The 57,671-nt window shown below is 63.9% G+C and carries 45 protein-coding genes (2 of these 45 running past the window's edge); 4 read left to right on the top strand and 41 right to left on the bottom strand.

Translation table 11 applies throughout. The features are described from left to right. From AC4BCN_RS00480 to AC4BCN_RS00490, 3 genes are all read left to right on the top strand, one after another. Nucleotides 1-429, top strand: partial view of a hypothetical protein gene (locus tag AC4BCN_RS00480; protein ID WP_490492319.1) — the 3' portion only. Its footprint begins 60 nt before the window's first position; only the last 429 of its 489 coding nucleotides appear in the window; its start codon lies beyond the left edge, outside the window; the stop codon is at nucleotides 427-429. A 141-nt stretch (nucleotides 430-570) separates the two neighbouring features. Continuing rightward, nucleotides 571-2,427, top strand: coding sequence for a DUF885 domain-containing protein (locus AC4BCN_RS00485; RefSeq protein ID WP_338682413.1), 1,857 nt, complete (start codon nucleotides 571-573; stop codon nucleotides 2,425-2,427). Between the two features lie 171 nt (nucleotides 2,428-2,598). Further along, on the top strand, nucleotides 2,599-3,066 hold the full coding sequence (locus AC4BCN_RS00490) for a hypothetical protein (protein WP_490492320.1): 468 nt from the start codon (nucleotides 2,599-2,601) through the stop codon (nucleotides 3,064-3,066). Between the two features lie 84 nt (nucleotides 3,067-3,150). Here AC4BCN_RS00490 and tatC read toward each other — a convergent pair whose 3' ends face one another. The 41 genes from tatC to AC4BCN_RS00695 form a co-directional block, all read right to left on the bottom strand. Continuing rightward, complete coding sequence (tatC, locus tag AC4BCN_RS00495) at nucleotides 3,151-3,906, bottom strand: twin-arginine translocase subunit TatC (RefSeq protein WP_070303738.1); 756 nt, start codon at nucleotides 3,904-3,906, stop codon at nucleotides 3,151-3,153. Then, the gene (gene tatB, locus AC4BCN_RS00500) at nucleotides 3,903-4,436 is read right to left on the bottom strand and encodes a Sec-independent protein translocase protein TatB (protein WP_490492321.1); all 534 of its coding nucleotides are present in this window, start codon (nucleotides 4,434-4,436) and stop codon (nucleotides 3,903-3,905) included. The genes tatC and tatB overlap by 4 nt, the downstream gene beginning before the upstream one ends. Before the next feature lie 48 nt (nucleotides 4,437-4,484). Continuing rightward, entirely contained in the window at nucleotides 4,485-4,721 is a 237-nt protein-coding gene (gene tatA / locus AC4BCN_RS00505) for a Sec-independent protein translocase subunit TatA (protein WP_034753854.1), read from the bottom strand. 80 nt (nucleotides 4,722-4,801) lie between these two features. Beyond that, the gene (locus AC4BCN_RS00510) at nucleotides 4,802-5,173 is read right to left on the bottom strand and encodes a histidine triad nucleotide-binding protein (RefSeq protein WP_128140603.1); all 372 of its coding nucleotides are present in this window, start codon (nucleotides 5,171-5,173) and stop codon (nucleotides 4,802-4,804) included. A gap of 15 nt (nucleotides 5,174-5,188) precedes the next feature. After that, complete coding sequence (locus AC4BCN_RS00515) at nucleotides 5,189-5,560, bottom strand: phosphoribosyl-ATP diphosphatase (RefSeq protein WP_034753849.1); 372 nt, start codon at nucleotides 5,558-5,560, stop codon at nucleotides 5,189-5,191. Then, nucleotides 5,557-5,994 (bottom strand): phosphoribosyl-AMP cyclohydrolase, encoded by a 438-nt coding sequence (gene hisI, locus AC4BCN_RS00520; protein WP_034753847.1) that lies wholly within the window; start codon nucleotides 5,992-5,994, stop codon nucleotides 5,557-5,559. The genes AC4BCN_RS00515 and hisI overlap by 4 nt, the downstream gene beginning before the upstream one ends. 20 nt (nucleotides 5,995-6,014) lie before the next feature. Then, nucleotides 6,015-6,776: an imidazole glycerol phosphate synthase subunit HisF gene (gene hisF, locus AC4BCN_RS00525; protein WP_034753845.1), complete on the bottom strand. Its 762-nt coding sequence runs from the start codon at nucleotides 6,774-6,776 to the stop codon at nucleotides 6,015-6,017. Between the two features lie 61 nt (nucleotides 6,777-6,837). Next, nucleotides 6,838-7,611, bottom strand: a complete 774-nt coding sequence (hisA, locus tag AC4BCN_RS00530) for a 1-(5-phosphoribosyl)-5-[(5-phosphoribosylamino)methylideneamino]imidazole-4-carboxamide isomerase (protein ID WP_034753842.1) — start codon at nucleotides 7,609-7,611, stop codon at nucleotides 6,838-6,840. A gap of 55 nt (nucleotides 7,612-7,666) precedes the next feature. Further along, on the bottom strand, nucleotides 7,667-8,305 hold the full coding sequence (gene hisH / locus AC4BCN_RS00535; RefSeq protein WP_490492322.1) for an imidazole glycerol phosphate synthase subunit HisH: 639 nt from the start codon (nucleotides 8,303-8,305) through the stop codon (nucleotides 7,667-7,669). Between the two features lie 35 nt (nucleotides 8,306-8,340). Further along, nucleotides 8,341-8,931: an imidazoleglycerol-phosphate dehydratase HisB gene (gene hisB / locus AC4BCN_RS00540; RefSeq protein ID WP_456148030.1), complete on the bottom strand. Its 591-nt coding sequence runs from the start codon at nucleotides 8,929-8,931 to the stop codon at nucleotides 8,341-8,343. Nucleotides 8,932-8,950: 19 nt separating this feature from the next. Further along, nucleotides 8,951-10,045 (bottom strand): histidinol-phosphate transaminase, encoded by a 1,095-nt coding sequence (gene hisC / locus AC4BCN_RS00545; protein ID WP_490492323.1) that lies wholly within the window; start codon nucleotides 10,043-10,045, stop codon nucleotides 8,951-8,953. 22 nt (nucleotides 10,046-10,067) lie between these two features. Beyond that, nucleotides 10,068-11,000, bottom strand: coding sequence for a DNA-methyltransferase (locus AC4BCN_RS00550; protein WP_490492324.1), 933 nt, complete (start codon nucleotides 10,998-11,000; stop codon nucleotides 10,068-10,070). Beyond that, a complete protein-coding gene (gene hisD / locus AC4BCN_RS00555) occupies nucleotides 10,997-12,322 on the bottom strand; it encodes a histidinol dehydrogenase (RefSeq protein WP_139092028.1) in 1,326 nt (441 codons plus the stop codon). The genes AC4BCN_RS00550 and hisD overlap by 4 nt, the downstream gene beginning before the upstream one ends. Before the next feature lie 26 nt (nucleotides 12,323-12,348). Then, nucleotides 12,349-13,017, bottom strand: a complete 669-nt coding sequence (gene hisG / locus AC4BCN_RS00560; protein WP_070219646.1) for an ATP phosphoribosyltransferase — start codon at nucleotides 13,015-13,017, stop codon at nucleotides 12,349-12,351. A 12-nt stretch (nucleotides 13,018-13,029) separates the two neighbouring features. Then, complete coding sequence (murA, locus tag AC4BCN_RS00565; protein ID WP_034753826.1) at nucleotides 13,030-14,280, bottom strand: UDP-N-acetylglucosamine 1-carboxyvinyltransferase; 1,251 nt, start codon at nucleotides 14,278-14,280, stop codon at nucleotides 13,030-13,032. 4 nt (nucleotides 14,281-14,284) lie between these two features. Further along, complete coding sequence (locus tag AC4BCN_RS00570; RefSeq protein ID WP_034753824.1) at nucleotides 14,285-14,521, bottom strand: BolA family protein; 237 nt, start codon at nucleotides 14,519-14,521, stop codon at nucleotides 14,285-14,287. A gap of 58 nt (nucleotides 14,522-14,579) precedes the next feature. Next, nucleotides 14,580-15,341: an ABC transporter permease gene (locus AC4BCN_RS00575; RefSeq protein WP_490492325.1), complete on the bottom strand. Its 762-nt coding sequence runs from the start codon at nucleotides 15,339-15,341 to the stop codon at nucleotides 14,580-14,582. Further along, nucleotides 15,338-16,255, bottom strand: a complete 918-nt coding sequence (locus AC4BCN_RS00580) for an ABC transporter ATP-binding protein (RefSeq protein WP_072457445.1) — start codon at nucleotides 16,253-16,255, stop codon at nucleotides 15,338-15,340. Before AC4BCN_RS00580 ends, AC4BCN_RS00575 begins: the two co-directional genes overlap by 4 nt. 211 nt (nucleotides 16,256-16,466) lie before the next feature. After that, on the bottom strand, nucleotides 16,467-16,814 hold the full coding sequence (locus tag AC4BCN_RS00585; RefSeq protein ID WP_034753819.1) for an STAS domain-containing protein: 348 nt from the start codon (nucleotides 16,812-16,814) through the stop codon (nucleotides 16,467-16,469). Between the two features lie 52 nt (nucleotides 16,815-16,866). After that, nucleotides 16,867-17,502 (bottom strand): MlaC/ttg2D family ABC transporter substrate-binding protein, encoded by a 636-nt coding sequence (locus AC4BCN_RS00590; RefSeq protein WP_128140606.1) that lies wholly within the window; start codon nucleotides 17,500-17,502, stop codon nucleotides 16,867-16,869. 71 nt (nucleotides 17,503-17,573) lie between these two features. Further along, nucleotides 17,574-18,455 (bottom strand): MlaA family lipoprotein, encoded by an 882-nt coding sequence (locus AC4BCN_RS00595; protein ID WP_485883669.1) that lies wholly within the window; start codon nucleotides 18,453-18,455, stop codon nucleotides 17,574-17,576. Beyond that, a complete protein-coding gene (gene mlaD, locus AC4BCN_RS00600) occupies nucleotides 18,452-18,922 on the bottom strand; it encodes an outer membrane lipid asymmetry maintenance protein MlaD (RefSeq protein ID WP_034753810.1) in 471 nt (156 codons plus the stop codon). The genes AC4BCN_RS00595 and mlaD overlap by 4 nt, the downstream gene beginning before the upstream one ends. A gap of 80 nt (nucleotides 18,923-19,002) precedes the next feature. Continuing rightward, a complete protein-coding gene (mlaE, locus tag AC4BCN_RS00605) occupies nucleotides 19,003-19,785 on the bottom strand; it encodes a lipid asymmetry maintenance ABC transporter permease subunit MlaE (protein ID WP_046683187.1) in 783 nt (260 codons plus the stop codon). Next, nucleotides 19,782-20,591 (bottom strand): ABC transporter ATP-binding protein, encoded by an 810-nt coding sequence (locus tag AC4BCN_RS00610; RefSeq protein ID WP_034753922.1) that lies wholly within the window; start codon nucleotides 20,589-20,591, stop codon nucleotides 19,782-19,784. The genes mlaE and AC4BCN_RS00610 overlap by 4 nt, the downstream gene beginning before the upstream one ends. Before the next feature lie 259 nt (nucleotides 20,592-20,850). Next, complete coding sequence (locus AC4BCN_RS00615; RefSeq protein ID WP_490492326.1) at nucleotides 20,851-22,314, bottom strand: glutamate synthase subunit beta; 1,464 nt, start codon at nucleotides 22,312-22,314, stop codon at nucleotides 20,851-20,853. Between the two features lie 79 nt (nucleotides 22,315-22,393). Further along, nucleotides 22,394-27,094 (bottom strand): glutamate synthase-related protein, encoded by a 4,701-nt coding sequence (locus tag AC4BCN_RS00620; protein ID WP_490492327.1) that lies wholly within the window; start codon nucleotides 27,092-27,094, stop codon nucleotides 22,394-22,396. A gap of 194 nt (nucleotides 27,095-27,288) precedes the next feature. Beyond that, nucleotides 27,289-27,996, bottom strand: coding sequence for a transposase (locus AC4BCN_RS00625; RefSeq protein ID WP_490492328.1), 708 nt, complete (start codon nucleotides 27,994-27,996; stop codon nucleotides 27,289-27,291). Nucleotides 27,997-28,150: 154 nt separating this feature from the next. Then, nucleotides 28,151-28,831: a response regulator transcription factor gene (locus AC4BCN_RS00630; RefSeq protein ID WP_490492329.1), complete on the bottom strand. Its 681-nt coding sequence runs from the start codon at nucleotides 28,829-28,831 to the stop codon at nucleotides 28,151-28,153. 136 nt (nucleotides 28,832-28,967) lie between these two features. Continuing rightward, a complete protein-coding gene (locus AC4BCN_RS00635; protein ID WP_490492330.1) occupies nucleotides 28,968-30,095 on the bottom strand; it encodes a PAS domain-containing sensor histidine kinase in 1,128 nt (375 codons plus the stop codon). 49 nt (nucleotides 30,096-30,144) lie between these two features. Further along, the gene (locus AC4BCN_RS00640; RefSeq protein ID WP_070303719.1) at nucleotides 30,145-33,249 is read right to left on the bottom strand and encodes a DEAD/DEAH box helicase; all 3,105 of its coding nucleotides are present in this window, start codon (nucleotides 33,247-33,249) and stop codon (nucleotides 30,145-30,147) included. Nucleotides 33,250-33,456: 207 nt separating this feature from the next. After that, nucleotides 33,457-33,948, bottom strand: a complete 492-nt coding sequence (locus tag AC4BCN_RS00645; RefSeq protein ID WP_223279040.1) for a YbjN domain-containing protein — start codon at nucleotides 33,946-33,948, stop codon at nucleotides 33,457-33,459. Between the two features lie 24 nt (nucleotides 33,949-33,972). Further along, nucleotides 33,973-34,647 (bottom strand): hypothetical protein, encoded by a 675-nt coding sequence (locus tag AC4BCN_RS00650; RefSeq protein WP_490492331.1) that lies wholly within the window; start codon nucleotides 34,645-34,647, stop codon nucleotides 33,973-33,975. Between the two features lie 9 nt (nucleotides 34,648-34,656). Continuing rightward, the gene (locus tag AC4BCN_RS00655; RefSeq protein WP_490492332.1) at nucleotides 34,657-36,393 is read right to left on the bottom strand and encodes a putative porin; all 1,737 of its coding nucleotides are present in this window, start codon (nucleotides 36,391-36,393) and stop codon (nucleotides 34,657-34,659) included. 36 nt (nucleotides 36,394-36,429) lie between these two features. Further along, entirely contained in the window at nucleotides 36,430-37,146 is a 717-nt protein-coding gene (locus tag AC4BCN_RS00660; RefSeq protein WP_490492333.1) for an energy transducer TonB family protein, read from the bottom strand. A gap of 10 nt (nucleotides 37,147-37,156) precedes the next feature. Next, the gene (locus AC4BCN_RS00665) at nucleotides 37,157-37,567 is read right to left on the bottom strand and encodes an ExbD/TolR family protein (protein WP_490492334.1); all 411 of its coding nucleotides are present in this window, start codon (nucleotides 37,565-37,567) and stop codon (nucleotides 37,157-37,159) included. 13 nt (nucleotides 37,568-37,580) lie between these two features. Next, nucleotides 37,581-39,362, bottom strand: a complete 1,782-nt coding sequence (locus tag AC4BCN_RS00670) for a DUF2341 domain-containing protein (RefSeq protein WP_490492335.1) — start codon at nucleotides 39,360-39,362, stop codon at nucleotides 37,581-37,583. 56 nt (nucleotides 39,363-39,418) lie between these two features. Continuing rightward, nucleotides 39,419-41,056, bottom strand: a complete 1,638-nt coding sequence (locus tag AC4BCN_RS00675) for a ShlB/FhaC/HecB family hemolysin secretion/activation protein (protein WP_490492336.1) — start codon at nucleotides 41,054-41,056, stop codon at nucleotides 39,419-39,421. Nucleotides 41,057-41,200: 144 nt separating this feature from the next. After that, nucleotides 41,201-54,862, bottom strand: coding sequence for a filamentous hemagglutinin family protein (locus AC4BCN_RS00680; RefSeq protein WP_490492337.1), 13,662 nt, complete (start codon nucleotides 54,860-54,862; stop codon nucleotides 41,201-41,203). Nucleotides 54,863-55,035: 173 nt separating this feature from the next. After that, nucleotides 55,036-55,983 (bottom strand): FecR family protein, encoded by a 948-nt coding sequence (locus tag AC4BCN_RS00685; protein WP_490492338.1) that lies wholly within the window; start codon nucleotides 55,981-55,983, stop codon nucleotides 55,036-55,038. Beyond that, a complete protein-coding gene (locus tag AC4BCN_RS00690; RefSeq protein WP_490492339.1) occupies nucleotides 55,976-56,569 on the bottom strand; it encodes an RNA polymerase sigma factor in 594 nt (197 codons plus the stop codon). Before AC4BCN_RS00690 ends, AC4BCN_RS00685 begins: the two co-directional genes overlap by 8 nt. Continuing rightward, nucleotides 56,536-57,198 carry a secretin and TonB N-terminal domain-containing protein gene (locus tag AC4BCN_RS00695; protein ID WP_490492340.1) on the bottom strand — a complete coding sequence of 221 codons (663 nt, stop codon included), beginning with the start codon at nucleotides 57,196-57,198 and terminating at the stop codon, nucleotides 56,536-56,538. The genes AC4BCN_RS00690 and AC4BCN_RS00695 overlap by 34 nt, the downstream gene beginning before the upstream one ends. Before the next feature lie 260 nt (nucleotides 57,199-57,458). On the opposite strand from AC4BCN_RS00695, the gene AC4BCN_RS00700 reads away from it, so the two are divergent. Beyond that, nucleotides 57,459-57,671, top strand: the 5' portion of a protein-coding gene (locus AC4BCN_RS00700) for a hypothetical protein (RefSeq protein WP_490492341.1). Its footprint extends 165 nt past the window's final position; 213 of the gene's 378 nt are visible here — the first part of the coding sequence; its start codon is at nucleotides 57,459-57,461; its stop codon lies beyond the right edge, outside the window.

Consider the following 57,671-nt stretch of genomic DNA (forward strand, 5'->3'; position numbering starts at 1 on the left):
TGGACCGCCTATGTCAGCACCTTCCTCATTGCCGTGCTGCTGTTTTTTGCCGCCCTGCCGCTGGCCTTCAAGTACAACACGCGCGCCGCCTTCATCGTGCTGGTCGGCTCGGCCCTGATCGTCGGCTACCGCCTGCTGACGATACGCAGCTACCAGCTGTACATTGATGAGGCGGGCGTGTGGCTGGCATCCGGCATCTTGCCGTGGAAAAAGAAACTGACGGGCGTCAAATGGCGCGACATGGATGAAGCCGTCTATGAAACGAACTTCTGGAGCTGGCTGTTCCAGTCCTACACGGTGCGCGTCAGCCAGCGCTACAAGCAGGAAACGGAAATCCACGCCACCGGCATGGCGCGCGGCAAGGATGCCGTGGCTGCCATCAATGCGCGCCACCAGGAACTGCTGCACGGCAGCGCCATCGTCGTCTAGCGCCGCAGGGGCAATTAGTGCTAATCTTTGGGCCGCCCAGGCAAGCAAGGCCAACCTTTCAATAGTCGTTTGTTACTTATATTATCAGTTTATTATTTTCTGATGATGGCAAACGACAAAATATTCAAGAGATAAACTATGCTGATAAAAAATAAAGTTGCGCTCGCCGCATTGATGATGGCCTTTACCCTGACACCGGCCAGCGCCGCGAAGAAGCCGCAGAAAAACGGCAAGGCCAGCACCAGCAGCAAGAAGAAAACCGTCGCCAAGAAAGCGGCCGTCGTCACGGCGGCAACGGCAGCCACGGTCGCGGCCGTCGCCAGCGAGAACAGCAGCGACCGCTCCATGAATAACCTGAGCGGCCAGTTCCTCACGGCCCTGTGGCGCCTGGACCCGGAAAGCGCGATTTCCGTCGGCAAGTACGATGGCGCCGCCAACCTGAGCATTCCCGACGCGGCCAGCCGCCAGAAGCAACTGGCCTTCATCGAAGAATGGCTGGGCAAGTTCGGCAAGCTCAATGCCGGCAAAATGTCGGACAAGCAACGTACCGACCTGGCCTTGCTGACGAATAAACTGCAATCGGACCGCTGGTATCTGACCACCTTCCGTGAATTCGAATGGAATCCCGCCCAGTACAACGTGGCCGGTTCCATCGACTTCATCCTGAACACGGAATACGCGGCCCAGCCGCAGCGCCTGCGCACCTTGCTCAAGCGCATCGCCACCGTGCCGCAATACTATGCGGCCGCGCGCGCCAGCATCGTCAACCCCACGCGCGAACACACGCAGCTTGCCATCGCCCAGAGCGCAGGCGTGCTCAGCGTGCTTGACGACTTGAACAAGACGGCACAGGGTTCCATCCTGACGCCGGCGGAAAAACAGCTGTACAACGCGCGCATCGCCGCGGCCCGCACGGCCGTGCAAGGCTATGCGGCCTGGCTGACGGAACAGGATGCGGCGCTGGCGCAGAACGGCAACGCGCGCTCCTTCCGCATCGGCAAGGATTTGTACGAACAGAAATTCGCCTACGATATCCAGGCCAGCGTAAGCGCCGAGCAGATGTACCAGAAAGCCCTGGCCGCGCGCGAAAAGCTGCTCGAGCACATGGATAGCCTGTCCGACGAGCTGTGGGTGAAAACCATGGGCGCCACGGCCAAGCCGGCGGACCGTACGGCGAAGATCGGCATGGTGATCGACAAGCTGTCGAGCAACCACGTGGCGGCCGCCGATTTCGTGCCGGAAATCCGCCGCCAGATCCCGGAATTGCAGGAATGGGTGACCAGCCACAACCTGCTGACGATGGACCCGAAAAAGCCCCTGGTCGTGCGTGAAACGCCCGCTTACCAGCGCGGCGTGGCCGGCGCCAGCATCGAGGCGCCCGGCCCGTACCGCCCGCAAGACCGTACCTATTACAACGTGACGCCGCTCGATGGCGAAACGCCGGAACAGGCGGAAAGCAGCTTGCGCGAATACAACCACTGGATCTTGCAGATCCTGAACATCCATGAAGCCATCCCCGGCCATTACACGCAGCTCGTGTATGCCAACAAATCGCCGTCGCTGGTCAAGTCCATCTTCGGCAACGGCGCCATGATCGAAGGCTGGGCCGTGTATGGCGAGCGCATGATGCTCGAATCGGGCTATGGCAACAACGCACCGGAAATGTGGCTGATGTATTCGAAGTGGAACTTGCGCAGCGTCACCAACACCATCCTCGATTACAGCGTGCACGTGCTGGGCATGACGGAAGCGCAGGCGCTCGACCTGCTGACGCGCCAGGCCTTCCAGACCCAGCGTGAAGCCAAGGAGAAATGGCGCCGTGTGCAGCTGAGCTCGGTGCAACTGACCAGCTATTTCAGCGGCTACAGCGAAATCATGGACTTGCGCGAACAGCGCAAGCAAGCACTGGGCAGCAAGTTCGTGCTGAAGGATTTCCACGAGCAATTCCTCAGCTACGGCAGCGCGCCCGTGAAAGTCATCAAGGAACTGATGAATTAACTCGTACGCATTCTTTCCTTGCAAAGGGCGCCGCGGCGCCCTTTTTGCATGCGTTTGCGCCACCGCAAACCGCCGGCATCCCGGTCCATTACGCTGACGGGAAGGCAGGCGCCACCGCACTCCTCACTGGCAATTGCCGATTTTCCTGCTAGGCTGGATACAGGAGCGTCCATGCATATGCCCATCCAGTTCGACACCCTCGATTACGCCAAACGCCTCGCCTCGGCCGGCGTGCCCACGCAGCAGGCGGAAGCCCATGCGACGGCCTTGGGCGACGTACTGGGTTCGGCTGTCGTCGTGCATGGCGAACTGGCGGCGCTGGAGCGCAATCTGCTGGGGGAAATCAAGCTGGTGTCGCACAACGTCGATACCAGGGTGGGCGCCCTGGAGTTGAAGATCGATGCGCTGGAAGTCAGGCTCAATAGCAGAATAGATACGTTGGAACAGAAGAGMAATAGCAGAATAGATACGTTGGAACAGAAGTTCGATGCCAGATTCGATAACTCCGAGCACAAATTCGACGCCCGCCTGGAACGCCTGGACTTGCGCCATGGCGCGGACATGAAACACGTGTACTGGATGATGAGCACCCTGATCTTGCTCAATCTGGGCATCCTCAGCAAACTGATGCTGCAGTAAGCACCTGCTAACTGATCTGGCAATAAAAAAGCCGCTGCTCCCGAAGGAGGCCAGCGGCTTTTGCCTGTATGTGTAGTCAATCGTCTAGGACACTTCTTCCGGCGCCTGGGTTGCCTTGACGAAGATGGGCGCTACCAGCAGGCCCAGCTCGAACAACAGGCACATCGGGATGGCCAGCGAGAACTGGCTGACGACGTCCGGCGGCGTGACGATGGCGGCAATCACGAAGGCGCCGACGATGATGTAGGGACGCACTTCCTTGAGTTTCGCAATAGAAACAATGCCCATGCGCACGAGGATCACCACCACCACGGGCACTTCGAACGTGGCGCCAAAGGCCAGGCACATCGACATGACGAAATCGAGGTAGTTTTCGATATCGGGCGTGACGGCGATCGACGATGGCGAAAAGTCGCTGATGAAGTGGAAGACGCGGCCAAACACAAAGAAATAGCAGAAGGCCACGCCAGACATGAACAGCAGGGAAGACGAAATGACGAGCGGCGCGATCAGGCGCTTTTCATGCGTGTACAGGCCGGGGGCGATAAACGCCCACATCTGGTACAGCACCCAGGGCAAGGCGACGATGAAGGCGATCACCAGGGTCACTTTCATCGGCACCAGGAACGGCGAAATGACGCCGGTGGCGATCATTTTCGAGCCGGCCGGCAGCGAGGCGATCATCGGCGCCGCGATAAAATCGTAGATCTGTGAGGGGCCGGGCCAATAGAACAGTACGGCGCAGACGACGGCGATGCCGATCGACGCCTTGACCAGGCGGTTGCGCAGTTCGACCAGATGCGAGATAAAAGTTTCTTCCACCGGGGATTTGCTACTCATGAGTAAAAGGAGGAGGAACTGGCGCGCGGACGGAAGCGCGCCACACGGGCGGCCGCCGACTGCACGTGCAGCTTGCCGCCATGGCGCTGCTTGTACCAGCCAGGGATGGCGGAATTGCGCACCAGCTTTTTGCGGCGGAATTCGCGCGCCTTGCGGGCCAGGTCTTCATTGGTGGCGCGCAGCATGGCTTCATGGGGATCGTGATGCCCGTCATACGAACTCGAATCGCCGCGCCAGGCGTTTTCCACCTCGGCCAGGTTGCCGGAAATCGAGTTTTCCACGCCATGCATGGATTTCTCCACGCTTTGCTTGACGGAATGGGCCGCATCCTGCACTTCCTTCTGCAGGTTTTTCAGCTCTTCCATTTCAATCTCGCGCGAGACTTCGGATTTCACCTGGTTCAGATAGCGTTGCGCGCGGCCATACAGGGTACCGGCCATGCGCGCCACTTTCGGCAACTTTTCAGGGCCGATGACTATCAACGCAACCACGCCGATGATGGCGATTTTAGAGAGACCGAGATCGATCATAAGCGGACAAGGGCCGTTACCGGACGAGGCAAGCGCCCCGCCACGCTATCAGGACTTGCTTTTCTCTTTCGTCTCGACGTCGATGGTGCTTTTGTCGGCCACTTGCGATGGCGCAGCAGGAGGGGTATTGGCTGCCGGGGCGTCATCTTCGCCCTTGACGCCATCCTTGAAGCCTTTGACGGCCTTGCCGATATCACCGCCGATATTGCCCAGTTTCTTGGTGCCGAAGACCAGCATCACAATGACCAGAACGATCACCCAGTGCCAAATACTCAATGAACCCATCACATTCTCCTTGCGGGACGGTGCCCGAATAGCGTCAACCAATGCCGGTAGTATACACGTGAACCCGGCGCGCAGCGAAATCAGTGTTGGCCGCGCCAGGGACGGGGACCGCCGTACACGTGCATGTGCAGGTGATACACCTCTTGCCCGCCGTTCGGGCCGCTGTTGATCATGGTCTTGAAGCCGCCGGCAGGTGCGCCATCGGCGTCATACGTGACGGCGCAACCGAACTCGGCAGCAAGTTTCGGCGCCAGACGCAGCAGCTTGCCCAGCATGTCCGTATGGCTGTCGTCGCAATCGGACAGGCTGGCCACGTGGCGCTTCGGGATCAGCAGCAGGTGCACGGGGGCGGCCGGGTTGATATCCTTGAAGGCCAGCAAGTCCTCGTCTTCATACACGATGGTAGAGGGAATTTGTTTTGCAGCAATCTTGCAAAAAATACAGTTATCCACGCACGCTCCAGTAGGTCAGTGTTTGTCTGTTTCGCCGGCGTCGCGCAGCTCATCCTTGCGCGCCGCCTTTTCTTCCAGGCCGGACAGGCCTTCGCGGCGCGCCAGCTCGTCGAGTACCTGCTGCGGCGTCAGATCGAACTGCGCCAGCATCACCAGCGAGTGGAACCACAGGTCAGCGCATTCGTACAGGACCTTCGACGGGTCGTTGTCGCGGCGCGCATCCTTGGCGGCCATCACGGTTTCCGTCGCCTCTTCGCCGATTTTTTTCAAAATCGCATCATCGCCCTTGGCAAACAGGCGCGCGACATACGACGTGGCGGGGTCGCCGCCATTGGCCAGCTTGCGCGATTCGATCACGGCGGCCAGGCGCTTCAGGGTTTCACTCATTTGCTCTTGCTTTCCGCGTAAATCGTCTCGGGGTCTTTCAGGACGGGATCGGTGACTTGCCATTCGCCCGTTTTTTCGTCGCCTTCGAATTTCTGGAAGAAGCACGAATGGCGGCCCGTATGGCAGGCGATGCCGCCCGCCTGCTCGATTTTCAGCAAGACCACGTCTTCATCGCAATCGAGGCGGATTTCCAGCACCTTTTGCGTGTGGCCCGACTCTTCGCCCTTGTGCCACAGTTTCTTGCGCGAACGGCTCCAGTACACGGCTTCGCCCAGCTCCACCGTGCGCGCCAGCGCATCGCGGTTCATCCAGGCGAACATCAGCACGTCGTTGCTGCCCGCTTCCTGCGCGATCACGGGCACGAGGCCGTGCTCGTCCCATTTGACCTTTTTCAGCCACTTGGCATTGCTTGCTACGATGGTTCCGTTTTGCATGTTCTTCTATCCTGCTGATTTTACGCGAGACGCATGGGGATGCCCTGCTGCGCCATGAAACGCTTGGCTTCCTGCACCGTGTGCTGGCCATAGTGGAAAATGCTGGCGGCCAGCACGGCGTCCGCGCGGCCCACCTTGATGCCGTCGACCAAGTCCTGCAAGCCGCCCACGCCGCCCGAGGCGATGACGGGGATGCTGACGGCGTCGGACACGCCGCGCGTCAGGCCCAGGTCGAAGCCGACTTTGGTGCCGTCGCGGTCCATGCTGGTGAGCAAGATCTCGCCAGCGCCCAGGCTTTCCATTTTACGCGCCCATTCGAACGCGTCCAGGCCCGTGGCGGTGCGCCCGCCATGGGTAAACACTTCCCACTTGCCGGGCGACACCTGCTTGGCGTCGATGGCGACGACGATGCACTGCGAGCCGTGCTTTTGCGACGCCTCGTACACGAGCTGGGGATTCGTCACGGCCGAGGTGTTGATGCTGACCTTGTCGGCGCCCGCGTTGAGCAGCCGGCGCACGTCTTCCACCACGCGCACGCCGCCGCCCACGGTCAGCGGAATGAACACTTGCGACGCGACGGCTTCGATGATGTCGAAGATCAGGCCGCGGTTGTCGCTGGACGCGGTAATGTCGAGGAAAGTGATTTCATCGGCGCCCTGCTCGTCATAGCGGCGGGCGATTTCCACCGGATCGCCGGCGTCGCGCAATTCCGTGAAATTGACGCCTTTGACGACGCGGCCATTGGTCACGTCGAGGCAGGGGATGATACGTTTTGCAAGCATGATGGTATCCAGATTGTCGCCAGGCCAGGGCGTGCGCAGGCACGCTCCCGGCCGGGCAGGCTTAAACGGCGGCGTCGGTCAGTTCGTCGGCGCGTTCTTGCGCCTGCGCCAGGTCGATCGTGCCTTCATAGATGGAACGGCCGCAGATCACGCCTTCGATGCCTTCGGCCTGGACCGCGCACAGCGCTTCCACGTCGCCGATATTGTGCAGGCCGCCCGAAGCGATGACGGGGATCTTGACGGCTTGCGCCAGCTTGACGGTGGCGTCGATATTGATGCCGCCCATCATGCCGTCGCGGCCGATGTCCGTGTAGATGATCGATTCGACGCCGTAGGCTTCGAATTTTTTCGCCAGGTCGATCACTTCGTGGCCCGACATCTTGCTCCAGCCATCCGTTGCCACTTTACCATCCTTGGCATCGAGACCGACGATGATGTGGCCGGGGAAAGCGCTGCAGGCGTCATGCAGGAAGCCGGGGCTTTTCACGGCCGCCGTGCCGATGATGATGTAGGTGATGCCGGCGTCGAGGTAGCGCTCGATGGTGTCGAGGTCGCGGATGCCGCCGCCCAGCTGCACGGGGATTTCCTCGATGTCGTTTTCCACGGCGAAATCCTGCACGGCCTTCAGGATGGCCTTGACGGCTCCCTCGTTCTTCGGCTTGCCGGCAAAGGCACCGTTCAGGTCGACCAGATGCAGCCGGCGCGCGCCTTGCATCAGCCAATGGCGGGCCATGTCGGCCGGGTCTTCGGAAAATACGGTGGCAAGTTCCATATCGCCTTGTTTCAGGCGTACGCAGTGACCGTCTTTCAGGTCGATGGCGGGAATGAGCAGCATGGTCAGTGTGATTTAAAAGTGAGTGAGGGGCGGAAAAAAAGCCGGAGAGCTAACGTTAAGGTTGCCAGTGAACGAAGTTCTTGTACAGCTGCAAGCCAGCGGCAGCACTTTTTTCAGGGTGGAACTGTGTGGCGAAAATATTATCACGGGCGACGGCGCAAGCGAACGGCGCACCATAGACAGTCTCGCCCACCGTGTGCAACGCCTCTTGAGGTTGAGCAAAATAGCTGTGCACAAAGTAAAAATAGGCGTTGTCGGCGATGTCATCCCACATGACATGGGACGCCGTTTGCCGCACTTGGTTCCAGCCCATTTGCGGCACCTTGAAGCGCGAGCCGTCTTCCTGCATCTGGCCGTCGAGCTGGAAGCGCACGACTTTGCCTGGCAACAAGCCCAGACCGGCCGCATCGCCCTCTTCGCTGCCGTCAAACAGCATCTGCTCGCCGATGCACACGCCCAGCACGGGCTTGCTGTCGGCGGCGCGCAGCAGCGCTTCGAGCACGCCCGATTCGCGCAGGCTGCGCATGCAGTCGGGCATGGCACCCTGGCCCGGCAAGACGATGCGGTCGGCGCTGTCGATGTCTTGCGCCAATCCGGAAATGCGCACGTCGGCTTCGGGCGCCACGGCGCGCAGCGCTTGCGCCACCGAGCGCAAATTGCCCATGCCGTAATCCACCACCACAATTTTATTCATGTTTGATCTCGGAATCTACAGTGGTTCGCGGGCGCTTACAGGCTGCCCTTGGTCGATGGAATGATGCCGGCCGCGCGCTCGTCGAGCTCGGCAGCCATGCGCAGCGCGCGGCCAAAGGCCTTGAACACGGTTTCGCATTGATGGTGGGCATTCGTGCCGCGCAGGTTGTCGATATGCAAGGTCACGCCCGCATGGTTGACGAAGCCGCGGAAAAATTCCAGGGTCAGGTCGACGTCAAAGCCGGCGATCATGGCGCGCGTAAACGGGATGTGGTATTCGATGCCAGGGCGGCCCGAGAAATCGAGCACCACGCGCGACAGCGCCTCGTCCAGCGGCACATACGCATGGCCGTAGCGGCGGATGCCCTTCTTGTCGCCGATGGCCTTGGCCACAGCCATGCCCAGAGTGATGCCCACGTCTTCCACCGTATGGTGGTTGTCGATATGCACGTCGCCCGTCGCTTCGATATCGAGGTCGATCAAGCCGTGGCGGGCGATCTGGTCCAGCATATGGTCGAGGAAGGGCACGCCAGTGTTCAGCTTTTGCTGGCCTGTGCCGTCGAGGTTGAGGGAGACGCGAACTTGCGTCTCATTGGTGTTGCGCGTGATTTCTGCGGTGCGGTTCATGGGAGGCTCTGGCGGTAGGCTAAACGAGGGATGCCTTGAAGGCATCGTAAAAAAGGGAATTCTCTTCCGGGGTGCTGACGCTGATGCGCAGGCAATTGGCCAGCGCAGCATGCATTTTACTCATATTTTTAATTAAAACCCGGCGGGCAAGCAGTTTTGCGCAAACATCGTCGGAATCAGCCACACGAATCAGAAGAAAATTTGCCTTCGAGGGGAATACCGTCACGCCGGGCAGCTGCGCCAGGCGCTGCGCCAGCGCGTCGCGCGCGCTGTTGAGCAAGGCCGCCTGGGCATTCAACACATCGAGGTGATCGAGCGCGAATTCGGCCGCCGCCTGCGTCAGCACGTTCACATTGTAAGGCGGGCGCACTTTCTCGAATTGCGCCAGCAGGGCCGGCGCGGCCGACATGTAGCCGAGGCGAATGCCTGCCAGGCCCAGTTTCGACACGGTGCGCATCACCACCAGGTTCTCGAACTCGGGCAAACGGCCCATGAAGCTGTGCTGCGCGAACGGCTCGTAGGCTTCGTCGACGACGGCGATGCCCGTGTCGCCGAGCGCGGCGAGGATGCGTTCGATGTCGGCGCTGGCAAACAGGTTGCCCGTCGGGTTGTTCGGGTAAGCGAGGAAGACCAGCGCCGGGCGGTGCTCTTCGATGGCCGCCAGCATGGCCGGCATGTCCAGGCTGAAGTCGGCCTGCAAAGGCACGCCGACGAAATCCATGCCGGCAAACTGTGCCGAGCGTGCATACATGACGAAGGCGGGAACGGGCGCCAGCAGCACGGCGCGCTTGCCCGGCTCCTGATGCGCGCACGCCATGGCCAGGATGGAAATCAGTTCATCGGAGCCGTTGCCCAGCATGACGTCGTGGCCGGCGGGCACGCCCAGTTTGGCGCAGATGGCCGCCTGCAGGCTGGCATACGACGGCGGATAGCGGTTCAGCGCCACGCCGGCCAGGCGCGCGCCCAGTTCCTCGCGCAGATGCGGCGGCAGCGGATACGGGTTTTCCATCGCATCGAGTTTGATGTAACCGCTGGCATCGGCTACCTGGTAGCTTTTGACGGCCCGCACATCGGCGCGCACGGTGTTGCTGATTAACTGATCGAGGAAAGACATGCTGCAAACACTCCTGATGAAATTAAATTGAGACGTCTTCCGGCACGGCGGCGCTACGCGCCTTGCGGGCCGGCGCTTTTTTCACGGCGGGCGGTTTCTTCACGGCGGCCGGCTTCCTGGCAGCCGCCGGTTTCTTCGCTGCCGCCTTGGCGGGCTTGGTCGCGGGCGGTGCTGCCAGCTCCTGCATCAGCGCCGCCAATCGCTGTTCGATGATGGCGCAATAGTCGGGATTCAATTCGAAGCCGACGAAATCGCGCCCGCAGCGCTTGGCCGCCAGGGCCGTGGTGCCGCTGCCCATGAACAGGTCGAGCACCACGCCGCCGGGCGGGCACGACGCCTTGACCATGCGCTCGATGATTTCGAGCGGCTTTTGCGTCGGGTGGTCGGCCCGTTCCGGGTGTTCCTTGTGCAGGCGCGACACGCTCCACAAGTCTTTCGGGTTGTAGCCCACTTCCAGCCATTTGGCGCCGATGAAGATCGAGCGCGAACGGGCTTTCTTGGTGGCCGCGTCGTAGGCGATGCGCACCGCGTCAAGGTCGAAGTAGTAATCCTTGCGCTTGACGAAGAAGCCGATGGTGTCGTGCACCGATGAAAAGCTGCGCACGCTGCCGCCCATGGACGGCACGCGGCGGTCCCAGATGATTTCATTCATCATCGCCATGCGCTGCTTCAGCATGACGAAGATTTCCGGCGAATAGCGCCAGGTGAGAAAGATATACAGGCTGCCGTTGGCTTTCAGCTTGGGCAGCGCCGCATCGATCCACTGTTCCGTCCAGCGCAGGTAGTCGGCCACCGACTGCTGGTCCGAGGCATTGCCGTAATCTTTGCCCAGGTTGTACGGCGGATCCGTCAGGATCAGGTCCACCGAGCCATCGGGAATGCGCGCCAGCCCCGCCAGCGCATCTTCGCAATAGACCCGGTTGACCCAGTCCGGCTGCTCCGCCAGCTTCGTCATGGCTGCTGCTTCAGGCGCAGTTCGGCGCTGCGCGCGTGCGCCTGCAAGCCTTCGCCGTACGCCAGCGTGGCGGCGACACGGCCCAGGGTTTGCGCGCCCGCTTCACTGACGTGAATGATGGACGAGCGCTTCTGGAAGTCGTACACGCCCAGCGGCGACGAAAAGCGCGCCGTGCGCGACGTCGGCAGCACGTGATTGGGACCGCAGCAATAGTCGCCCAGCGATTCGGACGAGAAGCGGCCAAGGAACATGGCGCCCGCGTGGCGGATCTGCTCGGCCCACTGCTGCGGGTTTTCCGCCGAGATTTCCAGGTGCTCGGCCGCGATGGCATTGGCGATCTCGCACGCCTCTTCCATGCTGCGCACCTTGATCAGCGCGCCGCGGTCGGCCAGCGAGGTGCTGATGGTGGCCTGGCGCGGCATCGTCGGCAGCAGCTTGGCGATGCTCTCTTCCACTTTCGCGATGTAGTCCGCGTCCGGGCACAGCAGAATCGCCTGCGCCAATTCGTCGTGCTCGGCCTGCGAAAACAGGTCCATGGCCACCCAATCCGGGTCCGTCGTGCCATCGCACAGCACGAGGATTTCGGAAGGCCCCGCGATCATGTCGATGCCGACGATGCCGAACACGCGGCGCTTCGCGGCGGCCACGTAGGCGTTGCCGGGACCGACGATTTTATCCACGGCGGTGATGCTCTGTGTTCCATACGCCAGCGCGCCGACAGCTTGCGCGCCGCCGATCGTGATCACGCGCGTCACGCCCGCGATCGCGGCGGCGGCCAGTACCATCTGGTTTTTCACGCCATCGGGTGTCGGCACCACCATGATGATTTCGCCCACGCCCGCCACGTGCGCGGGAATGGCGTTCATCAGCACGGACGACGGATACGCGGCCTTGCCGCCCGGGACGTAGATGCCGACCCGGTCCAGCGGCGTGATCTTCTGCCCCAGCACCGTGCCATCGGGCTCGGTGTAGGTGAAGCCGCGCAATTCCTCGCGCTGGCGTTCGTGGAAGGCGCGGATGCGCTGGGCGGCAATCTGCAGCGCCTCGCGCTGGGCCGATGGCAAGCCGTTCAAGGCCGCCTGCAATTCGGCTTGCGAAATATCGAAGGCCGCCATTTCCGCCGCGCCGCCATGCGGGATGCGGTCGAAACGGTTCGTGTATTCCAGTACGGCGGCATCGCCGCGCGTTTTCACGTCGGCCAGGATTTTTGCGACCGACGTTTCAATCGCTGCATCGGTGCCCGCCTCGAACGCCAGCAAGGTGTCGAGCGATTGTTGGAAACCATCCTGGCTTGAATCGAGCTTGCGTATCTGTATCGGCATAATCGGCTTTCTGCTACTGAAGGTGTCTAGGCTTGCGAAGCGCGTTCAAACGCCTCGATAATCGGCTGCAAGCGCTCGCGCTTGAGCTTGAGCGCGGCCTGGTTGACCACCAGGCGCGACGAAATTTCCATGATGTGCTCGACCTCGACGAGGTTGTTCGCGCGCAGGGTGCTGCCCGTGCTGACCAGATCGACGATGGCGTCGGACAGGCCGACCAAAGGCGCCAGCTCCATCGAGCCATACAGCTTGATCAGGTCGACGTGCACGCCCTTGGCGGCGAAGTGCTCGCGCGCCGTGTGCACGAACTTGGTGGCCACGCGCAATCGCGCGCCCTGGTGCACGGCCTTTTCGTAGTCAAAACCGGCCTGCACCGCCACCGACATGCGGCACGAAGCGATATTCAGGTCGATCGGCTGGTACAGGCCTTCACCGCCGTGTTCGAGCAGGACATCCTTGCCCGCCACGCCGAAGTCGGCCGCGCCGTACTGCACGTAGGTCGGCACGTCGCTGGCGCGCACGATGATGACGCGCACGTTCGGATCGTTGGTGGCCAAAATCAGCTTGCGCGAGGTCTCCGGGTTTTCCAGCACCTTGATGCCGGCCGCTTCCAGCAGCGGCATGGTGTCCTCAAAAATGCGGCCTTTCGACAGCGCCAGAATCAGCTGGGAGCTGTCACCGTTGTTCGATCCGTTCATGCTCGTTCCTTGTTATTTGATGCGTACGATATTCGCGCCGACGGCCGACAGCTTCACTTCCATGCGGTCGTAGCCGCGGTCGAGGTGATAGATGCGGTCGATCAGCGTTTCGCCATCGGCGGCCAGGGCCGCGATCACCAGCGACGCCGAAGCGCGCAGGTCGGTCGCCATCACGGGCGCGCCGCGCAGCTGCTTGACGCCGGCGATGATGGCCGTGTTGCCCTCGATGGTGATGTCGGCGCCCAGGCGGTTCATTTCCTGCACGTGCATGAAGCGGTTCTCGAAGATCGTCTCGGTGACGCGGCTGGCGCCATTCGCAATCGTGTTGACGGCCATGAACTGCGCCTGCATGTCGGTCGGGAAGCCCGGGTATTCCGTCGTGCGGAAGCTGACGGGGTTCGGGCGGGCCGACATCTCGGCGCGGATCCAGTCGGCGCCGAAGGTCATCGTCAGGCCCATGGCGCGCAGCTTGTCGAGGGCAGAGTCGAGAATGTCGGTGCGCACGTTGCGCAGGGTGATATCGCCGCCGGTGGCCGCCACGGCGCACAGGAAGGTGCCCGTTTCGATACGGTCGGCGATCACCGCGTGCGAGGCGCCGTGCAGGGCGTCCACGCCCTGGATCACCAGGCGGCTGGTGCCGATGCCGTCGATCTTCGCGCCCATGGCCACCAGCAGGTGGGCCAGGTCCGTCACTTCCGGTTCACAGGCGGCGTTTTCCAGGATGGTCTCGCCTTCGGCCAGGGTCGCGGCCATCAGCAAATTCTCGGTGCCGGTGACGGTGATCATGTCGGTGACGATGCGCGCGCCTTTCAGCTTGGCGCACTTGGCGTAGATGTAGCCCGCTTCGATGCGGATCTCGGCGCCCAGCGCCTCCAGCCCCTTGATGTGCTGGTCGACGGGGCGCGAACCGATGGCGCAGCCGCCCGGCAGCGAGACCTTGGCTTCGCCGAAGCGCGCCAGCATGGGGCCCAGCACGAGGATCGAGGCGCGCATGGTTTTCACCAGTTCATACGGCGCTTCCAGGGTGTCGATGGCGCTGCCGTTGAGCACGACGCGGTCGCCGTCCTGCCGCACTTTCAGGCCCGTCTGGCCCAGCAGTTTCAGCATCGTGGCCACGTCGTGCAGATGCGGCACGTTGGTCAGATCCAGGTCGCCTGCGGTCAGCAGGCCGGCGCACAGGATGGGCAGGGCGGCGTTTTTCGCGCCGGAGATGGCGATGTCGCCGTTCAGGCGGTTGCCGCCGTTGATGAGGAGCTTGTCCATGTGCTTATCCTTGGAATTCTTCAGGTGTCAGGGTTTTCATCGACAGCGCGTGGATTTCTTCGCGCATGCGGTCGCCCAGCGCCGCGTAGACGATCTGGTGGCGCTGGATCAGACGCTTGCCGGCAAACGCGGGCGAGACGATCACGGCCTGGAAGTGCTGGCCATCGCCCTCCACTTCGAGGTGCGTGCATTCGAGGCCGGCCGACAGATAGCCGTGGATCAGTTCTGGAGTGGTGGTCACGATAAGTCCTTGATATTGAATAATGTAATGATGTGATATGCCGCAATCAACGGCGCAATTAGTGTCGCAATCTGTAGCCGCTTTTCAGCAGGCGGATCGACGCCAGCGCCAGGATCACGAGGAAGCCGGCGACGATGGAAAGACTGAGCCACGGGCTGACGTCAGACGTACCGAAGAAGCCGTAGCGGAAGCCGTCGATCATGTAGAAGAAGGGGTTCAAATGCGATACCGTCTGCCAGAAGGCGGGGAGCGAGTGGATCGAATAGAACACGCCCGACAAAAAGGTGGCCGGCATGATCAGGAAGTTCTGAAAGGCGGCCAGCTGGTCGAATTTTTCGGCCCAGATGCCGGCGATCAGGCCCATGGTGCCCAGCATGGCGGCGCCGAGGAAGGCGAAGACGACGATCCACAGCGGCGCGACAAACGACAGGTCGGCGAACCAGCAGGTGATGGCGAACACGCCAAAGCCCACGGCCAGGCCGCGCGCGACGGAAGCGAGTACATACGCCGAGAAGATTTCCCAGTGCGACAAGGGCGTGAGCAGCACGAACACCAGGTTGCCCGTGATCTTGGACTGGATCAGCGAGGACGAGGAATTGGCAAACGCGTTTTGCAGCACGCTCATCATCACCAGGCCGGGAATCAGAAAGGCCGTGTAGCTGACGCCGGGGCTCGGCTCCACGCGGCCGTCGAGCACATGGCCGAATACCAGCAGGTACAGCATCGACGTGAGCACGGGCGCGGCCACGGTTTGCGTCGCCACTTTCCAGAAGCGCAGCGTCTCTTTGTAGACGAGGGTGCGAAATCCTGTCGAAATCATACGGTACCTTTATCCATGATCTGCAAGAAGATATCTTCCAGGTCGGCTTGTTGCAATTGCATTTCATCGATCTCGGCACCCGCTTCGCGCAGGCGGGCGAGGATTTTTTCGACTTCGCTGTATTCGTTGACGCGCAGGCTGAACTTGTTCGGCGCCTGCTGTTCTTCCGCATGCAGCACCAGGTGCCGCAGGTCGTCCGGCAGGCTGCCGTTTTTCAGGTGCACCTGCAGTTGCGAGCCCGCGATGCGGCGGATCAGTGCCGACATGGTGTCGAGCGCCACCACCTTGCCCGTCTTCAGCATGGCCACGCGCTGGCACATGGCTTGCGCCTCTTCCAGGTAATGGGTGGTCAAGACAACCGTGTGGCCGCCTTCGCGGTTCAGGCGCGAGATGAACTTCCACAGGGTCTGGCGCAGTTCCACGTCGACGCCGGCAGTCGGCTCATCGAGCACGATGACGGGCGGCTTGTGCACCAGCGCCTGCGCCACGAGCACGCGGCGCTTCATGCCGCCGGACAGCGCGCGCATGTTGGTGTCGGCCTTGCCGGTGAGGTCGAGGTTTTCCATGACCTCGTCGATCCACTTGTCGTTGTTCGGCAGGCCGAAATAGCCGGACTGCAGGCGCAGGGTTTCGCGCACGGTGAAAAACGGGTCGAACACCAGTTCCTGCGGCACCACGCCCAGGTTGCGGCGCGCGTTGCGGAAGTCCTTGACCACGTCGTGGCCATGGATCTTGACGGTGCCCGCGTCGGGGCGTATCAGGCCGGCGATGATGGAAATGAGGGTGGTCTTGCCGGCGCCGTTGGGACCAAGCAGGCCGAAAAACTCGCCTTCTTCGATGGCCAGCGACACGCCGCCCAGCGCCTTGAGCGATTTATAGCTCTTTTCTACATTCGTTATTTGAATTGCGGTCATGTGCTTGTTTCAAGTGTAATGCGTCTGGTGTGATGCGCCAGTTGCCGGAGACATCGAGGCCGGCAGGCCGGTGCAGGGCGCCACCTTCAGGCGAGGACGGCGCAACAGTCAATTATAGTTGGAAAATTCGTGGAACACTTGGAGATCAATCCGGCGGCGCTGCTGGCCTGCCGGCTTGAAAGCTACTGCTGATGCGGGGAGTGGGACAGGATCAATGATGATGCAGATCGGACGGGCTGCGTTCGGCGTGGCCGCCGGCGCTGGCGCAGTCGTCGGCCGTCAGCGTGCTCGAGACGAGCGAGCAGACGCCATACAGCTTGGTGAGGTTTTTCAGGTTGTTCGGCAGGTTTTTCAGCTCCAGCACGGCGCCGGCATCCTGCGCGGCGCGCTGCCACGTCAGCATGACGGAAACGGCGGCCGAATCGACAGCCTTGACGTTGCGCAAGTCGAACTTCGTCTGACCCGAGCGGATGGCGTCCAGACCCTGCTCCAATGCCGAAGTGGCATTGTGCACGGTCAGGGAAGTCAGGGACTGCAAGGTGTCGAGAGAGTCGGGCATGGCGTCGGGCTGCGCTGGTCTGGAGCTGGGTCAGGAGCTATATGATAGCCGATTATTTGGCTTTGGCAGCGGGACGGCTGGCCAGGGCCTTGTTTTTCGCGGCCAGGGTCTTGATCAGGCCATCGATGCCGCCCTTGCTGATCTCGCTGGCGAAGCTGCTTTTGTACGTTTCCACCAGCCACGCGCCCAGCACGTTGATGTCATAGATCTTCCAGCCGGACGGGGTTTTCGCCACGCGGTAGTTCAGGGGCACGGGTTCGCCGCGCGCCACGTTCACTTGCGAACGCACTTCCACTTCCGTGTCGGCCGGGTCGGCGCGCAGCGGCTTGAATTCCACGGTTTCGTTCTTGATCTGCGACAGGGCGCCCGAGTACGTGTAGATCAGCAAGGTGCGGAATTCCGCGGCCAGCTGCTTTTGCTGGTCGGGCGTGGCGTCGCGCCAGTGGCGGCCGGCGGCCAGCGACGTCATGCGCTGGAAATCCACGTACGGCAGGATCTTGCTTTCCACCAATTCGGTGACGCGCTTGATATCGCCAGCCTGGATGGCCTTGTCGGCCTTGGCCGTGTCGATCACGTCCTGGCTGATGCGTTTGACGAGGACATCCGGTGCTTCGACAGCAGGGGCGGCCTGAGCGGCGGTGGCAAAGGCGATGGTAGCCATCGCCAGCAGTTGTTTCATCAATTTCATGGTTTTACCTTTCATGGTGTTGCTATGCACCGGCTGGCGTTGATCGCAGCCGTGGTGTTCTTGCGTCCAGTTTACTCCTGCGGCCTGGCCTGGGAAGCAACGGTATTGCTACCAGATGTTACGAGGTCCGCCGGTGCCACATCGGCGGCGGCCGTGGCCGCAGGCGCGTCATTGGCAGGCTGCGGTTTTGCCTCGTACTCCGGCTCGTAATCGCTGGTGTCGTTTTTTGGCACTTTGCGGTCGCGGCGGTCCGTATCGCCATCGAACACCTTGCTTTCGCGCGCCTGCAGGAAGCCGTCGCGGATGAACTCATAACGGTCCAGTGCAGCCGCTTCCATCAGGTTCGTCGCGTCGAGCAGCGCGGCGCGCTTGTCAACCACGCGCGTCACCGTGCCGATATTGCGCACATACGCCGGATCCTTGTAGCGCCATGGGTCGCCCGCGATATCGAGCGGCAGGGCCGCCGTGTCGCGCACGGTCGATGGACCCAGCAGCGGCAGCATCACGTACGGACCGGACTGGACGCCATACCAGCCCAGGGTCTGGCCAAAGTCTTCGTTATGCTTGGGAATGCCGGCCTGCGAGGCGATGTCGATCAGGCCGAAGATACCGAAAGTCGAGTTCATGCTGACGCGCACGACATCTTGCAAGCCCGCTTCGCCCTTGCCTTGCAGCAAGTTGTTCATGGCGCTCCACACATCGGACAAGTTGCCGAAGAAGTTGCCCACGCCTGTTTGCACGAACGATGGCGTGACCTTCTTGTAGGCCGTGGCGACCGGCTTCAAGGCCACCTGGTCGACGGTGTCGTTGAACTTGAACATCGCGCGGTTATACCCTTCCAGCGGGTCGCGCGGATTGGTGCCGGTGGCGCAAGCGCTCACGCTGGCGGCGATGGCCATGGCCAGGCCGATACGTACCAGACTGCCTTGGGATTGCTTGTTCGACTCGCTCATTTGCTGTCCTTTCCTTCCGCTGCCTTGCTGTAGATGAACTGATTGATCAGGTCTTCCAGCACTGTGGCCGATTGAGTACGGGCGATCTTGTCGCCCTCTGCCAGGTTGGCCAAATCGCCGCCTGCTTCCAGGCCGATATATTGCTCACCCAGCAAACCGGCCGTCAAAATCTTGGCCGAGCTGTCTTTCGGAAATTTGTAGCCATCTTCGATGTCGAGTTTCACCAGCGCCTGATAGGTCTTGTCGTCAAAGACGATTTCCGAGACCCGGCCCACCACCACGCCAGCGCCCTTGACGGGCGCCTGCGGCTTGAGGCCGCCAATATTGTCGAACTTCGCACTAATGGTATACGTCTTGCTGAAAGACAGCGAGCTCATATTGCCGGCCTTGAGCGCCAGAAACATCAATGCCGCCACACCGAGCAAGACGAACAAGCCGACCCAGACATCCAAAGATTTACGTTGCATAAACAATCCTAAATAATTTTTACTTGCCGCCACCTGCGCAGAACACTGCCCAGGCCGATAATTTTGTCGCCTATCGGCAATTACTTGCTAAACATCAAAGCCGTCATCATGAAGTCGAGCCACCACACCATCAACGACGAAATGACCACCGTGCGCGTGGTGGCGCCGGATACGTCTTCCGGCGTCGGCTGTGCCTGGTACCCCTGGAACAGCGCGATGAAGGTCACCGCGATGCCGAACACCAGGCTCTTGATGGTACCGTTGCCCACTTCTTTCCAGACATCCACGCCGCCCTGCATCTGCGACCAGAACGAGCCTTCGTCGACGCCGATCAGCACCACGCCGACCAGGTAGCTGCCGATGATGCCGACGGCCGTGAAGATGGCGCCCAGGATCGGCATGGCGATCACGCCGGCCCAGAAACGGGGCGCCAGCACGCGCTGGATCGGGTTCACGGCCATCATTTCCATGGCCGACAGTTGCTCGCCCGCCTTCATCAAGCCGATTTCCGCCGTCAGCGACGTGCCGGCACGGCCCGCGAACAGCAGCGCCGTCACGACGGGACCCAGTTCGCGCGTCAGGGACAGCGCCACCAGCAAGCCCAGCGACTGCTCGGCACCATACGTGGTCAGGGTGTAATACCCTTGCAAACCCAGCACCATGCCGACAAACAGGCCGGAGACGGCGGTAATCACCAGCGAGCGGTTACCGATAAAAAACAGTTGCTCAATCACCAGGCGCGGACGGCGCCACAGGCCGCCCGACGAGGCGATGATGATGAAAAACGAACGCACGGCAAAGCCGAGGTCTTGTACCGAACGACGCAACCACGCTCCGATCGACGCCAGGAAACGCGCGATCATCGGCCGCCCCCCGCCTGCAGACCCAGGTCGTCGGCCAGCGACTTGCCCGGATAATGGAACGGGACGGGGCCATCGGCCTCGGCATTGACGAACTGCTTGACGTAGGGATGCGTCGACACGGCCATCTCGGCCGGCGTGCCGTGCGCCACGATCTTGCCCGATGACAGAAAATAGACGTAATCAGCGATGGCGAAACACTCCTTCACATCGTGCGATACCAGGATAGACGTGGAGCCCAGCGCATCGTTCAGATTGCGGATCAAATTGGCCGTCACGCCCATGGAAATCGGGTCCAGGCCGGCAAATGGCTCGTCGTACATGATCAGTTCGGGGTCGAGCGCGATGGCGCGCGCCAGCGCGACGCGGCGGCCCATGCCGCCCGAGATCTCGGCCGGCTTCAACTGCGCCGCATTGCGCAGTCCCACGGCGTGCAGCTTCATCAGCACCAGGGTGCGGATCAGCTCTTCATTCAAGTCCGTGTGTTCGCGCAGGGGGAACGCCACGTTCTCGAACGCCGTCAAGTCCGTAAACAGGGCGCCGTGCTGGAACAGCATGCCCATCTTGCGGCGCAGCTGGTATAACTCGTCGGTTCCCAGCGTATGCACGATCTGGCCGTCCACATTCACGGAACCGGAACTGGGACGCAGCTGCCCGCCGATCAGGCGCAGTACGGTCGTCTTGCCACTGCCGGAGCCACCCATGACGGCCACAACTTTTCCACGTGGGAAATCCATTTGAAGGCCCGATAAAATCGAACGTTCTCCATAGGCAAAGTGTAAATCACGGATCTCAACAAGATTTGGCACGACGAAGCTCACTATTTTAATGGCGTATTGTAGTGCAGAAACGCCAACCTCTGCTGAGACACCCCTTGGGACAGCCCCGGAAAGGGGAAGAATACAACACTAATGAATCGAAAGTCAGATATTGTAGTGGAAATTCGGCCGCCACATCGCGTCCCATCGAGCCGACGTTCACGGCCATTGACCTGACAGGCAAAAATAACAAAAGCCACGTCGCGATCCGCGCCGTGGCCCTGTCAAAAAACGAACAATTGCTCGTTTTTTAGCGTGGCAGCAGCGATGCTCCCATCAGGAACTCATCGACGGCGCGCGCGCACTGGCGCCCTTCGCGGATGGCCCAGACCACCAGCGACTGGCCACGGCGCATGTCGCCGGCCGCAAACACCTTGGCCACCGACGTCTGGTAACAGCCGGCGCCATCCGTTGTCGCCTTGACATTGCCGCGCGCATCCGTATCGACGCCGAATGCTTCCAGCACTTGTTGTACAGGTGAAACAAAACCCATGGCCAGGAAGACCAGGTCGGCCTTCATCTCGAATTCCGAGTTCGGCACTTCGCTCATCTTGCCGTCTTTCCACTCGACTCGGCAGGCGATCAGCTTTTCCACCTTGCCGCCTTTGCCTTCGAAACGCTTGGTGGCCACGGCCCAGTCGCGCTCGCAGCCTTCCTCGTGCGAGGACGAGGTGCGCAGCTTGGTCGGCCAGTACGGCCAGACGAGCGGCTTGTTTTCCTGTTCCGGCGGCTGCGGCATCAGTTCGAACTGCGCCACCGAGGCGGCGCCATGGCGGTTCGAGGTGCCGACGCAGTCGGAACCCGTGTCGCCGCCGCCGATCACCACCACGTGCTTGCCCGTCGCCTTGATCTGGTCCTTGAGCTTGTCGCCCGCGTTGACCTTGTTTTGCAGCGGCAGGAAATCCATGGCGAAGTGCACGCCTTTCAGTTCGCGGCCCGGCACGGGCAAGTCGCGCGGCTGCTCGGCGCCGCCGGCCATGATGACGGCGTCAAATTCTTTTTCCAGGTCTTCGGGGAAAATGGTTTCCTTGGCCCAGTTGTTCACGTGGGCAGGGAAATCCTTGCCAACGAGCACGCTGGTGCGGAACACCACGCCTTCGGCTTCCATCTGTTTCACGCGCAGGTCGATGTGCGATTTTTCCATCTTGAAGTCGGGGATGCCATAACGCAGCAAGCCACCGACCCGGTCGCTCTTTTCAAACACGGTGACGGCATGGCCGGCGCGCGCCAGTTGCTGCGCCGCCGCCAGGCCGGCAGGACCGGAACCGACGATGGCCACTTTCTTGCCCGTGCTGAATCCCGCCGGCTGCGGCGTGACCCAGCCATGCTCCCAGCCCATGTCGATGATTTTATGTTCGATCGACTTGATGCCGACCGAATCTTCGTGGATGCCCAGGGTGCAGGCCGATTCGCACGGCGCCGGGCAGATGCGGCCCGTAAATTCCGGAAAGTTATTCGTCGAATGCAAGACGTCGAGCGCTTCGCGGTAGTTACCGCGGTACACCAAGTCATTCCAGTCAGGAATGATGTTATTCACGGGACAGCCCGTGGTGCAGAAGGGAATGCCGCAGTCCATGCAGCGCGCGCCCTGCACGGTCGCTTGCGCATCCGACAGGTGCAGCACGAATTCCTTGTAGTTCTTCAGGCGCGCGGCAGGCTCCAGATAGTGTTCGTCCTGGCGCTTGAATTCCATGAAGCCGGTAATTTTACCCACGATAGTTCCTTTGTATTTGGCTGGCGGGGAGCGGCCGGGCCGCTCCCTGGTCATTCATTTGGCAATGAGCTTGGCTGGCTCAGGCGGCGACGGCTTGGACTTCCATGGCGGCGTCAGAGGCCATTTCAATCAGCGCACGCTTGTATTCGTTCGGGAAGACTTTCACGAACTTGCCGCGCGCCGCAGCCCAGTCGTCGAGCAAGACGCGGGCGCGGGTGCTGCCCGTGTGCTTGAAGTGACGCTCGATCAGGCGCTTGAGGATGACCTCGTCCGCTTCCGGCACGCCATCGCGGTGCTGCGTATGCCAGGCATCGCGGTCGACATGCTGTTCCGCTGCCGACACGACCTTGTCCAGGCTGACCATGGCCGTGTTGCACTTGCTGGCAAAGTCGCCGGCCGGGTCATACACATAGGCGATGCCGCCCGACATGCCGGCCGCGAAGTTGCGTCCCGTGTTGCCCAGCACCACCACCGTGCCGCCCGTCATGTATTCGCAGCCATGGTCGCCCAGGCCCTCGACCACCGTGGTGGCGCCCGAGTTGCGCACGGCAAAGCGTTCACCTGCCACGCCATTGAAGAAGGCTTCGCCGGCGATGGCGCCGTACAGCACCGTGTTGCCAATGATGATGTTGTCCACGGCCCAGCCGCGGAACTCGGTATTCGGCCGCACGATGATGCGCCCGCCCGACAAGCCTTTACCGACGTAATCGTTGCCTTCACCCACCAGGTCGATGGTGATGCCGTGCGCCAGGAAGGCGCAGGCCGACTGGCCCGCCGTGCCTTGCAGCTGGATGTGGATGGTGTCGTCCGGCAAGCCGGCGTGGCCGTATTTCTTCGCCACTTCGCCGGACAGCATGGTGCCCACCGTGCGGTTCAGGTTGCGTACGGGCGAGATGAACGAGACGCGCTCGCCCTTTTCCAGCGCCGCGCGCGCTTGCGCGATCAGCTTGTGGTCGAGCGCCTTTTCCAGCGCATGGTCCTGGAATTCCACGTGGCGGCAGGCTTGGCCGCTTGGTGTTTCCGGCTTGTGGAAGATGGCCGAGAAGTCCAGACCCTGCGCCTTCCAGTGCGAAATCGCCTTCGATTTATCGAGCAAGTCGACACGGCCGATCAGCTCGTCATACGTGCGGATGCCCAGCTGCGCCATCAATTGACGGGCTTCTTCGGCCACGAAGAAGAAGTAATTGACGACATACTCGGGCTTGCCCGAGAACTTGGCGCGCAGCACCGGATCTTGCGTGGCCACGCCCACCGGGCAGGTATTCAAGTGGCATTTGCGCATCATGATGCAGCCTTCGACCACCAGCGGCGCCGTGGCGAAACCGATCTCGTCGGCGCCCAGCAGCGCAGCGATGACCACGTCGCGGCCCGTTTTCATCTGGCCATCGGCCTGTACGCGAATGCGGCTGCGCAAGCCGTTCAGCACCAGCGTTTGTTGCGTTTCAGCCAGACCCAGCTCCCACGGCGTGCCCGCATGTTTCACGGACGACAGTGGCGACGCGCCCGTGCCGCCGTCATGGCCGGCAACGACGACGTGGTCGGCTTTCGCCTTGGTGACACCGGCGGCAACCGTGCCGATGCCCACTTCCGACACCAGCTTCACGGAAATCGAGGCGCGCGGGTTGGCGTTCTTCAAGTCATGGATCAGCTGCGCCAGATCTTCGATCGAATAGATATCGTGGTGCGGCGGCGGCGAAATCAGGCCCACGCCCGGCACGGAAAAGCGCAGGCTGGCGATGTATTCCGATACTTTATGGCCTGGCAACTGACCGCCTTCGCCCGGTTTCGCACCCTGTGCCATCTTGATCTGGATCTGGTCGGCCGAGTTCAGGTAGGCGGCCGTGACGCCGAAACGTCCGGACGCCACCTGCTTGATGCGCGAGCGCATGGAGTCGCCTTCCTGCAGCGGAATGTCGACAACGATCTGCTCGGCGCCCACGATGGAGGCCATGGTGTCGCCCTGGCGGATCGGGATGCCCTTCAATTCCTGCGTATAGCGGTTCGGATCTTCGCCGCCCTCGCCCGTGTTCGACTTGCCACCGATGCGGTTCATGGCCACTGCCAGGGTCGCGTGCGCTTCCGTGCTGATGGAACCGAGCGACATGGCGCCCGTGGCGAAACGCTTGACGATTTCCTTGGCCGGTTCCACTTCATCGAGCGGGATCGCCTTGGTCGGGTCGAGCTTGAACTCGAACAGGCCGCGCAAGGTCAGGTGGCGACGGCTCTGGTCGTTGATGATTTGCGCGTACTCTTTATAGCTGGAGAAATTGTTGCTGCGTGTGGAATGCTGCAGCTTGGCAATCGCGTCCGGCGTCCACATGTGGTCTTCGCCACGCACGCGGAACGCATACTCGCCGCCCGCGTCGAGCTTGTCGGACAGCACGGGATCGTTGCCGAAGGCCAGCGCGTGCAGGCGCAGCGCTTCTTCCGCCACTTCAAACACGCCGATGCCTTCCACGTTCGACGCCGTGCCCTTGAAGTATTTATCGACCAGCGACTTGTTCAAGCCGATCGCTTCGAAGATTTGCGCGCCGCAGTAGGACATGTAGGTCGAAATACCCATCTTCGACATGACCTTCATCAAACCCTTGCCGACAGCCTTGGTGTAGTTATAGATGGCTTTGTCGCCCGACAAATCGCCTGGCAAGCCGTGCGCCATGTCGGCCAGGGTTTCCATGGCCAGGTACGGGTGGACGGCTTCCGCGCCATAGCCAGCGAGCAAGGCGAAGTGGTGGGTTTCGCGGGCCGAGCCCGTTTCCACGACGAGGCCCGTGGACGCGCGCAAGCCCTTGCTCACCAGGTGCTGGTGCACGGTGGACGTGGCCAGCAGAGCAGGGATCGCCACCTGGTCGGCGCAAATGGCGCGGTCCGAGACGATCAGGATGTTGTGGCCCGATTTCACGGCATCGACGGCTTCCGCGCACAGCGAGGCCAGGCATGCTTCCACGCCTTCCTTGCCCCAGGCCAGCGGGTAGCAGATGTCCAGTTCATACGACTTGAACTTGCCGCCCGTGTGGGCGCTGATGTTGCGCAGACGGGCCATGTCGTCAAAGCCCAGCACGGGCTGCGCCACTTCCAGCCGCATCGGCGGATTGACGTTGTTGGTATCGAGCAAGTTCGGTTTCGGGCCGATGAAAGACACAAGCGACATCACCATCGCTTCGCGGATCGGGTCGATCGGCGGATTCGTCACTTGCGCGAACAACTGCTTGAAGTAGTTATACAAAGGCTTCAATTTGTTCGACATGACGGCCAGCGGCGAGTCATTGCCCATCGAGCCCGTCGCCTCTTCGCCGGCCACGGCCATTGGCGCCATGAGGAACTTCAAGTCTTCCTGCGTATAGCCGAACGCCTGCTGGCGGTCCAGCAAGGACGGCTGGGCTTTTTCGCCCTGCGCGCGGTCCAGCTTTGCCTGGCCTTCGGCCAGCTTGATCTCGTCGAGCTTGATGCGCACGGAGTTGATCCACGCTTTATACGGCTTGGCGTTGGCGTAGGTGTTTTTCAATTCCTGGTCGTCGATGATGCGGCCCGCTTCCAGGTCGATCAGGAACATTTTGCCAGGCTGCAAGCGCCATTTCTGGATGATTTTCGATTCGGGAATCGGCAGCACGCCCGATTCCGACGCCATCACCACCAGGTCGTCATCCGTGACGATGTAGCGGGCCGGGCGCAAGCCATTGCGGTCCAGGGTACCGCCGATGTGGCGGCCATCCGTGAACGCCATGGCGGCCGGGCCGTCCCACGGTTCCATCATCGCCGCGTGGTATTCGTAGAAGGCGCGGCGGTTGTCATCCATCGTCGTGTGGTTTTCCCACGCTTCCGGAATCATCATCATCATCGCCTGGGCTATCGGATAGCCGGCCATCAACAGCAGTTCGAGCGCATTGTCGAAGCACGCCGTGTCGGACTGGCCTTCATAGATCAAGGGGAACAGCTTTTGCAGGTCGTCGCCCAGCACGGCCGACTTCATCACGCCTTCGCGCGCGCGCATCCAGTTGAAGTTGCCTTTGACGGTGTTGATCTCGCCGTTGTGGGCGATCAGGCGGTACGGATGGGCCAGCGGCCATTCGGGGAAGGTATTCGTCGAGAAACGCTGGTGGACCAGGGCCAGGGCCGAGATGCAGCGCGCGTCCTGCAAGTCCTTGTAGTACACGCCCACCTGGTCGGCCAGCAGCAAGCCTTTATAGACGATGGTGCGGGCCGACATCGATGGCACGAAGAATTCTTTGCCGTGCAGCAGTTTCAAGGCCTGGATGGCGTGGCCCGACGATTTGCGGATCACATACAGTTTGCGCTCGAGCGCGTCGGTGACCATGATGTCCGGGCCGCGGCCGATGAAGATCTGGCGAATGACGGGTTCCTTGGCGCGCACGGTAGGCGACATCGGCATGTCCGTATCGATGGGCACGTTGCGCCAGCCCAGTACGACTTGTCCCTCGATGCGCACGGCGCGTTCGATTTCCTGTTCGCAAGCGATGCGCGATGCGTGTTCCTTCGGCAGGAAGACCATGCCCACGCCGTATTCGCCAGGCGGCGGCAATTCCACGCCCTGCTTGGCCATTTCTTCGCGGTAGTACTGGTCGGGAATCTGGATCAGGATGCCGGCGCCATCGCCCATCAGCGCATCGGCGCCCACGGCGCCCCGGTGATCGAGGTTTTTCAGTATCAGCAAACCCTGTTCGACGATCGAATGGGTCTTGTTGCCCTTGATATGGGCGACGAAACCGACGCCGCAGGCATCGTGTTCATTGGCTGGGTCGTACAGGCCTTGCGCTTTCATGGGCTTCTCCGCTGCATATGACTATCGAAAAACTAGAGTAGTGCAACGCAACAAAAAACTCAACCAGAACAATTAGGGTCGGAGTCGAATTAAATCTGATTCTATCGCCCTGAAAATTTAATAGGGACACAGTCGAGGCGATTTCAATAAAACGTCAGAAAGGAGTCATTTTTTGTTTTAAATGCGAATGGGTTTCAATTGACGTCCGCTTCGGCCACGATTTTGCGGGGACGGCCCCGCTTGGCAGGCAGCACTTGCCGCTGCATTTTCTGCTCCAGCGCCTGCTTGAAAACATCGGAACCCAGCGGCCAGCCCTTCAATACAGCCTCTTCCACCACTTTCACCTGGCTGCTGCCCAGGCCTTGCTCGAACAGGCGCAGATAGGCCGCCTCGCGGTCGAACGGCGTGTTGCCGAGCGCCCAGTACAGCGCGTGGTCGGTGATGACGGGGTCGGGCCGCACACCGGCATGGTGTGCATAGCTGGACCACGTATGGTCGAGTGCATGTGCCACCAGCCCCGTTTGCACAGGCACGCATTCGAGGTAGCGGCAGCAAGTGAGGAAGAAATTGTCGGGATCGATGACGGAAGTTTTGTAGCGTCCCTGCCACAACGCCCCTTCGCGTCCGTATTTTTGGTTGAAATGCGGCACGTAATAGCGTCCCAGCCACTGCATCAGCTGCCCCAGGCCCGTCGCATCGCTGGGCGTGGCCAACAAATGTAGCTGATCAGGCAATAAAACGTAGGCGTGGATGGCCACCTTGAACATTTTCGCGCCGGTTTTCAGCCAGGAGAGGAATTGCGCATAGTCGGCCGCGTCCTGGAACACGGGCTGGCGGTTGCTGCCGCGCTGGATCACGTAATGGGGCAGTGCAGGAATGATAAGGCGGGGCAAACGGGCCATGGCAAGAGTCGGTAAAGATAGGCTAAGGCCTTGATTTTACACACTTGCGAGCACAAGACGCGACTCTGACCCTGTTTTATTTGACATGCTGGAAAAAGCGCTTGACTCTGTCCCTTTTCTTGCGCCACCACTTGCGGACGGCTGCAATCGGAAATCAGGACAGGTTGAAACTGGCCGAGAGGCTGTAGCCCTCGCCATATGCGCTGCGCAGCGGCAAGTCCTGGCCCAGGCCCGTCTTGGCTTTCTTGCGCAGGCGGTAGACGAGCATGTCGACCCGGCGGCCCGCATCGGGGTCTTCTCCGCCCATGCCGGCCACGATGACGTCGCGCGGCACGGGGCGGGTGTTGATGGTGAGCAGGTGCAGGAAGTTGAATTCCTTTTCCGTCAGGGCGATGACGGCGCCCATCAGTTCCAGTTGGCGAGCGCTCACTTTCAAGGGCCACTTGCCCGGCTCGGGCACGGGATCTTGCGGGCCGACGCGACGGTCGAGCGCCTCGATGTGGGCGGCCAGTTCGGGGAATTTGATCGGCTTGGTCAGATAGTGGTCGGCGCCCAGGCGCAAGCCCAGGATGCGGCTGTCGAAGGCGACGCGCCCCGTCAGCACCAGCACGCCGATTTGCGGATACAGCTGGCGCATGCGGGGGATGACGTTGAAGCCATCCTCATCGGGCAAGCCCAGGTCCAGTACGACCACGCCAACATTGCCATGGCTCAACGCCGTCCACATCCCGCCAGCGGAGCTGGTGATATGAACTTCGTGTTCGAGCTCAACGAGAAACTCCGCCATGTCTTCGGCGTAGTCCAGATTGTCTTCGACGATCAGTATTTTCGTCATTGCAACGCCATTCTTCCATTAGTGAGCTACCGTGGGCAAACCATGCCATTCACTTCTACACCATGATGGACGGCACAATAGGTTTACGTCAAGGAATTATCACGGTTGCCTTCAGCGGAAGCAACTTTTTTCTAGTCTAGCCGGGAAGCGGCAGCCAAATCCGGAAAAGTGCCCCGCCTTCGGGCAGATTATGCCCCTGCAAACTCCCGCCATGCACCTCGACGACGGCGCGCGCCATGTACAGGCCAAGGCCAGCACCGGGATGCGTGGCATAGCTTCCTCGGCTTCCTTTTTCGAACAGTCGCGCCAGTTCTTCTTCCCGCAAGCCGGGCCCCGCATCGCGCACGCACAGCGCCACGCCGCCTTCGGGCACCAGCCTGGCCGACACGGTGATGGCGCTGCCCGGCGGGCTGAACTTGACGGCGTTGTCGAGCAGGATTTTCAGGCACAGGGCCATGCCGGGCACGTCGCAGCGCAGTTTGGCCGGCAAGTCTTCATCGAGCTCCAGCTGCACGCGGTGGCTGGCGGGTACGGTGGCGGCCGCCTGCTGCAGCAAGGCCAGCGGCGCGATGCCGTCGGCGGCCCGCTCGCGGCCGATAGCCGCCATGCGTTCGGGCGACAGATAATCGTCGATCATGGCCAGCAGGCGGTCGACGGCCGTCTGGATTTTCACGTAGCGCTTGCGCGTGGCCTCGTCCGCCTCGGTGGAAGTCGAGACGAGGCGCTGGATGGCGCCGTCGATGGTGGCCAGCGGCGTGCGGAATTCATGCGACAGCATCGAGGCGAAGCGCTTTTGCTCCTTTTCCCGTTCAGCTTCCTGCGCCTGGAGCGCGCTGACGTCGCGCACCGTGCCCACGACGGTGACGCCCCGCCCGGCCACCGCGGGCACGATGGTCGAACTGATTTCCAGCGCCAGCTGGTGGCCGTCCGCGTGCGGCAGTTCCACTTCGCGCAGCAGGGTCAGGCGGCTGGTGTCGCCATCGCGCCAGCGCTGCAGACGGGCCGGCACGTCGGCCGCCAGGCGCGCCGCATGCGCGCGCAAGGCAGGCATGTCATGGCCCGTCAGGCGCAGCGCGGCGGGGCTGATGTAGAGCAATTCCAGGGTGGTGGCGTCGAGCAGGAAAGCCGCGTCGCGCCCGTGTTCGGCCAGCAGGCGGAACTGCGCTTCGCCCGCCCGCGCGCGCAGCAGGGCGCGGCGCAACTGGACAAAACGCAGCACCATGAGGATGGCACCGGCAAGCAGCAGGAGGAAAATAGGCAGCATGCGTTATACCTGGCAAGAAAGAATCGCCAAGTATAAGCGTGCGGCAGCGTTAATCTTCCAGCGGGGCGAAAATCTGCTGCAAGTCTTCCTGCGTGAGGGCCATCTTCTGCGATTCGCCTTCGGCCAGGATCGATTGCGCCAGTTCCGATTTCTTTTGCTGCAGCAGCTGGATTTTTTCTTCCAGCGTGCCCTTCGCGATCAATTTGTAGACGAACACGGGCTTGTCCTGGCCGATGCGCCAGGCGCGATCCGTGGCCTGGTTTTCCGCCGCCGGATTCCACCACGGATCGTAGTGGATGACCGTGTCGGCCGCCGTCAGGTTCAGGCCCACGCCGCCCGCTTTCAGGCTGATCAGGAAAATCGGCACGGCGCCCTGCTGGAAGGCCGCCACTTGCGCGCCCCGGTCCTTCGTTTCGCCCGTCAACAGCGCGTACGGGATGTCGCGCGATTCGAGCTCTTCCTCGATCAATTCCAGCATGCTGGTAAATTGCGAGAAAACGAGGATCTTGCGCCCTTCGTCGAGCAAGTCTTCCACCATCTGCATCAGGTCGAGCAGCTTGGCCGAACCGGCCGACTGCTTTTTCGCCGGCAAGGATTTCACGAGACGGGGGTCACAGCACACCTGGCGCAATTTCAGCAGCGCTTCGAGGATGACGATCTGGCTGCGCGCCACGCCCTTCTTGTCGATTTCTTCGCGTACCTTTTGATCCATCGCAAGACGTACGGTTTCATACAAGTCGCGCTGCGGCCCCGTCAATTCCACCTTGCGCACCATCTCCGTCTTCGGCGGCAGCTCCTTGGCGACATTGTCCTTCGTGCGGCGCAACAAGAAAGGCTTGATGCGGCGGTTCAGCAGCATGCGGCGCAGCGGGTCGTCCTGGCGCTCGATTGGGTGGCGGAACTGGGTGTTGAACGTCTTCTCGTCGCCCAGCAAGCCCGGCAGCAGGAAGTGGAATTGCGACCACAGTTCTCCCAAGTGATTTTCCAGCGGCGTGCCGGACAAGCACAGGCGATGGCGCGCGCGCAGCAGGCCCGCGCTTTGCGCCGCCTTGCTGCGCGTATTCTTGATGTAGTGCGATTCGTCAAGGATGACCAGGTGGAAATCGTGCTCGCGCAAGGTTTCCTCGTCGCGCGGCAACAGCGCGTAGGTCGTCAGCACCAGGTCGCATTGATCGATCTGGTCGAATTGCTGAGCGCGATCCTTGCCTTGCAGCAGCAGCACTTTCAGCGAAGGCGCGAACTTGGCCGCCTCGTCCTGCCAGTTGCCCATCAAACTCGTCGGTGCAATCACCAGGGCCGGATGCGTGAGACGGCCCGCTTCCTTTTCCACCAGGATATGCGCCAGGGTTTGCACGGTTTTACCTAAGCCCATGTCATCGGCCAGGATGCCCGCCAGGTCATGGTCGCGCAGGAATTGCATCCACGCCAGGCCATCGGCCTGGTAGTCGCGCAAGGTCGCCTGCAAGCCGGCTGGCGCCGCCACTTTTTGCACGGAACCGAACTGGCTCAGCTTGCGGCCCATGGCGCGCAATTGCTCGCCACCCGTCCATTGCATCTCCAGGCCCCGCGCCAGCTCTTCCAGGCGCGCCGCGTCCAGGGTCGACATGCGCACGGCATGTTTGATCTTGTCGCTGAAATACAGTTCGCCCAGGGTGTTCAGGATGGGGCGTACACGGCCCCACGGCAGGGCCACGCGCGTGCCGTCCGGCAAGGTTGCCAGCATCTGGTCATCGTCCGCGTGCGCTTCGATGACTTTCGGATTGAAATCGTTGGGCGCGTTGCGGATCAGCTGCACCAGCACGGGCAGTAGCGGCACGCGCTCGTGGTTGACGACGATGCCCAGTTCCAGCTCGAACCAGGCGTTGCCGCTGTCCGGGTCCTGGTCGTCGATTTCCGCGTACCAGTCGCCCACGTCGCTCACGTCGTAGCGGTACTTGGCCGTCTTTTCCACGATCCAGCCCTGCTCCAGCAAGGCGTCGATGCCGGACTCGGCAAAACGCAGCCATTCCGCCTGGGACGGCAGTTGCAAGGCACCCTTCAAGCCGCTCAAGGGGGCCGAGCCCGGCTTCTTGAATTGCAGCTCGGCCAGGGTGGCCAGCGCGCGCGCTTCGTCGACCGTGTTTCTCTGGATGATTTCCGTCACGTCGCCCACTTGCCGCACCACGCGCTGCGACGGGTCGAACGAGACGCGCTCGCCATCGTAGTCGTAGGACAGCACGGCAAAATCGCTCCAGCGCTGGATGCTGCCATCGGCCAGCATGGCGCTATCGAGCAGCAGGACCGGTTGCGCCGGCACGTCCTTGCGCAAGCGCTGCGGCAACGGCTGCGGCAGCGGCATCAAATGCTGCAAGCCCTGCGCCAGCAGCAGTTGCGACACGCGCACCTTGTCGTTCGCGTTCAGAGGCGGCGCCTGCGCCACGAGCGCCTGCAAGTCGGCCAGGGAAATGTCGGAGCCGCCCTGGTTCAGTTCCAGCACGCCGCACGACAGATTGTCGATGTACCACGGCGGATCGGTAGGCAGCATGTAGTCGATCTGGTCGGCACCATGGTGCTTCGCGCCTTCCGGCGGGTCCACTTGCCAGCCCAGGCGCATGGTCTTGCCCTCGTCGCGCCAGAACAGGCGGGCGGGACGCACGGGACCTTCCTTCAACGGGTACACGAGGCCATTGCCGACATCGGCCCAGGAATTGGCCCACAACAGTTTATCCTGCTCGGCCAGCATTTTCAGCAGGGCCGCGCCCACCTTGCCCTTCGGCTCCGTGGCGCTGCCCGTCTGCGAATTCTGTCCGCTGCGCATGGCCACGAAGAAACGCACGAGGTCTTCATCGGCCGGCGTCAGGAATGTGGGAGGAGCAGACAGCAGCGAGAAGATTTCGCTGATGGGCGACGCCGCCGCCACGTCGCCATTCGGCCGCAGCCGCGCCTTGTACAGGCACAGGGCCACGTGGCGGCCACCGCTGGTGGGCGCCAGCACGTAGATCAATCGATGCTGGTTGAGTTTGGGATCAGGCTCGGCAATCGTCAGCACGGCCTTCGGATGGGCGGCAGCCTCCACCCGCTGCAGCCAGGTGGCGACGGCATACGGCAAAGGCGCTCCCGGCGCGCTGGCCGGGGCAACTGGGGTTTCACTGGTTTCGTCGCGGGTAAAATCCATGGGGCGCATTTTTGTGTAAAGGTCGTATCCAAATCGGCAACAGGCAATATTATCCGCCATACAGCCGTTGCTGGCTTGATTCACACACGCTCTTTGAGCAGTTTTAATGCGCGATGCCTAAAAAATAAGTATTTAATACGACACTTGAGGCCCGCAGACGGCAAAAATGGCCCGTCGCGGGCCATTTTTCCTCCACTGGACGGCTTATCAGGCCGGCACAGTTTCTTCTTCTGCCACGCTGGCGGCCTCGACTACCGGTGCCGTGCTTGTATCGGCCGGCGTAAAGTTGCGCAAAAACAAGAAGAACTGGCCCATCATCTGCGTCCACAGTTGCAGATTGATATTCAGGTAGTCCTTGCTGACGCCACCGGCGACCAGCACATCCATTTCCAGCACGACGAAATCGCCATGCTGGGCCACGCGGGCGAAACGCTTGCTGCGGTGCCATTCGGCCAGCAAGCCGGCCGGCAAGTCGCCGCCTTGGACGCGCAGCGGGCAGCTCAGGGTCAGATCGGCGTACTGTCCAGGCGCGGCTTCATTGCCCCACAGCACCTGGAAGCCGATGCCATGGCTGGCACTGTGTAGGCGCACGACGCCGTCGTGTTCGATGCTGGTCACGGCGCAGCCGGCCGCCTTGATGGCCTCGGCCGTTTGTTCCGCATTCAGGGTGGTCAGCAAATTGGTATTCGTGTTTTCCATCGTCATTCCATTCATTTCAAAAAATTATTGGGGGGCCGGCGTTTCTGTTTGGCGTGCATCAAAGCGGCCCTGGTACAGCTGGTCGCCGTACTGCTGCGCGATTTGCTCGAGTTTCACTCTGCTTTGCGCGGCGAACGGCTGGCGCGCCTTCATGACGTCCAGCACGCCGAGACCTTCATACGCTTGCAGGATGTCCTGCCCGGCCGCATACAGCTGGGCATTCTTGCTTTCGCAGCGTGCCAGGGCACCGCGCTGCGCCGTCACTTCGCCGTCGAGACGCGCACGCTCCGCTTCCAGCCGCTTGCCCGTGGCAGTCAATTGCTCGCTGGCCTGGCGGTACTGCGCCAGGCTGGCGGCTGCCTCTTGCGCGGCGGCCGTGCTGCGCTGTTGCTGCTCGCCCAGCTTTTCCCGCTGCGCGCGCTCGTGCGCCAGTTGCGACTGGCTGCGCGCCAGCTCCTTTTTCAAGCCATCGCTGGCAGGTTCGGCCGCAACGGGCACCGCCTTCGCGGCAGGCACGCCCTTGGCTTTCAGCACTTCCAGTTCGCCGCGCGTCTGCTGCAATTGCGCCGTCACGTTACGCAACTCGGCCCGCAAGCGCTCTTCCATGCTTTGCCCCTTTTGCGCCTGCGCCTGGGCCGTGCCGGTAGCCAGCAAGCTCAGTAACAGCAAAGGCAGGCGCATTTTGTTGGATATCAACATCATGGCTCCTTAGAAACGCGCGTTCAGTTCGATTTGCAGGGTGTCGATCGACAGTGCCGAACCGAACACTTCGCGACTCGACGTCCAGCGGCCGTTCAGCCAGGTATTCTTGTCGAGCGCATACGCGCCGCCCAGGTAGTAGCCGCGCGCATTCGTGCCGCCCAGGTGGAAAGTCGAATCGTTGTAGGCGTCAGGCAAGGCGTCCGGTTCGATGCGCTTGTAGCCCAGTAAGACGTTCCAGTCGCCGCGCGCGGCCGGGCTGGCCTTGCCCAAGGTCGCTTGCAGCATGTAGGCATTGCCGCCGCTCTTGAAATCGGCTTGCGAGACGCCGCCCGTGCCGCCGAAATTGTTCATGATGCCGCCCTTGGCGCGCGCCCACATCTCGTTCTTGTCGTAGGCCATGTTGCGCACATAATCGCCTTCGATGCGCAAGTCCGTGCCGCCGGCCACCTTGCTATCCCAGCGCGCATTCAGGTTGGCCAGGCGGAATTTCGACGCCAGGCCCACGAATTGCGGCTGCGGCGTATTGGCCGGGTCCAGCGGGTTCAGGGCGATATTGCGCAGCAGCATCAAGCTATTGCCTTTTTGCATGCTCGACGGACGCGACCAGTCCGTGCTGCAGCCATCGGCGCCCGCGTACAACGCGCACGGCTGCGAATATTCTCCGCTGATGTTGCGGAAGTTGTAGTAGGCCAAGGCGCCGCGCAGCTGATGGTCGCTATTGATCTTCCACGACGCGCCCACTTGCGCGCCCAGCAGCCATTTGTTTTCGCTGGACATTTTTGCCTGGCTGCGGCTAGGCGCATTGTCGGACGAATACTCGAGCGGAATCAGGCCCAGGGTACCGAAGACGGTGACGTCCTTGCTCTCGCCGACCGGCTGCTGCACCTTGGCGGCGATGCCGTCGAAATTGAGTTCGCTGGAAAACAGTTCGTCGCCGGACACAAACGGATTGTCGAAGCGGCCCGCCGTCAGTTTCAGCCAGGAAGCGGGCTGGTACGACAGCCAGGCCTGGTCCAGCCAGATGTTTTTCTTGCCCAGGCCGCCACCGAGGGTTTGCGTGGTGGACACGGGGCTGTCGTCGTTGCCGCTGGCCAGGCGGATGCCTGCCTGGGTGGTGTCGGAAATATCGGCCAGGATGCCCAGGCGGGCACGCGCGCGCAGCAAGTGCTTGCGGTCTTCACGCGTGTTCAGCAACGCCGGCAGGGCCAGGTTGGTGTTCGAATTGACGTCGTAGCCGCTGCCGCTGTTGAGCGAGCGCCAGTCGATCTCGATATTGCTGTTGGCCATGTCGTAGTAGCGCGATTCGTAGCGCGCACGCACGTCGCCCTCCAGGCGGATGCGCTTGGTCCAGGCCGGCGTTTCATTCGGCGCCGCCCAGCCGCCCGCTTTTGCCTCGGCCATGACCTGGCCCTTGATTTCGTCACGGATCTGTTCGCGCACGGTTTGCGAAATATACGGCACGCGCACGTCGCCCGGCTGCACTTGCGCCAGGGCGGCCGGCGCGGCGGCCGGACGGGCTTGCGCTTGTGCCAGCGCTTCGCTCTGCGCCTGCGCCAGCAGCGCTTCGCCGGCATCCTTGTTCAGGGCGCCGCTCTGGATCAGGCCGCGGATCAGCTTGACCATGGTGCTGTCGGCCGGTGCCGTCTGGGCTTGTACCGCGCCCGCCGCCACACTCAGGGCCAGGGCAGCCAGCGCCAGCGGAAGGCGGCGCGCACGCTGTGGGGAAGAAAATAAGGAATTCATCGCTTCTTTCGGTAAATGAGGAATTAGTTCATGCGCTTACGGGCGCCGACCTTTAATGGAAACGCGGGCCGGGAACCGCAGGGATGCCGGTGGCCGCTCATCGGCGCGGAAATCGCGCACCATGGCCAGTACCTGCTCATCCGTCTGCACATTGCCCGTGCCTTGCACCAGCTGCACTTTCGTCGTCTTGCCCTCCGTATCGAGCCACAGGTCGACGCGGATGTCGCTAAACGCCAGCTGGCGCGTGCGCGGGTCGCGGGCAAAGGCGAGCTGCAGCGCGTTGGCGACATAGCGGCCATACGATCCCGCGCCGAGTCCGCCGCCACCGCCGCCGCCCGTCATGCCGCCGCCGCGTCCAGCCTGGATGCCGAAAGCGTCGCTGCCAGCCTGCGCCGCGCCATCGATGGTGACGGGGTCGCCCTTGTCCGGCGACGGGCTTTCCGGCGCATCATCCATGGGCTTGTCGGCCGGCGTCGGTTCCGGCTCCGACACTTCCGGCACCACCTTGTCCGGTGTCGGTTCCGGCAGTTTTTCCGGTTCCGGCGGCGGTGGTGGCGGAGGGGGCAGCATCAGCATCGGCGGGGCCGCCACTTCGCGCTTGGTGGCGGCCGTATCCGACAGCAAATACCAGACCAGCGCGGCCAGCGCGCCGGCCAGCAGTACGCCGCCGGCCACGCCGCCCCAGCGGCGCCACCACTGCGCCGCACCCGACGATTCCGGGCCGGCCATCTTCATCATGTCGTCACGCTTCACCTTGCGCTCCTCATGCCGGCTTGCCGGTCACCAGGCCAACCTTGTTCAGGTCGATGCGGCGCAGCAAATCGAGCACTTCGACCACTTTCGCGTATTGCACGGCGGCGTCGCCGCGCACGATCACGGGGAAGTCGGGCGTCAGGGCCTTTTCCGTGCGCAAGCGCTCTTCCAGCTCGGGCAGGGTGACGGGATAGGCGTCGAGGAAGACCTGGCCCGCGTTGTCGATGGTGACGGCCTTGGTCTTCGGTTTTTCCAGCGCCGTGGCCGAGCTGGCCTTGGGCAGGTCGACCTTGATGCCGGGAATGCTGGCGTTGCTGGTCAAAATGAAGATCACCAGCACCACCAGCAGCACGTCGACGAAGGGCGTGATGTTGATGCCGCCGCTACGCTTGCGGGGGGTAAACTTGGCGGAGGTGGCCATGGTTATGCGCCCCTCACGCCTGCTGCAGCACGGGACGCATCTGGCGTCCGTCGCCCTGCTCTTCAGCCAGGCGCGTGGCGAACTCATCGACGAAGACGGCCATGTCGGCAACGATAGCGTCCGAACGCGAGGACAGCCAGTTGTAGCCGAACAGGGCGGGAATGGCCACGCCCAGACCAGCGGCCGTACACAGCAGCGCTGCCGCCATGCCCGGCGCCACCGAGTTGATGTCCACGGCGCCGGCCATGGCCGCCACGACGAACACCAGCATGATGCCGATCACGGTGCCGAACAGGCCGACGTACGGCGCGCCTTCGATGGTGGTCGACAGCCAGATCATGCGTTTGGACATGCGTTCGCTTTCGCGCACCATCACGCCATCCATGGCGGCGCGGATGGCGCCGATGGTCGCGTTCGAGACGGCGTTCAAGTCGTAGCCGCGGTCATGGCGGCGGCGCATCTCGTCGATGGCCACGTCATACAGACGCCACAGCGAGGAATCCGTCTTCACGGAAGCACTGAGCTTGCCGTTGCGCGACAGGTGGTCCAGCGGTGCGCCGGCAGCCTCGTGGAACGACTGCATGAATTGCGCATTGGCGCGCGAGATGGCGCCATAGCTGCGGCCCTTGCCGATCATGATGATCCATGACAAGACCATCATCAGGCCCAGCACGCCGACGACGATCCACGCGTCGAGCGGCATGGCGGCGATGATGAAGCCGAAATGGCTCTTGCCCGCTTGCTGTTCGTCTGCGCCAAACACGGCCAGGCGCGATTCGGAACCTTGCGAGACGGCGTCGGCCAGCAGCAGGGCGTCGGGACGGGCCGTACGCGACAGGCGCAGCTCGTCGATGGCGCCCGTGAAGTTGTTCAGGGTGGAGGCACCGGAAGCGACCGGCGGCGCATCGGCGCCGACCGAGGCGGCCGTGCTGAACGCTGGCAGCGCGGTGGCCAGCGACACGGCCGGGCGGCCGCCCACGTACAAGGCCACGTTGGCTTTGTCGGCCTTGACAGCCAGGTGCGACCATTGCGCGGCCTGGATAGGCTGGCCCGGCTTGCTGCGCTGGCCATTCACCTGCACGAAGGGCACGCCCTGGTCTATGCCGATCAGCAATTCATTGGCGCCGTCGCGGCGTGCATACAGCACTTGCTGCGCGCCCAGGCTGTCAGGACGCACCCAGGCGGAAAACGTGAACGGCGCACCGGCGGCCAGCGCCAGCGATGGCGAGGCGGGCAGCATCAACGGCGTGGTGCCCAGGCGGGCGCCGGCACCGATGACGGAACCGTCGAGCGACGGCACGGCCGTCTGCGCATGGTTGCCGTAGGCGGTGCTGTCGCGCGAGGGGACGCCAGGCTCGGTGAAGTGGTACACGAGGCTGTAGTCGGGGTCGAAAGTGCGCTGGCCATTGCCGGAAGCGGGCGCCTTCGGATTGCCGTAGTACATCCACAACTGCTGCGGCGTACCGGCCGTCAGGGCCGGCACGTCGACCCAGATCAGGGCGATGCCCAGCAGCGGATTGAATTGCTCGATCTGGTGGTTCAGCACCGTTTTATCGTCGCCCGCCACGAAGCGCAGGTCGGCGCCGTTGTCGCTGACGCCTTCGAAGTTGAAGTTACCCGAATGCAAGCGCAGCAGCACGGGAATGCGGCCGGGATCGCCGCCCACGGCGCCCGCCTTCGGGCCGGCGTCGACGGTGACGGGTTTGCGGTAAGCCCAGTCGGGCTGCCACCAGGCATGCGCCAGGCCGGGAACGAGCGTGCCCAGGATCGTGAGCAGGAAAAAAAGACGTTGCATGACAGTGATTCTCCGAAGAAAAGTCCAAAAAAGTGCAGTGCTGGTGAGCTGGCCCGTCAGTAGCTGGCCGACAGGTTGAAATTGATGCGGCGCACGTGCTTGTGCGTGCGCGGGCCATCGCGCAGCGGGTAGGCGAAATCGATGCGGCCATTCAGGTAGCGCAGGAACTGGAAGCTGCTGCCCACGCCCACCGAGGCCAGGCCGAACAGGTCTTTCTGTTCCGGCAGCGGGTCGCGCAGACGCAGGCGCGCCCCATCGGCAAAGGCAAACAGACGCCAGTTTTCCAGGCGGCTGAAGTACGTCAGCTGGGGCGTGCGCCACTCGACGGTGCCGGAGACGCCGTAGTCGCCCGTCGCTTCGGCCGACAGGTAGCCGCGCACGGAATTGGCGCCGCCGGCGGCCATCTGCTCGCCCGACACGAGCGCCGCGTCAGCCAGCTGGCCCGCCAGCTTGCCGTACAGCTGCGCGCCGCTACCCAGGGTAGTGGTGGCGTTGGCGTCGCCCTTCAGCACGAGGAAGCTGGGCGAAGCCTTGTAGCGCTTGTTGTCATAAGCGGCGCTGTTGCTGCCATAGCCGAACGCGGCGCGCGTGCCGGCCACCAGCGACAGGCCCAGGCCATACGTCGCCGTCTCCGTCTGTGCAAAGCCGTTGTAGGCCACGCTGAACGGCACATACTTCAGGGGAACACTGGAGCCGGCGCCATTCAGCTGCAGCGCTTCCTGGTTATCCTTGAAATCGATGCCGCCGCTAAAGCTGTGCCACCAGATGCCGCTGTTGGGCACCGTGTAATTGAGCTTCATGCCCAGCGCATGGCCCTTGCCCAGCACGCTGGTGCCGCCCGTGCTGGCCACGTTGCTGTTCGACTGGTAGCCGGTCGCTTCCACGCTCCAGCCCTGCGTGCCGATCGGCGCCACGTACGAGGCCGACCACACCTTGGTCTGGTTCAGGTCGCCCGGCGTGCCGAAAAAGCTGATGGTGGCGCTATGCCCCATCTGCCACAGGTTGTCGTGGCCGAGCGAGATGCTGCTGCGCAGCTTCTTGGTATCGGCGCTGTAATCGTTGTTCAAGCCGACGCTGGCGCGCCACGGGCTGCTGTCCTCGACTTTCAAGTCCACGTCCATGGTGCCGGGCAGGCTGCCCTGCTTGACCAAGGGCATCACCTGGCGCTTGGGCCCCCGGTTCAGGGCCGTCAATTCCACTTGCGCCTGGGTAAAATCGGGCACCTTGCCTTCCGTCAGGGCCGGCACTTGCTGGCGCACGTCGAGCGGCGAGTTGTATTGCGCACCGACCACGCGCAAGCGCCCCACCTTCGTTTCGCTCACCTGCAGTACCACCACGCCCTGCTCCACCTGCTGCTCGGGCAAGTCCACGTAGACGGACTGATAGCCGCGGGCTTGATATGCCGCAACGAGGGCGTCGCGCGCCCCTTCCACGTCCTTCAGGGTGCGGCCCGGCCCCAAGAAGGGCGTGACCGCTTCTTCGATGGCACGCGCGTCGAGCACGGTATTGCCGCGCACCAGGTATTCCTCGATCGTCACCTGCCGTTCCGGCACGGCCACGGGGGCGGCGGCCGGCACAGCGTCCTGCGCGCGCGCCATGCCGGGCAGCGCCAGCATGGCCAGGCACAGCATCGTCAAGGCCCTTGCAGGCGCCGCGGCGGCACGCCCCTTGCCCTTGGTTGTCATTTCACGCATCTTCCATTCACCTTAAAATCAAACGGTTGCCCTGTGTTGCGGCGCTGGGCCGGCGTTTTTTCTGTTAATGCTGATCTACTGATGCCTAGACAGCCGCCGCGCGCGACGACTGCCGAATGTCATCAAATGTTCATAAAACTCCGCTCACGGCTGCAAGCCGCGCCGCTCGTTCGGCGTGAGCGCTTGCAGCTGCGGCGCCGTCAACGGTCCCGCGCCCAGCACCTGCACCACGCCGGCCGGCTGGTAGCTGGACGCCTGCGGCTCGCCGCCCTGATGCTTGCTGGCACCGGCTTCGTCCGCCTGCTCGTTGCCAAAGCCCAGCACTTTCACCGTGAACAGTGACGGCAGCGCCTGGCGCGTGGCGGCCCGTTCCCGTTGCAGCACGTCTTGCGCCGCCGTGACGGCTTGCGTGGCGGCCGCGCTGGCATTGCTGAGCGCGCCCACGTTCACGGTAGCGATCACGGGCAGGCCCGCCGACTTGCCCTGCACCTGGACGTTTTCCGCATTGATCACTTGCAAGGCCGCCAGGTTGACGTTGCCCGAGACGCGGATACCCGCCTCGCCCGCGTCAATGCTGCCCAGCGGGGCGATCAGGTCGATGTCGCCAGGCGGCACCTCCGGGATCGGGTTCAGGGTGGCGATGCCGGCGCCCGTGGCCGGCGTGCTCGGCGACAGGCTGACGAGGCCGATGCTGTCGTAGGTGCGGCGCTGCGGCGTGTAGACGACAGTGGACTTGGTGCCGCGGCCCGCATTGATGTCGCCCGTGGCCGACCAGGCCAGGATGTTGCCGCCGAAGGTGGTGAAGATGCGGCTCTGACCCAGCAGGATGCTGTCCTTCGCGTACATCTGGATCTCGCCCGCGCCCTGCGTCAGCACGCCCGAGCCTTCGCCCGGCGCATAGCCGCCATCGACCCCGATCAGCGCCCGTCCGCCCGGCACCGTGATGCCGATATCGCCGCCGACATCCGTGTGGATGCCCGCGTCGTTGACGATCACGTGCGGCACATTGACCGTCGGACGGCCCGCCTCGGCCCACTCCTGCGGGCTCAGGTAGCGCACGCCCGCGACCGGCCGCTTGGTGTAAACGCCGTCGTAGTCGTTGACCGTGTACAGCGCGCTGCTGAACATCGTCAGGTCGCCCTTATACTCGATCTTCTGGCCCGCCTTGTCCTGCGCCGGGAACAGGGTGGCGATGGCTTCGCGGCCGCGCAGGTAGCTGCCGCGGCGCATGCCGTCCGCATCGTTGTATTCGCGTCCGGCCGCCTTCAGTTCGGCAAAGTAGACATTGCTCAGGTAGACCTGCTGCTGTTCCTTCGGCAAGGCGGCAAAGAAGCTGCGCGCATCGGTGGCCGGGTCGTAGCGGATGCCCAGGCCGCTGTCGCCACCGAAGCGCGTCGTCAGCCAGTTCACCAGGTGCAGCTGGCTGACCTGCGCATATTCGCGCGCCAGGTCGCGCCGCACGGCGCCCGATGCCTGGCCGGCCTTTTCCAGTTCCGCCTGTTTCGTGCCGAGGAAGGCGGACGCGCCCGCCTCGTCGCCGCTGTAGGCGAACTGGCCGCGCAGCCAGTCGGCCAGGGTCAGCTTGCCGCCGTAGACGTACACGGCGCTGCCGGCCTGGTCGGCCAGCGGGCTGGCCGGGTCGGCCAGCTTGGCCGGGTCCAGGTAGCGCGCCGCGAAAGCCGCATAGTCGGGACCATTGCGGCCCACGCCGGCCGCCACGCTGATGCCGGCGCCATTGCCGCGCTCGCCGGGGCCCGTGTTGACGATGGCGCCGAGGCTGCGCAATTCCGCCTTGTCGGCCATGTACAGGTCGCGCCCGGCGCTCACGTTCAGCTGGCCCGGTCCCGCCACATAGAAGGTGCTGTAGCGGATGTCGCGCCCGGCGCTGACGACGGAAACGTCGTCGGCATTGCGGTGCACGAACAGATTGCCGCGCGCGGACGAGACGCCGGAGACCACCGGCTTGTCCGGAAAATCGGGCCGGCCGACAAAGCCCTGGCTGGTCCATCCGGCCGCGCCTTCCGGCACGCCTTCGACGCTGCCGAGCGGCGTGCCCGAATTAACGATATCGCGCCCGGCCCGCACGGCCACGGCGCCGCCGCCTTCGTACCACACGCCCAGCGGGCCCGTTTCGCCCTTCAGTGTTCCCCGGTACACGATGCCGCCCGTGCGCAAGCCGACGATGTCGCCATTGTTGGCATAGAAATGCGCGGGCAGCTGACCCACCGGCACGTAGTCCGACACCGTCGGCGCCGTCATGCTGAACAGCGGATACAGTTGCTGCGAGGCATCGCTGGCGCCATTCGGCGTCAAGCCGAACCATTTCAGCGCACCGGGCGCCAGCCCGTTGGCGCTGACGTTATGCAAGGGCAGCAGGCCGAACCAGACCGGGTCCAGTGCGCCGACGAAGCCCGGGTTGAATGGACTTGGCAACAGGCGCGGATCGGCGCCCGATGCGGTGATCGGATAGCCGGCCGCATGGATGGAGTCGGCCGCCAGCATTTCCAGCTGGCCCGTGCCCGTCTTGACAAATTGCGGCGCCACCGGCGACGGCGCCAGGATCACGCCGTTTTGCGGCATGTCGACCTTGCCGCCCTCGCCCAGCCTGCCCAGGCTGGCATTGCCGTAATACAGGCTGCCGCTGGCGGCCACGGCGCGCAACACGGATGGCATGACGAAACGTGCATCCGTTGGCGCGTGGTTATCGCCCATGTCCGATTGTATCCAGGCGGACGTCGGCGTCAGATTGCCGCCCGCGCTGAACAGGTCGATGGCGGTGGCCGGCGTCCACAGCGAGAACCAACTCCAGCCCTCGCCCTGGCGCTCGACGCCCTGGTAGTTGAACGGCGAACCATTGCCAAACTGCTTGACGCGGCCCGCATCGGCCGTACCGCCCAGCACCAGGTCGCCGCGCGCATCGATGCGCACGCCGCTGTCGCCCGGCACGAGGATGGGCCCGCCGCTGGCAATGGCCGTGCCCGCCGTATAGGTTTCATACGGCCGCGATTCCTTCGGATCGGCGCGGTCGAAGCGCAGTTCGACGCCGCCCACGGCGCCCGCCTCCATGCGCAGCGCGCCGCGCAGATTGGTGAAGGTGCTGTTGAGTGTCGGATACTGGCGCTCGAAGCGCGTGTCGGCATTCGGGGCATCGCTGTTGGCATCGAAGCTGCGCACCTCGGCGACAGGGTTGAGCCCGCCGCCGATGCGGATATCGAGGTCGCCACCGCCCGTCAGCAGCAGCTTGCCGTCCGGCGTCACCCTGCCCGTGCTGCCCACGGCCACGTTCAGGCCCTGGCTGCGCGGCGCGAACACGCCGCCCGGATCGGCGCGCGAGGTCAGCATGCCGGCGTTGCCGCCCGCCTGCAGCAGCACATTGCCGCCGCCGAGGGTGCCGATGCCCGTAAAGCCCGACACGACCGGCAGACCCGCAAACAGGTCGCCGCCTTCGGGACGCGCGACATAGGTGCCGAAATTGATCCACCATGCCGTCGGCACGCCCGCCCCCGTGCTGCCGCTGCCCTGGCGCCACAACCAGGCGCCGATGTCGCTGGTGTCCTGATGCGCGCTCAGGGTGCCGATGGCATCCTCGCGGCGCTGCAGGGCGGTGCCTACGGTGTCGCCCTTGACGTCGCCCTGGGCGCGCAGCAGCAGGTTACCGCCGTGCTCGGGATACCAGGCGCGGTACAGGCTCTCGCTGCCGCCATCGACGAAACGCGTCAACTTGTCGTCGCCCAGCGCGCCGAGCAGCTTGCCCTTGGCGTTCAGGCCGCGCGGCAGGTTGAACAGATCCTTGCCATCGACCAGCGGCGAGGCCGACTGCGTGCCCGCCGTGTAGACGCCATACAGCGAACGCATGTCGAAATCGCCGGCAGCGAGCAAATCGAGGTCGCCCATGCCCGTGCGCAGCACGCTGAACAGGAGCTGGCGCGCCGGCTCATCCTTGGTCACCATTTCGGGCGGCGTACCGTCGGCAATCTTGGTCACCAGATCCGCATAACTCTCCAGCATGTTCGCTTCGGTACCAAACCACATTGTGATATCGACCTCGCCTTCCGGGTACCCCAACATGGTGGCGTACTCGTTGAAAATATAGGTGCTTGGCAAGCCCGTGCCCGGCTTGACCGACGTCCGTTCCTCCATGCCGTAATGCGTATCGGCCAGCATCAGATGGGCGTCCTTCGCATGCGGCCGCAGCGCGCGCGTATCGGCGGCGGCCGTATCGGCGCCGCCCACCAGGCGCAGCGACCACGCTTGCGAACCCTGGGCCAGCATGGGCGCCAGCGCCAGGTTGCGGCCCTGGCGGCCCGCGCCATCCTCGGCGCGCAGCGCCACCATGGTCGCGTCGCCAGGCAGCTTAACCAGCGTGCCGGCCGGCAGCACGCTGCCCTTGTCCAGCGCCAGCGCCGCCGCCAGCACCACGCCGTTGACGGGATTGACGCTATCGCCCGTGTCCCGCGGCTTGCCTTCCGGGAAAGGCAAAGCCACATTCGCCGGCCACAGCATGGCCGCCACGCTGGCCGCGCCAGGCAGGCGCAGGCCGGGATCGAGCTGCATGCCGCTCGATAAGGCCAGCGCCTTCGGCAAGACCGTACCGGCCGCGTACAGCACCTTGCCGTCGGCATCGCGCACGGCGCCGCCCAGCACGCTGCCGGCAGGCAAGTTCAATTCCGCCGTCAAGGTGGCGCGCGCCGCCAGCAAGGTGCCGCCGCGCAGCTGCATGGCCTTCATCGGCACGGCGAAATTGACGCTCGTGCCCGATTGGAAATACGTGTCTTCCGCCAGGGTCACCAGACCCGCTTGCGGCACGACAACCTCGCCGCCCCATGGCAAGCGGCCCTTCACCAGTTGCCAGCCCTTGTCGTCCGACGTGACGGGCAAGGTGCGGGTATCGAAGCCATCCGTGATACTGCCAAAGACACTGAGCTTGCCACCGGCGCGCACGACCAGCGCGCCCGCCTCGCCCGAGCCGTACACGCCGCTCAGGCGCGCCAGCGGATTGACGCCGTCGTAGCGGTGCCCCGACAGGTCGATGTCGCCATCGATGTGCAAGTCGCCGCCCGGCGTGGCGCTGACGATCTCGACGCCAGGGCGCAGGTGGAAAGCGTTGGCATCGCCGCGTAAGCCGCGCAATTTGCTGTCCATCAAGTTGCCGTTGGCCAGCGCGTGGGCCATGAAGAGCTGGCTGTCCCCGTGTTTCTCGTCCAGATAGGCCTGGTTGATGCCCTGGTAGCTGCGGCCGTCCGCATCCTTGCCTGTACCGGTCGGCGCATCGTTGTATTGCCAGAAAGCGTTGACGTTGATGGTGCGCGCGCCGGCGATGTTCAGCGCGCCAGCCGCATCGATGTCGATATCGTCGCCCGTGGCGCCACCGAGGCGCCGCACGTTCAGGTCGATGCTGCCATAGTTGCCGCCCTTGACTCCGCTGCGCAGGTCGAACCGCGCGCCGTTTTCCAGGCTCAGGCGTCCACCAGGCGCGGCCAGTTCGATGACGGCGCGGTTCGGCGCCTCGATCACCTGGCCATAGCTATCCGTGCGCAGCACCGTGCCATGCGCATCGAGCACGGCGCCGGATTGGATGGTGACGCCGTCGCGCCCGGCCAGGCGGATGCTGCCCACCTGCTCGCCGCTGGCGTCGATGCGGCCGCTCACGGTCAAGCTGCCGCCATCGACGGACACGCTCACTTCGCGCGCCTTGACCTCGTCGCCGATGGTCAAATTGCCCTGCTTGAGCTGGAAGCTGCGGCTGCCGAACACCTTGCCCGTATTCAGGCGCTGGTTCAGGCCGGCGAAGTCGCCGATCTGTTGGGCGCGCACCTCCACGCCGCCGGCCGCGTACGGCACGAGAGTGCCGCCCGCGTCATAATGGCCGCTGGCGCCGCCCAGCAAGGCGCCGCGCAAGTCGGCCATGCCCGCCGCGTCGCCCGTGGCGATCACGCTCAGCTTGCCGGCACGGTTGTTCACGGCCGACACGTCGATCACGGAAGCGCCCGCCTGGCGCACGTCGCCTGCGCGGCTGTCGAGGATCACGTCGCCGCCCCAGCTGTACTTGCTGGTGTCGTAGAAATCGATCTTGCGGCCCGCCAGGTCCAGCTTGGCCTTGTCGCCCAGCAGCACATCGCGCTCGGCCGACAGGGTCAGTTTTCCGCTTGGCAAAACCACGGACGTATCCACGCTGACACTGTTGCCGTTCAGCGCCACTTCCGCGCCCAGGGCGCCGGCCAGCGCCGCGTTCGTCGGTGTGGCGGGGGTAGCGCCGGCCGGCGCGCTCACCTTGAGGTCGCCGCCCGCCGTGATGCGGTTGACGGAACCGGCCGCGCCCGTCAGCAGCGGCGTGTTGATCAGCAGATCGCCGCCGCTGTAGCGGTAGCCATTGGTGGCCGTATCCCACGCGCTTTGCGACTGGTAGACGGACAGGCTGCCCTTGTTGTTGGCGGTCAGCTGCTCGCTGGCATTGAGCGCCACCTGGCCGAAGCCCAGTATCAAACGATCGAGGTTGTGGATGGTGTCGGGACGGCTGTCCGGCGTGAAGCCGAACTCGATGCGCTTGGCGTCGATCTGCAAGCGGCCGCTGCCCGTGCCGGGGCCGTTGGCAACGACGGCGCCGGGCGCATTCGTCGCGCCCTGCCACACGAGGGTGTCCGTGTGGATACGCGCCAGCGCGTCCGTGCCGCCATAGCCGTAGATGGCGGGCGTGTTGAGCACCAGGCGCGACAGCGACGACTTGCCCGTCGCCGCATCAATGGTCGACAGCTGCGACGAGTCATAGAAGTTGAAGGAATTGCGCGCCGTCAAGCCCAGGCTTTCCAGTGCCGGTGCGCCCGTGCTCGTGTCGCCGCGCAGCAGGCGGTCGAGCACGTCCTGGTTCAGCGCCAGGCCGTCCGGCAGGGCGCCGCGGGCGCTGGCGTCCGCCAGCGAGGCGGCGCTGCCGATATTGATCGAACCCATCCCCAGCACCAGGTTGCGCGTGCCGTAGCGCACGTTGTCGCGCAGGGTAAACGCGCGCTCCGTGACGGCGGCGATGGTGCCTTCCGAATACAGCGAAGTGGTGCCCGTGCAGGCGCCGCCCGTCTTGGCGCACGTACCGATGTCGATGATGCCGGGGCCATCCGAATCGGACGGCGTGCGCACGGCCGGCAGCATGTCCAGCCAGCCGTTCGAGACGGCCAGCACGCTGCCCATCGGCTGGTACACAAAACCGTCTCGCGAATCCCAGGCCGCCTTGCCGCGGCCCAGCGTATTGATGCCGGAACCTTGCTCGAGGAAGATGCCGTCGTTGGTTTTCGTGGTCACCAGAAACACTTCGGCCGCCTTCAGCACGGCACCATCGCGCAGCACGATGCCGCCCGCCGATTCGTTGATGGCGGCGATATTGGCGCGCTGATTGGTGCCCGTGGCGAAATCGCTGTAGGTGACGCGCGGCAAGCCGCCGATGCCCAGGCGCTGGGCGCCGAAGGCATTGATCTGCGAAGCGTGCACGGAGACGCCATCGAAGTCCGCCTGCGCTGCCGTGCCGTCGGCCAGCACTTGATAGCGGGTACCCGCATGGCCACCCGTGCCCAGCAGCAGCGAGCCGCCGAAGCCGCCCTCGGCCGGCGTGTACAGGGCGCTGCCATCCATCATCAATGGCGTGTGATTATTTTCAACGCTGTGCAGCGACGGGGCGATCAGTTGCACCCGCACGCCCTTGGCGTCGCGTTCCAGCGTGGCGCGCGGCACGCCGTCGCGCGTGGCTTGCGCCACGGCGAAGGCGGTATAGCCCGTTTCATTGTATTGCGAGTAGGTACGCAGCACGTCGGCCGGCGTCAGGATGGCCTGGCTCGGCACGGCGTCGCGGATGGCCGTGCCGGCGATGCCCGTCTGCGCCGCCGTCGCATACGAACCATTGCGCATGGCCACCGTGCCGCCCGCCTCGACGGCGCCGGCCAGGCCGTTCAGCTCCACGCGGAAGGCGCCCGGCAGCAAGGCGAAATTCGATGGCAGCAAAGTGTAGGTACCGGCCGCCAGGCCGGGCACGCCCGCGGCTATGGTGATCTGGCGCCCCACGGCCGGCTTGCCCGCGCCCTGCTCGGCCATCAACGGCGCCACGTCCGGCTGCACGCCGGGAATGATGGCGTATACGGGATTGGTATTCAAACCGGGCAAGGTAAAGCCGCCATTCGGCTTCATCTGCACCAGCGGATTGAGGCGCGCATCGGTGGAACCGCCCCGTCCGGCCAGGAAGGCCGCGCCCGTCAGGGTGCCGCCGCCCGACAGGTCGAGCACGGCGCCGGCTTGCACGTCGACGGCGGCGCCGACCAAGGCGATCTCGGGGCCGTTGCCCACGCCCTTGAAGACGACGTCGTTGCCGTCATACAGGTAGCTGAGGCCATCGAGCGTGCCGCCGTACGGCATCGTCAAGCCTTTTGCGCTGACGGACGTCAGGCTGCCCGGCAGCAGATTGACATGGCCCGTATTGGCTTCAAAGCCTTCGGCCCCCAGCGTGATCTGGCCCAGCGGCGCGCGCAGCACGCCGTGCTGGTTGATCGTGGGCGCGACCAGGTTCAAGCTGCCGAACACGGAAAACGGCTGGTTCGGCGTGGCGCTGCCGGCGCTGCGCTCGACAGTGAGCGTGCGCAGCGGATCGAGCGTGACGCGGATATTGCCGTATTCATCGACCCGGCTGCTCTGGCCCACCGTGACCATGCCGCTATCGCCTGTGGCCGGATAGATTTGCGCGGCAACCAGGGTGGCGTTGCCGGGCTGGTACAGGGCGGCGTTGTTCGACATGCGCAAGTCGCCGCGGCTGTTCAGGGTCAGCTGTTCGAAGGCATCGCGTTCGACGGCCAGCGGCGTGCCGCTGCTCTGCACGATCTCGCCGCGCGTACCCATGTTGACCTCGCCCGCGAGATCGAGCATGCCCGCATCGATCTGCAGCAGCGAGCCATCGGCCACCAGCGGCACGCCCAGCATGCCGCGCCCCTTGCCCGAGTTTTTCGAGCCTTTCACGGCATTGGGCACGATGTAATTGTCTTTCTGCGCGCGCGCGGCCGTTCCCAGGCGCACATACGGCGCCGCCAGGCGCACCTGGCTGGCAAGGCTAGCCAACTTGTCCTGGCCGTCCGCATCAGGCTGTGGCGTCTGCGGAGGCTGCTGCGCCAGGCCCAGCGAACTGGCGCTCAGGCGCAGGCTCTGGCCCAGCGCCAGGCTGACGTCGCCATCAACGCTGAGCATGCCGTTCACATGCATGGCCAGGTTATCGAAGCCGCCTGCCTGCACGCGGTCGACGCCCAGGCGCGCACTACCGTAGCGCAAGGCTTCATCCTGCTGGCCGGCGCGCAAATCAACCGGCAATACGCTGTCGCCCTGCACTTGCGCCAGCACGAATTCGCGCGGTACCCGCACCGCATTGTCGACGCTATCGCCTTCCAGCGTCTGGCGGTTCACCTGGCCATAATTGGGCGTGTCGAGCGCCATCGCCAGGGTGCCGCCGGCCGCCCCGGCGCCACCTGCCACCGCGCGCAATGTGCCATCGGCAAAGATGCCGTTGTACGAACTGAGCGAAATCAAACCGCCGCTGCCGGCCACGTTGACGGCGCCCTGGTTCGGCAAGTCCAGCGTGGCTTGCGCGCCGCTGGCGTCGAGCAGCGCGCCCGGACGCACGACGACAAAGGCGTCGGCCGCGTCGACGCTGGCCGCGTCGGCCTTGTAGCGGGCGCCGATTTCGATGCTGCCGCCCTTGTCCGCGCGGCCATAGCGCCCGCCGCGCATGTCGGTGGCGATGGTGGCGCGGCCGGCGACGTCGAGCACCGCGTGTTCGCCGATCCAGATCGACGTGGCTTGTCCCTTGCCGTTCGGCACATCGGCATCGCTGCCCGTGCCCAACGTGCCGGGCAGGATGGCGATCTTGCCGCCCCAGGCTTCAAGGCGGCCGTCGATGCTGACCTGGCCATTGCTCGTCATGCTGATCTGGCGGCCAGGATCGACCGTGACGACAGCGCCTTGCGCGACCGCCAGGGCGCCCTTCACGTACGGGCTGCCGGCCGTCAGCGTCAGGTCGGCGCCGGCGCGCTGCGTCAAGCGGCCCTTGCGCGCATCTTCCTGGTACAGCTCTGGCGTCCACACTTCCAGTGCGGCAGCCGGATCCGTGCCGCTCGCCACCGTGTGGCCGGTGGCGGGATTGAAGCGCAGCACGGGCATTTTCACATCGATCCGCGCATCCTTGACCACCACGACGCCGTCGCGGCCCGTGACGGCGTAGTCGGCAAAGCCGCTCTGGAACAAGCCGGCGTCCAGCGCCAGCATGGGCTGGACGGCAACGTCACGGCCCAGCATGATGCCGGTCGGCAGCAGCGCGCCGCGCGGCGCGCGCACGTCGTCGGCGGCGATGCTGCCGGCCGCATACTGGGTCGTCATCGGCAAGATGGGCAAGCCGTTCGGGAAAGCCGCCGCCGAGACCTCGAAGCCCGTAGTGAGCCCGTTGATGGCCGTCACCACGCTGCCGGCGGGCGCGATGGAGCCGCCCCAGACATATGCCGTGCCGTCGATGACGACGTTCGCACCCGGCGGCACCAGCAAGTCACTCCCCAGCACCAGCGGTTTCTGCGCCGACACGTCGACCGTCACGGGCATGGTCCAGATCTGGCCCGGCTTGATCAGGCTGCTGGTAAGCGCGAAATCGAAGGGAATCTTCTCGCCCTTGGCAATCAAAAATTCATCGGCCAGGCGCAAGCCGACGGGGGCACTGCTCCCTCCTGGCAGCACGTCGCCGTCCTGCAGCTTGCCGCCGATGCTGACGGCCGTGCCGCTGTCGATCGTCAGGCGTCCGCCGCCCTTCACGCCATGGCCGCGCAACTCGCCGTCAAGCTTGAGCAAGGCGCCCGTCGGCGTTTTTTCACGTGGCAAGTCGACGGCCAGGGCGATGTCGCCGCCGCGCCCGCCCTGCAGGCTGCCATTGCTCATCAAGGCAGCGCCCGACGAAACGTCAATGACGCTGCCGCCGGCCAGTTCGATACCGCCCGAACTCTTCAATGTGACCTTGCCGCCATTCACGTACGGCAGGCCGGCGACCGCGCCCGGGTCCAGTTCCAGGTTACTCCACAGGCCACGCGCATCGAGACGCACGCCCGGCGCCACGCGCACGCCGGCCGGGCCCGTGGCGCGCCCTTCCGGCGACACGGGCCCTTCCACCCACACGGCGCCCGCGTTCGCCAGGTAACGCGAGATGATGTCACCGGCGGCGATGCTGCCGCTGCGCGCGCTTACATTGGCCTTGATGGCCACGTCGGTGGCGTGCAGGGCAATGTCGCCGCCATCGGCCACGCGCACGTCCGCGTTGACGTCGAGCTTGTCGTAGGCGTAGATATTCAGGGCGCCCAGTTCCAGCCCATTGAGCCAGTCCGCATCGAGCTGCAAGGTCTTGCCGCGCGCGGCCGGCAAGGCCTCGTTCAGCAGCTGGCCATCGGCGACGGATGCCACCTTGCCGATCTCGACGTTTTCCAGCACGGCTTGCGGGCTGTCGCGCAACTGGCCCGCCTTCGTATCGAAGACGGGCGTCATTTTGCCGACGATCAATTGACCAGCGCGCGCGGCCGACGTCTGCGACTGCTTGTAGCTATCGACGCCGTCGTCGCGCTTGCGCTGCTGGCGTTCGCCCTGGAACACGGACGTGTCGATATCGCCTTCCAGCACGGCGGCGCCCGTGGAAACGATCAGGCGGCCCGCATCGCGGCCCACCGTGTAGCCGTTTTCCAGGCGCTCGCGCGGACCGATCAAGGCATTCGCATGGGTTTCCGTCGTGTTCGCGCCCCAGCGCGCATGCGTGCTTTCATAACCGCGGTACAAGCCCGTGTACAGATTGTCGCCAGGGGCAGTGCTCAGCTTGTACATCGCGCCATCGGCGCCTTTCAGCCACGTCTGCTTGACCATGCCCGTCTGCACGTCCAGCGAGCCGCCGGCGATATTGATGCGCGAACCGGCCTGCGTCACCACTTCGCCGCCGCCAAAGCCGACGGTGCCGCCCTGGGCCGCCCATTCGCCGATGCCGTGGCCGCTGGTATTAAGGTAGCCGCTCACTTCCAGCAAGCCGCCCGCCGTGTACCAGCGGTCCGTGGCGTAGCCGTTGGTGCCGGCCGGCACCAGCACCAGGTCGCGGCGGTCGACCCACACGTCGCTGTTGTTCAGGTATTTGGCGTCGCGGCTGCCGGGCGCGTCGCGCTGCTCGTTGCCCTGCACGTTGATCAGCACATTGTTGCTGCTCATGTCGACCTTCACGCCGACGGCGCCGGACACGTCGATGGCGGCGCCGCGCGCCACGTGGCTGCGGCGGGCCGCATCGGCCAGTACCTGGCCGCCCGTGGCCAGAGTCAGCGAATCGCCTTCGAACTCGATGTTGCCGGCGGAAACAATGCGCACCAGCGACTGGTCGCGCCGGTCTTGTGGCGTGTCCGTGCCCTTGCCCGTGTCTTTCAGCAAGGTATCGCGCTGCACGTCGAGCGCCGTGGCGCCGTTGTCGTCGATGACGATGGCGCTGACGCTGCCGCGCGCCAGGGTCACGCCGGCGTTCTCGCCCGCCGCCGCCAGGTGGATCGTGCCGCGGCCATTGACGGTCGTGCTCGACAACAGCACGCCATCCTGGCGCACGCTATTGCCGCTGAGCGTGATGTCGCCCGTGGCCGCCTGGATCAAGCCATTGTTGACGACGCTGCCGGCGCCGCTGCCGGCCACGCGCAGCATCTCGACTTCATTGCCGCGCGTGCTTGAATACTGGTTCTTGTCCGTGCCCATGCCCTGGCGCACGACGATGGCGTCGCCGGCCGCCAGGGTGGTCTGGCCGTTCGGCGTGGTGATGGCGCCCGCATTCTCGACGCTGCGGCCGGCCAGCAGCACGTAGCCGCCGCCTTCCGTCACCGTTTGCGGCTTGCGCGTGTCGATGCGCGCGCCGGCGGCGACGACGACGTCCGCTTCGGCCGCCGCATGCGTAAAGGTATTCTGGTCCAGCAACAAATCATTCGCGAAGGTCGGCACGGCGCCCGTGCCCTGCGCCTTGCCGTACAAGCCGCTCTTGAACTGGCTGTCGCTCATGCCCATGGCGGCGGCCGCCAGGTTGCGCGTATCGACCTGGCTGCTGCCCGTAAACACGATACCGTTGCGGTTGACGATCATCACCGTGCCGTCGGCCTTGATCTGGCCCTGGATCTGGCTGGGGCGCGCCAGCGGATCGTTGACGCGGTTCAACACGGACCAATGCGATTTCTGGTCGAACTGCAAGGTAGTGTTCTTGCCGACGTTAAAACTTTCCCAGTTCAGGATGGCCTTGTCGTCCGTCTGCACGACCTTCACGACGGTCTTGCCATCGGCCTGGCTCTGCACGGGGCCCTGGGCGTTGAGCCAGCCCGCCGTCAGACTGTTGCTGTCGACCTGCAAGCCGCCCTTGACGAGGCCATCGGGTGCACCGCCGGCGGCCAGCGCAGCCTGGCGCGCGGCCGCCTGCACCGCCTGTTCGGCGGCGATGCCGCGCGCGGTCAGCAAAAGATTGTTCAGCGATTGCTGCAGCTTGCCTTCGGCCTTTTGCTGCTGTAACAAAGGGTTGTTCAGCGCTGTGGCCGGCTGGCCATTCGGCAAGCGTCCCGTGGCGGCGGCCGTGCCCTGCTGCGCGCCCTTGCCCGCGAACCAGGCGCCGCTGAACGGCTGCTGCGCCTGCGCGCCGCCCGCCTGCAGCAGCATGGCGATGGCCAGCGCCAGCGGTTTCAAGCGCACCGGGCGAGCGTTGTGGCTGCCCGCCATGGCGGAGGAGGATGCGTGTTTCGTGACCGACTTGCTTCGCTGCATGGCGACATTCCCTTTTCATGTTCCGTTGCTGACCGATATCGCGAGGCGGCGCGCGGCACGCACGGGGCGGGCGGCAGGCACTGATTCGCGGCTTCCAGCAGCATTGACAGGGAACAAGGTCCGGGACTGCAAAAGGTCATGAAAATGTCATAATTGGCGCCAGGCCTTTGCGCTCAACCAAACAGCACGATACCGCCCGGCAAACGCCTCACGCGTGCGCCATACGCGTCCTGGATCAGGGCGATCACGTCGTCGAGGCGGTCGAGCGAAAAGCTCGCTTGCACGCGTGTGTGTTTCAAGGCGTCGCCATTGAGGATCAGCTTGCCGGGACGGTAGCGGTTCACTTCATCCACCACCTCGGCCAGGGTGCTTTGTTTGAAGACCAGCAGGCGCTGGCGCCACGCGCTGACGTCGCCCCTGGCCACGGCGCGGGCGATGCCGAAATGCTCGGGCCGGTAACGCAGCTGCTGACCGGCGGCCAGTTCCGCGTCGTTGCCGGCTTGCGCCACGCGCAGGCGGCCCGCCAGGCACGTCACGCACACTTCCTGGCCGAACAGGCGGATATTGAAACGCGCGCTGCCGGCTGACACCGTGCCGTCGCCCGCCTGCACGCGCACGCTTGCCGCGCCGCGCAAGCCGGCCTGGAATTCCGCCTCGCCCGCCAGCAGCACCAGCGACGCGGCGCCGTCCTGCACGGGCGCCGCGTCGAGCCGCGTCTGCGTATTCATCTGCACCAGCACGCCGCCATCGAGCGCCACTTCGCGCTGCTCGCCCGTACCCGTGGCGTAGTCGGCGGCCAGGCCCGCCACGGCCGGCCACAGGTCCGTCGGCGGGCGCAGCACCAGCAAGCCCAGCGAGGCAGCCACGGCGCCGCCGAGCCAGGCGCGCCGCGCCACGTTGACAGGCGCCTGCGCCCGCTTGACGGCGCGCGCGGCCGGCGCCATGGCGCCCCACACGGCGCGCGCTTCGGCAAAGGCCGTCGCATGCTTGCGGCTGCGCGCGCACCAGTGACGGAACACTTGCGCGTCGCGCTCGCTGACCTGGCCCGAGGCCAGGCGCACGACCCACGCCTGCGCTTCCTTCTGGATGACACCCATGTCGTCTTCCGTTTGTTCAATCATGATGTTTAGACGTTTTTCCCGCGCCGGGACCGAAGCGCTGGATGAAATCGCGTCCCATGCGTTCGCAACAATGTTCGAGTCCGGCGCGCAATTCCTTCTCCACGGTGCGGGCGGAAATGCCGAAGCGCTCGGCGATGTCGCGGTGCGGCAACTGGTCGACGCGGGCGGCGATGACGATGGCGCGCCGGCGTTTCGGCAACTCCTGCAAGGCCCGTTCCAGTTCTTCCAGTTCGGCGCGCGCGCTGAAGGTGCGGGCCGGGTCGGCCAGCTCATCGGCCATCTCGTACAGGTCGTCGATATCGGGCAGGCTGAGCAGGCGTGCATTGTCGCGGCGCTGATCTTCCGCAATGTTGATGGCGATGCGCATCAGGTAGGCGGACGGGTAGCTGATCGCCTCGGGCGCCGTCATCCGCTCCACCCGCAAATACGTTTCATGCAGCGCGTCATTGGCCAGGTCTTCCGAGCCCAGGCGGCGCTGCAAATGGCGGCGAAACTGTCCGTAGCGTTCCAGGAACAGCTTGCGCAAAGTGGCTTTCAGCAAATCCGACATGGTCAGGGCACCCCAGGCAAGAGGTAGGGTGCGCAATCGGCATCCGGGTCGGGCCGCGGCGTCAGTAAAATCGTCAGCGGCTGCGGCAAGCCCGCCGGCGGCGCGCCATCGATCAGCAGGCTGCGCAGGCGTTGCAGCACGGCGCGGTCGCGCTGTTCCACGCCGCTCGGTTCGAGCACGTGCATGGCGCGCACCTTGCCCCGCTCGTCGAGCCATAGCTGGAAGGCCAGGCGGTAGCGGCCGAAGGCGTCCGGATGCAAACGGCACAGGGCGCGCGTGAGCGAGCGCTGCAGGACGGCCGCATAGCCTTGCAATGGTGCGGTGGCGGGGGCAGCTTCGGCCGGCACGGGCGCCGGCGCCACGGGTGCATCGGCCAGCGCCAGCAAGGTGAACGCATTGCTGCCGCTGAAGCGCGCGCCCAGCTGGGTGCCGGCCAGCAAACGCTGCAGCGCTTCGGCAGGCGTGTAGTCGCCGCGCACGGGCGAGGCCACCCTGCCGGCCGCCAGCTGGCTGCTGACGAGCACGGAATACCCGGTCACTTCGCCAAACGCCACCAGGGCCGCGTCGAGCGGCTGGGCGGGCAAGTCGAAGCGCAGGGTTGCGTGCGCGGCGGCGTCAGCACCGTCCGCGCCCGCAGCCGGCCGCACGAATGTCATGAATGTCATCAATGTCATCAGCAAGCAGGCGGACAGGGCATTGCCCTTTGCGGCGCGGCGGTGGCTTAGTGTCATTTTCCAGGGGACGCAACGAAAAGTCCTGCTCATGAAGTGTCTTGACTGCAATAGTTCAAGCAGAATGGCAAGATGGTAGCTTCGTAAAATGACAACTGCATGACATGGCATCAGCCCACATCCCGGCCTGTGTCATCGCTGCGACACATGATCTTGCTATGCTGGACGCTGATTCCACCGTTCCGGGAGCCGCCATGGCACGCCTGTCCTTGACTGTTTTATTCGCTTGCTTGTGGMCTTGCGCCGCCCTGCCCGCGCAGGCGGACGAGCACACCGTTGTCGTGAAGGCCGCCGCACCGGATAAGGGCTGCGTGGAAGTGGAAGTCAATGGCCAGCGCGCGCAATCGATGTCATGCTTGAATGAAAAATTATTGCCGAATAGCAACACCATGAACCGGCAGCCGCCC

Source organism: Janthinobacterium sp. Bl 1 (genome assembly GCF_058215535.1).

Excerpts from the sequence above, each read along its gene's own strand:
- tatC (WP_070303738.1), bottom strand. The coding sequence starts at position 3,906 with ATGAGTAGCAAATCCCCGGTGGAAGAAACTTTTATCTCGCATCTGGTC.
- tatB (WP_490492321.1), bottom strand. The coding sequence starts at position 4,436 with ATGATCGATCTCGGTCTCTCTAAAATCGCCATCATCGGCGTGGTTGCG.
- tatA (WP_034753854.1), bottom strand. The coding sequence starts at position 4,721 with ATGGGTTCATTGAGTATTTGGCACTGGGTGATCGTTCTGGTCATTGTG.
- AC4BCN_RS00515 (WP_034753849.1), bottom strand. The coding sequence starts at position 5,560 with ATGAGTGAAACCCTGAAGCGCCTGGCCGCCGTGATCGAATCGCGCAAG.
- hisI (WP_034753847.1), bottom strand. The coding sequence starts at position 5,994 with ATGCAAAACGGAACCATCGTAGCAAGCAATGCCAAGTGGCTGAAAAAG.
- hisF (WP_034753845.1), bottom strand. The coding sequence starts at position 6,776 with ATGCTTGCAAAACGTATCATCCCCTGCCTCGACGTGACCAATGGCCGC.
- hisA (WP_034753842.1), bottom strand. The coding sequence starts at position 7,611 with ATGCTGCTCATTCCCGCCATCGACCTGAAAGACGGTCACTGCGTACGC.
- hisH (WP_490492322.1), bottom strand. The coding sequence starts at position 8,305 with ATGAATAAAATTGTGGTGGTGGATTACGGCATGGGCAATTTGCGCTCG.
- hisB (WP_456148030.1), bottom strand. The coding sequence starts at position 8,931 with ATGAACCGCACCGCAGAAATCACGCGCAACACCAATGAGACGCAAGTT.
- hisC (WP_490492323.1), bottom strand. The coding sequence starts at position 10,045 with ATGTCTTTCCTCGATCAGTTAATCAGCAACACCGTGCGCGCCGATGTG.
- AC4BCN_RS00550 (WP_490492324.1), bottom strand. The coding sequence starts at position 11,000 with ATGACGAAGCTGGCGGAGCAGCCGGACTGGGTCAACCGGGTCTATTGC.
- hisD (WP_139092028.1), bottom strand. The coding sequence starts at position 12,322 with ATGCCGATACAGATACGCAAGCTCGATTCAAGCCAGGATGGTTTCCAA.
- hisG (WP_070219646.1), bottom strand. The coding sequence starts at position 13,017 with ATGAACGGATCGAACAACGGTGACAGCTCCCAGCTGATTCTGGCGCTG.
- murA (WP_034753826.1), bottom strand. The coding sequence starts at position 14,280 with ATGGACAAGCTCCTCATCAACGGCGGCAACCGCCTGAACGGCGACATC.
- AC4BCN_RS00575 (WP_490492325.1), bottom strand. The coding sequence starts at position 15,341 with ATGATTTCGACAGGATTTCGCACCCTCGTCTACAAAGAGACGCTGCGC.
- AC4BCN_RS00580 (WP_072457445.1), bottom strand. The coding sequence starts at position 16,255 with ATGACCGCAATTCAAATAACGAATGTAGAAAAGAGCTATAAATCGCTC.
- AC4BCN_RS00585 (WP_034753819.1), bottom strand. The coding sequence starts at position 16,814 with ATGCCCGACTCTCTCGACACCTTGCAGTCCCTGACTTCCCTGACCGTG.
- AC4BCN_RS00590 (WP_128140606.1), bottom strand. The coding sequence starts at position 17,502 with ATGAAATTGATGAAACAACTGCTGGCGATGGCTACCATCGCCTTTGCC.
- AC4BCN_RS00595 (WP_485883669.1), bottom strand. The coding sequence starts at position 18,455 with ATGAGCGAGTCGAACAAGCAATCCCAAGGCAGTCTGGTACGTATCGGC.
- mlaD (WP_034753810.1), bottom strand. The coding sequence starts at position 18,922 with ATGCAACGTAAATCTTTGGATGTCTGGGTCGGCTTGTTCGTCTTGCTC.
- mlaE (WP_046683187.1), bottom strand. The coding sequence starts at position 19,785 with ATGATCGCGCGTTTCCTGGCGTCGATCGGAGCGTGGTTGCGTCGTTCG.
- AC4BCN_RS00620 (WP_490492327.1), bottom strand. The coding sequence starts at position 27,094 with ATGAAAGCGCAAGGCCTGTACGACCCAGCCAATGAACACGATGCCTGC.
- AC4BCN_RS00625 (WP_490492328.1), bottom strand. The coding sequence starts at position 27,996 with ATGGCCCGTTTGCCCCGCCTTATCATTCCTGCACTGCCCCATTACGTG.
- AC4BCN_RS00630 (WP_490492329.1), bottom strand. The coding sequence starts at position 28,831 with ATGACGAAAATACTGATCGTCGAAGACAATCTGGACTACGCCGAAGAC.
- AC4BCN_RS00635 (WP_490492330.1), bottom strand. The coding sequence starts at position 30,095 with ATGCTGCCTATTTTCCTCCTGCTGCTTGCCGGTGCCATCCTCATGGTG.
- AC4BCN_RS00640 (WP_070303719.1), bottom strand. The coding sequence starts at position 33,249 with ATGGATTTTACCCGCGACGAAACCAGTGAAACCCCAGTTGCCCCGGCC.
- AC4BCN_RS00645 (WP_223279040.1), bottom strand. The coding sequence starts at position 33,948 with ATGGAAAACACGAATACCAATTTGCTGACCACCCTGAATGCGGAACAA.
- AC4BCN_RS00650 (WP_490492331.1), bottom strand. The coding sequence starts at position 34,647 with ATGTTGATATCCAACAAAATGCGCCTGCCTTTGCTGTTACTGAGCTTG.
- AC4BCN_RS00655 (WP_490492332.1), bottom strand. The coding sequence starts at position 36,393 with ATGAATTCCTTATTTTCTTCCCCACAGCGTGCGCGCCGCCTTCCGCTG.
- AC4BCN_RS00665 (WP_490492334.1), bottom strand. The coding sequence starts at position 37,567 with ATGGCCACCTCCGCCAAGTTTACCCCCCGCAAGCGTAGCGGCGGCATC.
- AC4BCN_RS00670 (WP_490492335.1), bottom strand. The coding sequence starts at position 39,362 with ATGCAACGTCTTTTTTTCCTGCTCACGATCCTGGGCACGCTCGTTCCC.
- AC4BCN_RS00675 (WP_490492336.1), bottom strand. The coding sequence starts at position 41,056 with ATGCGTGAAATGACAACCAAGGGCAAGGGGCGTGCCGCCGCGGCGCCT.
- AC4BCN_RS00680 (WP_490492337.1), bottom strand. The coding sequence starts at position 54,862 with ATGCAGCGAAGCAAGTCGGTCACGAAACACGCATCCTCCTCCGCCATG.
- AC4BCN_RS00685 (WP_490492338.1), bottom strand. The coding sequence starts at position 55,983 with ATGATTGAACAAACGGAAGACGACATGGGTGTCATCCAGAAGGAAGCG.
- AC4BCN_RS00695 (WP_490492340.1), bottom strand. The coding sequence starts at position 57,198 with ATGACATTCATGACATTCGTGCGGCCGGCTGCGGGCGCGGACGGTGCT.